Origin of the sequence: Chromohalobacter sp. HP20-39, assembly GCF_033052815.1 — a bacterium.
Taxonomy (GTDB): domain Bacteria; phylum Pseudomonadota; class Gammaproteobacteria; order Pseudomonadales; family Halomonadaceae; genus Chromohalobacter.
On sequence record NZ_JAWHTP010000002.1, the window covers coordinates 115343 to 173013 of the forward strand.

Here is a 57671-nt window from a genome sequence, read left to right on the forward strand (position 1 = left end):
CCCCAGGCGCCCGGCAACCTCGTCCAATAACTCACGTTCCGACTGGTAACAACCGAACTTGCCGGCCCGCGAGGCACGTTCCACCGTCCATGGATACTTGAGCATCGTGCCCAACGTGGCAGCGCTCAAGCGCATGCCGCCGTTGAACTGGTTGTACTCGATCTGGGTGACGATACGAAAGCCTTGGGCGTTGCCCTCATAGGTCAGCAGATCCTCACGCTCGGCCGGCGACAGGTCGGCCAGTAACCCGCTGCCCTCTGCTTCCGCACGCTTGAACCAGTCGCGAATGGCATATTCGCCGGCATGTCCGAACGGCGGATTGCCGATATCGTGCCCCAGACAGGCCGCCTGCACGATGACCCCCAGATCGGCGGACGTGATCCAATCCGGCAGCCGCTCGCGCAACTGCTCGCCAACGATCATGCCCAGCGAGCGCCCTACGCAGCCCACCTCCAACGAATGCGTCAAGCGGGTGTGGATATGATCATTATCGGTTAGCGGGTGCACCTGCGTCTTGCGCCCCAAACGCCGAAACGAGCCGGCGAAGACGATACGGTCGTGGTCCTTGTGGAACGGACTACGCCCGATCTCATCGCGCGAGCCTCCGTGCTTGTCATTGAGGCGGGTAGGGTCAAGCAGACGCTCCCATTGCATGGCGCTCATCGCACTCTCCGGTTGTCGAGGCCTACTCTTTCACATCCATATAATCGCGTGCCCAGGCACGATACTCGTCCAGCGTAGAGTAACGTGTGGATAACTGCGACGCGCTCAATTCGCTGGCGGCAATGTCGCGCTGCTCGCGCAGGCAGTCGTAGGTCGCCTTGATCGCGGCGAAGTAGGCCGCATGGCCATTGACCACCACGCGCACGCCGAGCGCGGCCAAACGTTCACGATCACGCAGTTCGGGGTTGCCGTAGGTGACCAGCATCAGCGGGATATCCAGCGGTGCGGCCAGACGTGCGAGATGATCGAAGTCACGCACACCCACCAGGCAGATGGCATCCACGCCCGCCGCCTGATAGGCACACACGCGCTCGACGGCGGCGTCATCGTCGAGCTGACCGGCGTTGGTGCGCGCAATGATCGCCATCGCCGGATCGATGCGTGCCTCCAGCGCCGCGCGCATCTTGCCCACACCCTCGTCGAGCGGGATGAGATCGGTGGACTTGTGCCCGTATTGCGCCGGCAGCAGGGTATCTTCGATGGTCAACGCCGCAACCCCGGCACGTTCGAGTTCGGTGATGGTACGCATGACATTGAGCGCGTTGCCATAGCCGTGATCGGCATCGGCAATCACCGGCAGCCGCGTCACGCGGCCGATGCGGGTCGCCTGCTCGACGAACTCGCTCAAGGTGATCAAGGCGAAATCCGGCGCCGCCAGCACCTGCAACGAGGCCACCGAGCCCCCCAGGATACCCACCTCGAAGCCCAGGTCCGCGGCGATGCGCGCCGACATGGGGTCAAATACCGAGGCGGTGAAAAAGCATTGATCGGACGCCAGCAGGGCACGGAAGTCGTTACGTAGATCGTGTTGCGAGGGGGTTGCCACTCAAAACTCCTATTGTCACGCGACGGCCGTGCAGCGCGCGGGGAGAAGCCCCACACAGCGGACGGCGATCGGATTGAACACGGCCAGCCTGGCTGGCGAACGACGATGCCTCCCGCTGACGAATCACCTGTCATAACGCGGCAAGGAGGCATCGATTAGACCTTAGGAGGGGAAGGATATTACGCCGCTCGCCAAGATGCACGGAGCATGCCTTGTCACGCCACGGCTGCGGTGGAAAGAAAGCGATGGCAGGAGAACGCCAAGCGCGCCAACCCCAAAACCCTCTCAAACAAGGCACTCGCTCATCGGCCAGTGCCGGCAATAGCACCTTGAGCTTACCCCGCCCTTGTCGAGAGCGGGTATTGCGGCCCCAGCCGAGCAGTTTGGGCTATTCGTCCGCCAACGCCGGCAGCAGCACCTTGAGTTTGCGCGTCAGAGTATTGCGGCCCCAGCCGAGCAGCTCGGCGGCATCGCCCTTGCGTCCCCCGGTGTGCTTGAGCGCGGTTTCGATGAGGATGCGCTCGAAATCCGGCACCGCCTCCTCGAGCAGATGCGTATGCCCCGCCGCCAGGGCACGGTCAGCCCACTCGCGAAAGGCGCCGCGCCAGTCACCGCCGGCACTTTCAGTACCCTCGATATCACGCAGCTCCGGCGGCAGGTCCTCGACCAACACCTCACGGCCCGACGCCATCACCGTCAGCCAACGGCAGGTATTCTCGAGCTGGCGCACGTTCCCCGGCCACGGCAGTTGCGTGAGGTGCTGCTCGGCTTCCTGGGTCAATACCTTGGGGTCGGTGGCAAGCTCCTTGGCGGCGTCGGCCAGGAAGTGTTGCGCCAAGCGTGGAATGTCCTCACGCCGCTCGGCAAGACGCGGTAGATGAATACGAATCACGTTGAGGCGGTGAAACAGATCCTCGCGGAAGCGGCCGTCCTCGACCAGGCGCTCCAGATGCTGGTGGGTCGCAGCGATGATGCGCACGTCGACCTTGACCGGCGTATGACCACCGACCCGGTAGAACTCGCCATCCGCCAGCACGCGCAACAAGCGGGTCTGGGTCTCGGCGGGCATGTCGCCGATCTCGTCGAGGAACAGCGTGCCGCCATCGGACTGTTCGAAGCGCCCGCGACGCTGCGAGGTCGCCCCGGTGAAGGCGCCCTTTTCATGGCCGAAGAGCTCGGATTCCATCAGGTCCTTGGGAATCGCCGCCATGTTCAGCGCGATGAAAGGCCCGCCATGCCGTGGGCTGTGCTGATGCAACGCCTGGGCGACACGCTCCTTGCCGGTCCCCGACTCACCGTTGATCATCACCGTGATATGCGATTGCGAGAGCCGCCCGATGGCGCGGAAGACCTCCTGCATGGCCGGCGCCTCACCGATGATTTCCGCCGACAGGCCTTCCGGCACCGCCGCCGGCGCACGCCGCTCGCGGGCGTGCGCCACGCCGCGGCGCACCAACGCCAAGGCCTCGTCGACATCGAACGGCTTGGGCAGATACTCGAAGGCACCGCCCTGATACGACGCCACGGCGCTGTCCAGGTCGGAATGCGCGGTCATTACGATCACCGGCAAGTCCGGGTGGCTTTCGCGAATGCGCGCCATCAGATCCAGCCCGTCGAGTCCCGGCATACGGATATCGGTCAGCAGCACATCGGGCGGTTGACGCAGTATCTGTTCCAGCGCGGTATCGGCGCGCTCAAAGCTTTGCACCTCGAGATCCGGCTGCGCCAGCGCGCGCTCCAGTACCCAGCGAATGGCGCGGTCATCGTCGACGATTACAATGCGTGCGACGTCAGTCATAGGGCCTCCCGAGCCTCAATGGTGGCTCTCAAGCGGAATCAATAAGCGGAATTCGGTGCACCCGGGCACCGAGTCGCACTCGATCAAGCCCTGGTGCTGATGCAGGATCGACTGCGCGATGGAAAGGCCCAGGCCACTGCCCTCGGCGCGCCCCGAGACCATGGGGTAGAACAGCGTCTCGCGCAGCGTCTCGGGGATGCCGGGGCCGTTATCGAGGATGCCCAGCTCGCACACCAGCCGATGCCGCTCGGCACCCAGCGTGAATTGACGCCGGGCCCGGGTGCGCAGGATCAGGCGTGGGCCGTCGATGCCATGCTCCTCCATCGCCTGAACGGCGTTGCGAGCGACGTTGAGCACCGCCTGAATCAGTTGCGCTTCGTCGCCCTCCAGCTCCGGCAAACTGGGGTCGTAGTCGCGCACGTACTGGGTACGCGGATGCTCGGCCTCCAGCAAGGTCCGCACGCGCTCGAGCACCTTGTGAATGTTGAGCGGCTCGTGGCGGCTCATGCTGTTGGGCCCCAGCATACGATCGACCAGATCGCGCAGGCGGTCTGCCTCCTCGACGATGACCCGCGTGAACTCGGCGAGCTGCGGGTCGGGCAGGTCGCGCTCGAGCAGTTGCGCCGCACCACGGATGCCGCCCAGCGGATTCTTGACCTCGTGTGCCAACCCACGAGTGAGTACCTTGATGGTCTCCTGGCGCGCGATCAGCGCCTCCTCGCGGGAGATACGCAACAAGCGATCGCGAGGCTCGATCTCGATCAACAGCTCATCGGCAGACATCGGCGTCACGGTAAAGTCCACCGTCGCCGAATCGCCCGATGGCAACGTCAGGCACGCCTCGCGCTGGGTGAAGGGATGCAACTCATCACGCGCCTTGAGCAACACCGCTTCGACGCTGCCCTCGACGCCCGCCAGGCTTTCCAGCCGCTGCCCCAAGACCCGTACCCGGCTGGTTGCCAGCAACGACTCGGCGGCCGGATTCATCCAGCGCACATGCAAGCTGCCATCGAGCAGCACGACGGCCGTCGTCAAGTGTTCGAGCAGGCGCTGCTGCTCGCGAAACGGCTGCTGGGAAGGTTCCGACATGGCCCGTCCATTATCCATCGTCATGTACGTTAACAGTGCAAGAAGCGCGCCAGTCTGTGTCGGCCCGGCATATGGCAGTGCAGCCAGTGTGGGGCGACGACAACTTGCACCAAATTAGTGCAAACAAGAGGCTATCGATAGCACCGGGCGCCAAATCGGCTCACTGAGCGCCGCTGCCACCACTGTTGCGGGGATTATTGGGGTTGGCGGGCAAGTACACACTGGCGCGTTGCACATACAGCGTGACCGGGGCACTACGTTGGAGCACACGCCCCTCGGCATCGATCACCTCGGCACGCAGCGTGTGCTCGCCCCGCACCAAGTCATTGAGCGAGAACGTCGTCGCCTGCTGAGCGGCCTGACGCACTTCACCATCGACCATCAGACGCAGCCGGTGGGCATCGCGCAGGGCAGGGACGATCGCCACACTGACTTGCGTGTCGCCGGCCGCACCAGTGGGCAGCGTGGACTCGTTCGCCGGCGCAGTGATGCGCAAGCGCTCGTAAGGCGTAAAGGCCGACGCTTCGGCCTCGCCCGCAGCGGGCGCCTCCCGAGCCTCCCCGACATCTTGCGTCGAAGTGACCGGCCGGCTCGGCACCGTGTTCACCGGCCCGACCTCCACTTTCTCGCCTATCGGACGATCGGAAAAAGTCACGTTCCCCTGGGCATCGACGCTGCGATAGACCGGCGTCGCCTGCGCCAGTGACACGCTCAGGCACGTGCCTGCCATAAGCAGCGCCCACCCGCTGATGGTGGCCAAACCGCGCATGTCGCTCTCCTCAGGCCAATCGGGCTCCCAGTGTAGCGCACGCCAGGCGCTGCGAAAGAACACCGCTCCCTCCCATTACGTAAAAGGCCCCGTCATCGGACGGGGCCTCACTCAGCGGCACTACCTTGATTGGATGCTATCGCACGCGATCAGCAGCTGTAGTACATGTCGAACTCGATCGGGTGCGTCGCCATGCGCAGACGGTCGACCTCTTCCTGCTTGAGCTCGAGATAGGCGTCGATCATGTCGTCAGTGAACACCTCACCCTCGGTGAGGAAGGCGCGGTCGGCGTTCAGCGCTTCCAGCGCCTGATCGAGGCTCTCGGCCACGGTGGGAACCGCCTTGCCTTCTTCCGGCGGCAAGTCGTAGAGGTTCTTGTCCATCGCATCGCCGGGATGGATCTTGTTCTTGATGCCATCGATACCCGCCATCAGCATCGCTGAGAAACACAGGTACGGGTTGGCGGTCGGATCCGGGAAGCGCAACTCCACACGCTTGCCCTTGGGGCTCGCAGTATACGGAATGCGGATCGACGCACTGCGGTTGCGTGCGCTGTAGGCGAGCATGACCGGCGCTTCGAAGCCCGGCACCAGACGCTTGTAGGAGTTGGTCGAGGCATTGGTGAAGGCGTTCAAGGCACGCGCATGCTTGATGATGCCGCCGATGTAGTACAGCGCAGTCTCGGACAACCCGGCGTACTCGTCACCGGCAAACATGTTGGCGCCGTCTTTCCAGAAAGACTGGTGCACGTGCATGCCGGAGCCGTTGTCACCGACCAGCGGCTTGGGCATGAAGGTCGCGGTCTTGCCGTACGCGTGGGCCACGTTGTGGATCACGTACTTCATTTCCTGAACTTCGTCGGCCTTCTTGACCAAGGTGTTGAACTTGACACCGATCTCGTTCTGGCCCGCGTTGGCGACTTCGTGGTGATGCACCTCGACCGACTGACCGATGGCTTCCAGGGTGTTGCACATCGCGCTACGGATGTCGTGGAAGCTGTCCACCGGCGGCACCGGGAAATAGCCACCCTTGACGCGCGGACGGTGCCCCAAGTTGCCGCCTTCCACATTGGTGGAATCGGTCGCCCAGGCGCCTTCCTCGGAGGTGATCTTGTACATCGCGCCCTGGATATCGGCGTTCCAGTGCACTTCGTCGAAGATGAAGAATTCCGGCTCCGGCCCGAAGAAAGCGGTATCGCCCAGGCCGGTGGACTTGAGATACGCCTCGGCGCGCTTGGCGATGGAGCGCGGATCACGCTCATAACCCTGCATAGTGGCCGGCTCGATGATATCGCAGCGCAGCACCAACGTGGCGTCTTCGGTGAACGGGTCGAGATAACCGCTGCCATCTTCCGGACGCAGGATCATGTCGGACTCGTTGATGCCTTTCCAACCGGAGATGGAGGAGCCATCGAACATCTGGCCGTCCTCAAAGAACTCGTCGTCGACGGCGCTGGCCGGGATCGTGACGTGCTGCTCCTTGCCCTTGGTATCGGTAAAGCGCAGATCCACCCACTTGATATCGTGTTCTTCGATCAGGGCGAGGGTCTTCTCGGACATGATTTCCTCCACTATGAGCCCACGGCTCGAGTCGTTTGCTTGCGTGTTCAGCGTCGTTTGTAGCATGCCCGCCAGCGGCTGCCCACGGGTATGCGATTTACGTTTTTCAATGCAGAAGGCATGCCAATCATTGGGCCATCTCAGTGCACCCTCGGTAAACGCATGATCCTACAATAAAAAATAGACCTTCCTCGGGCACCCATCAGCACCACTTTAGCGTTAGACGCGCCACATATAAGTGCAGAAATGCCGACGACGCCCCAGCAAGGTGCAGCTCACCCCCTTCATGAACCAATTTGGTGCATCACCATACTCAAGCCTCTTCCGATGACTGAACCTCGCCTCCAATGGGCTGAATCCGCGTAAATCCGTCATCAGGATGGCGGTAGAAAAACCAGCCGTGGCGATGATTGCCAGGGTTCGCGCCACCCCGCAGTCTGTGGGGTAGCTCCCCCGATACGGGCTCTGATCCCAAGGCACACTCAGCGATGCGTACTTACAGCCTGCTAATAGACGCCAGCCATGCCCCCCAGCACCTGGAGCGCTGCCTGAGCGCCCTGACACGCAGCATCGCGGGCTTCAGCGGGCATACCGAAACGCTGGTTCAGCTCACCACACTGGATGCGCCCACTCAATGCCTGCTGACGCAGCGCCAGGTCCGCTTCGCCGTGCTGCCCCAACATGGACAGGGAGCACTGCGCCACCATGGCGCCGCCTACCTCAATGGCGATGTGTTGGTATTTTTGGATGCCGCGCTCGAGGTACCCGAGCAATGGCTGTCAGGGCTGGCACGCACCTTTAGCCACCAGGCCGCCGATGCCATCGTCTGCGCCCGCTACCCGGCCGCCCCGCTAGCGCCGCCGCTCGCCAGTTGGTATCTCAGCCGTACGCAACGTGGCTTTGACGATCATCCCTGGGACTGGCCCACCGGCCAGTTGGCTATCACCCGCGAATGGTACGAGCGCCTCGGCGGCCATGACCCGCGCCTCGAGGCAGGCGCCGATCTGGACATCCTGGTCCGTCTGTGGCGTTGCCATGCACATCTCTACTGGCAAGACGCACCATTGCTGATCGACCACGCAGCCCCGCGTCGCCTGGGAGCCTGGTGGCATCGGCAGCGCCGGCATCAGCGGCATTGTCTGTACACCTCCAGCGCCGTGCGGCATCCACGCTTCCTCATCCCTCGCGTGAGTGCCGCGCTCGTGCAGGGCACGAGTCTGCCGCTGGCCTTACTGCTATGGCTGCCCTTGTCGCCGGGGATCGGGATGGCGGGCCTGGCCTTCAGCGCACTGCCAGCCGGGCTGATGACCTGGCGCGACGACACACCGGTGCCGCGCAAGACTTATCGCGTTCACGGCTATCGCTGGAGCTTGCACGCCTTGCAGTTGATCGCTACCGGCGCAGCACTGATGACGTTCTGCCGACGAGGCAAGCCGGGGCTGACTGGCTAAATCGAGACAAATAGATATGCTGATAGATATCGCAACCGCCATCACAACATTACTCTTCAAAGGAGCCCCTTGCCGTCCGCGACAGGATGTCACCACGGCAACAACGCTCGCACACCGAGCAACGACAGCAGTGCGGAGGGACACGCCATGAGTCATCTCAGCCTTGCCCATGACGTCGTGCAGCGCCTGCGCGGGCACTGGCGACGCAACCTGAGCGAGCCGCTTCGCGGACGCAGCGCGATCTTGGTCATACAGCGCGTATTGCCCGACGAAGCCGCCGCCCGCTTACCGCACCGAGCACCCTACTGCCTCGGCCCGGACAGCTTCCGGCGGCTGCTCGACCACCTCACCGATCATGCCCAGATCGTCTCCTTGGCCAGTGCCCGCCGTTTGCACCGCGACCCGATCCCGCGCATTGCGCTGACCTTCGACGGCGGCTGGCGCGACACCGCCGAGGTAGCGCTGCGACAGCTCGAGCGTCTGGCGTTGCCGGCCAGCATGTTTCTGACCACGGGCGATGCAGGCCGCCCACAAGGCGATTGGCGGATGACCCTCGGCGACATCCTCTGGGATGGCAACCAGCCCATGCGCGTTCGTGAATGCCTCGGCGATGCCGGGCTCCCGCTCCCGCCGCCACGGCCCAACCATCCGGACACCGCCTACAGCAGCGCCTTGCACGGCTATCTGGAACGACTCGCGGAGCAGGCCGCCCCGTTGACGCTGGCGCGACTCAGCGCAGCGCTAGGCACCGAGCTCGACATCGCGCCGCAAACGCTCGACCCGTTCAGCGTGCGTCGCCTGGAAAGCGACGGCCTGGTACGCTTCGGCGCACGCGGCGTCGCCGCCACACCGCTAGACACCCTCGATGACCGTCAGATCCAATGGCAAATTCGCCATTCGCGTCGCCAACTCGGCGTGCTATGCCGCGACCCACTGCCTTATTTTGCCTATCCGCAGCCGGAAGCCTCGCGCCGGGTACGTCAACTGGCCCAACGCTGCGGCGTTCAGGAAGCCCTGCATAGTCATGCCGGCTGGCTCTCGCACCGCGACGATCCGCTGGCATTGCCACGCTTTCAGATCACGCAACCCGTTGCCAGCAGCGCAGGGCGTCTCTATGATTGGCTACTCGGGCACCTTTAATTAATGAGTAGCCCCTTGAGTTCGGTGCGTTCCACCCCACGCTGCGCGTCCACCCCGACGCGATAAACAGCGACTGACGAACGCGCCGCCATTTTTTTGCGTATTTTTGCCCTGCCGTCCAAACGACCCAAGCCCCTGATAGTGCCACGGTTATCGTCGCGTCAACGCGTCTTTTGTCGTGCCGCGCCTGTTGGCAACGGTCATCAAACTGGCAGTCGTCGGCCCCCTGACCCTATAATACGGCCCAATTTTCAAGCAGGATCCCTACGTGATCGAGAACCTTCGCAACATCGCCATTATTGCCCACGTCGACCATGGCAAGACCACCCTGGTCGATCAGCTCCTGAGTCAGTCCGGCACCCTCGACCGCAAGGCCGAAGGGCAAGAGCGCATCATGGACTCCAACGACCAGGAGAAAGAACGCGGTATCACCATTCTGTCCAAGAATACCGCGATCCAGTGGCACGACTACCACATCAACATCGTCGACACGCCCGGACACGCCGACTTCGGTGGTGAGGTCGAGCGCGTGATGTCGATGGTCGATTCCGTCCTGCTGATGGTCGACGCCGTCGACGGCCCCATGCCGCAGACGCGCTTCGTTACCCAGAAAGCCTTCGATCGTGGCTTGAAGCCCATCGTCGTGGTCAACAAGATCGACCGCCCCGGCGCACGCCCTGATTGGGTCATCGACCAGATCTTCGACCTGTTCGACAACCTCGGCGCCTCCGACGAGCAGCTCGACTTCCCGATCATCTATTGCTCGGCACTCAACGGCGTCGCCGGCATGGATCCGGACGCGCTCGAAGACGACATGACGCCGATGTTCCAGTCCATCGTCGATATCGTCGAACCGCCCAAGGTCGAACGTGACGGGCCGTTCCAGATGCAGATCTCCGCGCTCGACTACAATAGCTATGTCGGCGTCATCGGCCTGGGCCGCATCAAGCGCGGCAACGTGAGCCCGGGGCAGCAGATCAGCGTGATCTCCAAGGAAGGCAATGTCCGCAAGGGCAAGGTCGGCCAGGTCATGACGCACCTCGGCCTCGAGCGCGTGCAGACCGAACAGGCCGAAGCCGGCGACATCATCTGCGTCACCGGCATCAGCGATCTGGCGATCTCCGATACGCTGTGCGATCCGGCCAACGTCGAAGCGTTGCCCGTGCTGACCGTCGACGAGCCCACCGTGTCGATGACCTTCCAGGTCAACGACTCGCCGTTCGCCGGCAAGGAAGGCAAGTTCGTCACCAGTCGCAACATTCGTGACCGCCTCGAGCAGGAGCTGATCCACAACGTCGCACTGCGTGTCGAAGAAGCCGAAACGCCCGAGAAGTTCAAGGTCTCCGGACGCGGTGAGCTGCACCTTTCGGTACTCATCGAAAGCATGCGTCGTGAAGGCTACGAGCTCGCCGTGGGCCGCCCCGAGGTCATCATCCGCGAGGTCGATGGCGTCAAACAGGAGCCGTACGAAGAAGTCATCATCGACTGCGAAGAGCAGCACCAAGGCGCGGTGATGGAAGAGATCGGCTACCGCAAGGGCGAGATGACCAACATGAACCCGGACGGCAAGGGTCGTGTGCGCCTGGACTTCATCATCCCCGCACGCGGGCTGATCGGCTTCCGTGGCCAGTTCCTGACGCTGACCTCCGGCACCGGCATTCTCACCAGCCGCTTCGACCATTACGGCCCGCTCAAGCCCGACGCCTCCGTCGAGCGTCGCAACGGCGTGCTGGTCTCCATGGTTCCCGGCAAGGCGCTGGCTTACGCACTGTTCGCCCTGCAGGATCGCGGCAAGTTGCTCGTCGAGCACGGCACCGAAGTCTACGAAGGCATGCTAGTGGGCATCAACAACCGTGCCGACGACATGGCGGTCAATCCCACCAAGGCCAAGAAGCTCGACAACATGCGCTCCGCCGGCACCGACGAAGCCCTGGTGCTGACGCCGCCGATCCGCTTCAGCCTCGAGCAAGCCATCGAGTTCCTCGATGACGACGAACTGGTGGAGATCACCCCCAGCCACATTCGTCTGCGCAAGAAGCACCTCACCGAGAACGAGCGTAAGCGCGCCAAGAAGAAGTAACGGCGTCCTCACTCGGCAGCAACACGAAGCCCACCTCTTGGTGGGCTTCGTCGTTTTCGGGACCAGCGTCGACAACTAGGGGGCTGCGACAAATAACCACATTTTTTATGTGGTTATTTGATTTAGGCTTGATGCATACGAAGCGCACGCCGCTTCCGAGCTCGCCTCAAGCCAATTCACCTCAAACCCTGGAGTCGTCCCATGCGCCGTGTACTGCTCGTTTCTTCTCTCGCCCTCACCGCCGCGCTCGTGCCCGCTACCTCGGCGTTCGCCTACGGCCAGGGCGATTTCTACACACGCTTCGGTATCGCCAAGGTCGCCCCGCAAAGCGATAACGGTGACTTCGGCGCCCCGCTGAACATGAAGATCGACGCCGACGACGACAGTGGCTTCGCCTTCACCCTGGGCTATCGCTTCCAAGACAAACTCGGCGTGGAGCTGCTTGCCGCGCAACGCTTCGAGCATCAGGTCCGACTCAGCGGCAGCGACATGGCCAGCATCCATCACCTGCCACCGACCCTCACGCTTCAGTATTACCCGCTGGGCGGCACCAACGCCCGCGTGCAGCCGTACCTCGGCGCCGGGATCAACTACACCCACTTCTCCGACGAAAAACTCGACGGCGGCGAGCTCGAACTCGACGATAGCTGGGGCGGCGCCGCGCAAGTCGGGGTCGACCTGCTGATCGACGACCACTGGGCGCTCAACGCCGCCGCCTGGTACCTGGATATCGACAGCGACGCTACCGCCACGCTCGGCGGCAACGACTATCATGCCGACGTGGAAATCGACCCCGTCGTGGTCATGGGCGGCCTCAGCTACCGGTTCTGACAGCCGCACGGCTAGGCGTTCCCCCGCACGGCGGGCTACCCTGTGACAACACACGGACGCGACAGGAGCCCGCCATGCACAAGCACATCGATTGGGACGCCCCCGGCAACGCCAGCGTGACCCGCCATTACGCCAGCGACAAGCAGCACGAAGTCCAACCCCATCCCGGCATGATGCTCTCCGCGCGCTACCAAGGCATGGTGGTACGCGTCGAAGTCGAAGCCTACCGCGAAGACGACGCCCTCAGCATCGGCAAGGTTGCCGCCCTCATCGACAACCAAGGCAAGCGCCACCGGAGTCACGGCGATCTCAGCGTCGGCGATGTCGTCCGTCTCCCCGACGACAAGCGCGCCCTGGAACCCACGATCGAAGATGAAGAGGACTGAAGCCATGTCGACTCTTCGACCCGCGCTTTCGTCCATGCTGGTCCTGCTCGGCAGCGCCACACTCGTGGCGCCCGTGGCCGCCCAAACCGACGCGCTCGAACAGCAACGCCAGGACCTCCAGAACGTCCAGGTCATCGCCCATCGCGGTGCCAGTGGCTACGCCCCGGAACATACCTGGTACGCCTACGACAAAGCACTCACCATGGGCGCCGACTACCTCGAGCTGGATGTGCACATGAGTGCCGATGGGCGCTTGGTGGCCATTCACGACACCACCCTGGAACGCACCACCGATGGGCAAGGGCCGGTGAAGGAACACAGCCTCGACGAACTCAAGGCACTCGACGCCGGCAGTTGGTTCAACAAGGCCCACCCGGAATACGCCGATGACGCCTACACCGGCGCCAAGCTGCTCACCCTGGACGAAGTCATCGACCGCTACGGCCAGGACGTGCGCTACTACATCGAAACCAAGTCACCCAAGGATTATCCCGAGCTGCAAGACGCCCTGGTCAGCAAGCTCGAAGCGGAAGGCCTGGTGCAATCGGGCTCCGTGGTCATCCAATCCTTCAGCCAAGCCAGCCTGCAGGAAGTACACAAGCTCAATCCCGATATTCCGCTTGTCCAACTGCTCTGGTACTCCCCCAGCGAAGACGGCGACACCCTCGAAGAATGGACCGATGTCACCCCCAGCCCGGCAAACATCACCGATGCTGACTTCCAGGCCATCGCCGACTATGCCGACGGCGTCGGCCCCAACTACCTCTACGAAGGTGAACCCGTCATCGACGCCGGCTTCATCGAACAGGCCCACGCCAACGACCTGCTGGTGCACGTTTACACCATCAACGACAAAGACCAGATGCGCCAACTGCTCGACTGGGACGTCGACGGCCTCTTCACCAACTTTCCCGATCGGCTGAAGGAAGTACTGGCAGAAGCAGAGTAAAACGCTTTATCCCCGCGTCTGCGGGGAACGGTTCACTCACGCACTCTGGTCGAGACGCACTACATCCGGCTGGTCACGATGCTCTGCCTGCCATAGCTCATAAGAAGTCTGGCGAGCCATCCAATGGCGTGCGGTACTTACACCCGCCCGCTCGAGACGGACCGCCAGATCGGGGCTAATGCCGCCATGCTCATTGACGACCCGAGACAGTGCAACGCGTGTCACACCGAGGCGTTTCGCGGCTTCAGTGATGCTGAGCCCCAGTGGTTCGAGCACATCCTCGCGCAGGCTTTCTCCGGGATGCAGGGGGTTGAACATAGCCATGATTCGCTACCTCTGCAGATGATAAAACGGGGGCATGCCCACGCCCTTGTCAGTGGTAATCCTCGTAGTTCACCATCTCGATTTGTATAGCATATATATACGCTATACAAACCACGAACGTCGCTTGCTTGAACGTGAGCTTTCTGAGCTGCCTGGGCGGCAGCGCACCCCTCCTTATGCCGCCAGTCGGCGACGGTATACTTCTGAGCTGCCTGGGCGGCAGCGCACTTGCGGCGGCTTGCCTCTATCGTGTCGATCATTTTCTGAGCTGCCTGGGCGGCAGCGCACGCTAGGCTCTGGCGACTCAGAATTTGAAGCCATTTCTGAGCTGCCTGGGCGGCAGCGAACTTCCAGGGCAGCATCGCGGATTGCCGGATCAATTTCTGAGCTGCCTGGGCGGCAGCGCACTCACGGGGTCGCGAGCCAGAAAGCCGCCTACTTTTCTGAGCTGCCTGGGCGGCAGCGCACGGGTCAATTACCCGCACCTGGCGGTTGTTCATTTTCTGAGCTGCCTGGGCGGCAGCGCACCGATGCCGACGGCAATCATCCATGGCCGTGCCTTTCTGAGCTGCCTGGGCGGCAGCGCACGTGCTGCTCTCCGGCACGCCAATGAATGAAATTTTCTGAGCTGCCTGGGCGGCAGCGCACGTCTTTGGCCTGGCGACGGTTTTGGTTGTCCATTTCTGAGCTGCCTGGGCGGCAGCGCACGGTGGCGGCGGCGCCAGCGAAGGGATCGAGCATTTCTGAGCTGCCTGGGCGGCAGCGCACAGGACGTCGCCGCCGTTACTCTGGCGGTCTACTTTCTGAGCTGCCTGGGCGGCAGCGCACCAGCAGCGGTCACGGCAACACTGCTGGGCATCTTTCTGAGCTGCCTGGGCGGCAGCGCACGAGCTCGCTCTGCGCGAACATGCTTAGGTCGATTTCTGAGCTGCCTGGGCGGCAGCGCACACATATCGCAGACCATTGAGGTAACGATCGATTTTCTGAGCTGCCTGGGCGGCAGCGCACTTGACGAGCTCGACGACTTGTTCGAGTGAAGTTTTCTGAGCTGCCTGGGCGGCAGCGCACCATGAGCGTTGGCTTGCGACCAAGCTCTTGCATTTCTGAGCTGCCTGGGCGGCAGCGCACCGCGGCTGACGCGATTCGTGCTCGCAACTTAATTTCTGAGCTGCCTGGGCGGCAGCGCACACAATCGCGGGTTAGTGCGAGTTGTAAGCATTTTTCTGAGCTGCCTGGGCGGCAGCGCACGATGCCGCGCGTCTTCTAGGCGTTAGCGTTAGTTTCTGAGCTGCCTGGGCGGCAGCGCACGAGTTGCTTCTGGGTTAAGGGCTGGTCTTTGTTTTCTGAGCTGCCTGGGCGGCAGCGCACTTGGAATGCGAGCGGCCGTAGTTAGTGTTGCCTTTCTGAGCTGCCTGGGCGGCAGCGCACGATCAAGATCGCCGCCGAACTGTTTCCGTTCCTTTCTGAGCTGCCTGGGCGGCAGCGCACAGGACCGCGCGGAGATCGCCGGGCGCCGCTACTTTCTGAGCTGCCTGGGCGGCAGCGCACACCGCCACCCACCAGCTCAGGTTGGCGTAGGTTTTCTGAGCTGCCTGGGCGGCAGCGCACCGACTACGCTCGCTCGAGACCGAGGTGTTTTCTTTCTGAGCTGCCTGGGCGGCAGCGCACCGGAGATTGAGAAGCTAACGGCCAAGGAGTCTTTTCTGAGCTGCCTGGGCGGCAGCGCACTGGGAATAGCTTTAAGTATCGCTGGCGTTATGTTTCTGAGCTGCCTGGGCGGCAGCGCACCAGTCCCTGGATACCAACCCGAATTACATCCATTTCTGAGCTGCCTGGGCGGCAGCGCACGCCGCGTCGATCAGCGACGGCGATACGGCCCATTTCTGAGCTGCCTGGGCGGCAGCGCACACCCGCCAACGCTCCAGGCGTCCCGCGTGGTATTTCTGAGCTGCCTGGGCGGCAGCGCACATCCAGCGGACAAGCCAACCATACCCCGATGATTTTCTGAGCTGCCTGGGCGGCAGCGCACACCAGGGCCGCGTTTACGTGCAAGACGTGGGCTTTCTGAGCTGCCTGGGCGGCAGCGCACAGACGTGCCGGGTGGCGCGCTACTCGCTGGGATTTCTGAGCTGCCTGGGCGGCAGCGCACCCTCGAAAGCGCACGCGCCTTTTCGACATCAATTTCTGAGCTGCCTGGGCGGCAGCGCACAGTGCGGGGTTATCCACTGCCTGGCGCAGCTTTTTCTGAGCTGCCTGGGCGGCAGCGCACGTGATGCGGCTGGCCCAGCGGGGCATGTGGATTTTCTGAGCTGCCTGGGCGGCAGCGCACGAAGCTTTGAAGCTTCGGCTAGCGCAACAAATTTTCTGAGCTGCCTGGGCGGCAGCGCACCGTCCCCGACGTCGCTATCGAGGTTCCATTCATTTCTGAGCTGCCTGGGCGGCAGCGCACGATGAACGCCGGCCGCGCGCCGCCTTGTGATATTTCTGAGCTGCCTGGGCGGCAGCGCACATGAGCGAGGGCCAGGCCGAGCACATCATCCATTTCTGAGCTGCCTGGGCGGCAGCGCACGGTTCGCATAATATATAAGGAATCAAATTAGCTTTCTGAGCTGCCTGGGCGGCAGCGCACACCGTGGCCTCAAAATCGGAATTTGACGCGTCTTTCTGAGCTGCCTGGGCGGCAGCGCACAGGAGCAGGGCTAGTCTTGGATGACACTGACATTTCTGAGCTGCCTGGGCGGCAGCGCACTCGCCGTCGACGACAAGCTTGTAGTAGCTGATTTTCTGAGCTGCCTGGGCGGCAGCGCACGGCTATGTCGTCGCTGACGCGTGCTATCGACCTTTCTGAGCTGCCTGGGCGGCAGCGCACACGCTCATGGCGGCTCTTTCCCTGCCCGCCACTTTCTGAGCTGCCTGGGCGGCAGCGCACCGCCCCGAAGGCTTGGTTTCCTGCGCTGTCGTTTTCTGAGCTGCCTGGGCGGCAGCGCACGAGCACCCGTTTCCACGTGCCGGCGACTGCGTTTTCTGAGCTGCCTGGGCGGCAGCGCACGCGAACGACAGCCGGATCTCCGCGACTGAGCATTTCTGAGCTGCCTGGGCGGCAGCGCACGTGACGTTGATCCGTCGCACCGCCGCCATCGATTTCTGAGCTGCCTGGGCGGCAGCGCACTATATCCGTCGCCGCCTGCGCGATGGCGACCTTTTCTGAGCTGCCTGGGCGGCAGCGCACCGTCTCGAACCCGAGGACCTCAACCTGCTGTTTTTCTGAGCTGCCTGGGCGGCAGCGCACTCACTGCCAAACCTCTTTCGTCTCGCGCTTGATTTCTGAGCTGCCTGGGCGGCAGCGCACGCGGCGTCTATCGCGACGGCGTGCGCTTGTGCTTTCTGAGCTGCCTGGGCGGCAGCGCACCCGCACGGTACTGGTCAACGTCGGCGCCTCGGTTTCTGAGCTGCCTGGGCGGCAGCGCACCACCGCTTCGGGCTTCTTGATATCCATCTTCTTTTCTGAGCTGCCTGGGCGGCAGCGCACGGACGCGACTGCCGTGAGCATCGGCGCGATCATTTCTGAGCTGCCTGGGCGGCAGCGCACGTGGCGCCGAAATAATCGGCAACGTCGCTCTGTTTCTGAGCTGCCTGGGCGGCAGCGCACCCGTCTGCCTATCCGGCGTTGATCGAGATGCATTTCTGAGCTGCCTGGGCGGCAGCGCACCGACCGAGACCCTAGAGGGAGAATGACATGGTTTCTGAGCTGCCTGGGCGGCAGCGCACTATTAGATAAGGAGTATAACCATGTGGACTGATTTCTGAGCTGCCTGGGCGGCAGCGCACCCGGTAGGCCTCATCCTCGCTCATCCCTTGCTTTTCTGAGCTGCCTGGGCGGCAGCGCACGCGCGCCAGCACGCCGGTGGCGGCCCGCTTGATTTCTGAGCTGCCTGGGCGGCAGCGCACAGCCAGTTCCCGGTCGTTGAGTCCACTGGTGATTTCTGAGCTGCCTGGGCGGCAGCGCACTGGCCGACCTGCTCGATGGACTGAATCCGGCCTTTCTGAGCTGCCTGGGCGGCAGCGCACGCCCGCCGCTCAGGCCGAGCGCTGGGCTATCCTTTCTGAGCTGCCTGGGCGGCAGCGCACGGCGAGCGGCTCGAAAACGCCCATGCCCAGCTTTTCTGAGCTGCCTGGGCGGCAGCGCACGTGCTGGTATCGGCCCGCAGCCGGTTGGACGATTTCTGAGCTGCCTGGGCGGCAGCGCACCGTAAACGACGCCAAACCCAATGATCCGCGAAATTTCTGAGCTGCCTGGGCGGCAGCGCACAACAAGTTGACCCAGAGCTGATGAGCCATTCTTTTCTGAGCTGCCTGGGCGGCAGCGCACGAGCGTAGTGGCACTGGTCACGCCCTTGTCGATTTCTGAGCTGCCTGGGCGGCAGCGCACGCACCGCGCTGGCGCTGTCGCTCGACCTGGTCTTTCTGAGCTGCCTGGGCGGCAGCGCACCGGCATGTTCAGCGCCATTTTGTCCGGGTGATTTTCTGAGCTGCCTGGGCGGCAGCGCACTGACGCGTTCGACCGGCGCTGGAAGTCCGCCATTTCTGAGCTGCCTGGGCGGCAGCGCACCCCGTCATCTTCGCGCGCATCGACGAGCTGCCTTTCTGAGCTGCCTGGGCGGCAGCGCACCCGTGTGGCCGGCAAGTAACGAATCCCCGCAATTTCTGAGCTGCCTGGGCGGCAGCGCACCAGATTAGCCGCAAGGCGACTGCCGAGGGCTGTTTCTGAGCTGCCTGGGCGGCAGCGCACTTTGCCGGCATCATGATGTCGCGGATCCATGCTTTCTGAGCTGCCTGGGCGGCAGCGCACATCGCCACCGCGCTCTTCGATGTCTTGCTCAATTTCTGAGCTGCCTGGGCGGCAGCGCACATTGAAGTTCGCCTGATGGAGAAGATAAACGATTTCTGAGCTGCCTGGGCGGCAGCGCACGTGTTGTCTCGACTCAGGCTGTACGACCTAGTTTTCTGAGCTGCCTGGGCGGCAGCGCAGGAAGGCAATCATGATCTATCTCAAATTCGTAGTTTCTGAGCTGCCTGGGCGGCAGCGCACTAGAGCTTATCATAGCTAAATGCCTGATTGTTAAAGAGCATTCGTGCAAAGAAAGCGCCACACCCTTTTGTAAGGGGTGGCGCTAGGTCATTGATTTATAAGGCACTTAAAAGCAGTGCCAAAAAAGGGTCAAAACCACGGCACGGTCGCTTCACGGCTCAACCCATAATGGTTGAAGTGTCCAGCCGCAGGCTCGTCCAGGGGGTCGCCGTGTTCGATAAACAGCGCAAAGCGTTGACCACTAGAACGGCTGTTCACTTGCACGAACGGCAGTGAGATCTTGCGTTCTGCGGGGGCCGATAGGCACTGGCGCGCTTCTTCTTCACTGATGTCATGACGACGCGCGTAGCGCTTGACCCGGCTTGGGCCGCCCGTATTGAACTGCCGCCGCGTAACACGACAATGGCGCTTGGCCGCCGGGACCGGTGCAATATCGGCAAGTTCGACGTGGTCACGCATGCCCGCCAACCATGAAAGCGCCATCAGTTGCTCGAGCCGCTCTTTCCGCGCATGTAGCCGCAACCGATCACCCGGCGTGCGTGCCCGCACGCCAGTTTTGTGGTCGGGCAGACTCACGCCGATATCATCGGCCTGCAGATCATAAAGCGCCCGATGGAGCTTGCTGTAGAGTGCGTTCATCAGCATCGACGCCGGAAACTCCGGGTCCGGCCGTAGCCGAATATCGAGATAATGGTCCATGGCTTACCCCGCTTCGCCGAAGACACCACCGCGAATCAAGGTCGCCATCACGAAGTGCTGCTGTTCCGTTTCCGGCACTTGATCCTTGATCATCCAATTATCCAGCAGCGAATAAAAATCCACTTTCTGCTTGGGCTGGCGATAGGCGGCACCCTGAGTGGTCACGGAGCCATAAGGCTCGACGGCGATGGGCCCGAGGTCACTGCCATCTTCCGGCGCCGGATACCAGGTATCGATGGTGCGGATGGCATTGCCCAGCTTCTGGGAGTGGATGGCGGCCACGTCGCCAACGCTATAGAGCGTCTTGCTTTTATCACCCCGTCCGCGCTCCAGAATCAGCTCTTGCGATGGGAAAACTTCCTGTCCGTTACCCACATGCGCAAAGGCGATGACTTCCAGAATCAAATGACGCTCGCCCGCGAGGGCATCCGCAATATCCTGAGCCAACTCCGAAGTTTGCGTATCACTGTCAAAACCGCGGAGTGACAAACTCAGTGCATCGAATGTCCATTCTTTGGCGACGTGGCCCTTTTCCATGCGCCGAATGCGCACCTCGACTTGTTCGGCGCCGACCCGGTTACGCCACAAGAAACGCCCATTCGCCAGGTTTTGGGCATAACGCCGCGCCAGTTCACCGAACCCTTGCGCCTTCACATAGTCCGCAACGGCCTGTTGCAACTTGGCTTGATAGTCGGCGTTATTGCATGCTGAAGGGGTACCCGCGCCGCCCAACACCCGCAACGTGAAACGGGCCATCAGCGTGTCGGTGTCATGGGGCAAGGTGGCGACATCGACGGTCTGGAGGTTGGGATTCTCGATTGCGGCATCCAGCTTGGCCGGATCTTGCTCCTTGGCCTTGAGGCGATTGGAGATCGTACCGCGCACCGACTTTTCACGAACCGACACCGCTTGCCAGTCTTCCAGCGCATCACGCTGCGACCACTGCCCGGCATAGAGCAATGCATCGGAGGGATCGAGTTTACGTTCAAAGGCGAGAACGGAAGCAGTTTTCAAAGCGTCGTCTTTCTTAGCCATTATTGGGCTCCTTGTCATTAAGCGCGGTGCGCGCGCTGGGCATAATCGTTGTTAAGGCGATAAAGACCGGCATCGAGATCGTTATCGACGTACCAGAGCAAGTCTTCGGGGCACGTCAAACGGTGAGGACTGATCCACTGTCCGATGGAGTAAATGCTTTCCACGAAGCGAAACGGGGTTTGCGTATCGCGCGCATTCGCCACGCTACCCGGCTCGAAGTGTTCGGAGATGGCGCCATACCCCACCGGAATCGGCACCAGCCAACCGGGATAAGGACGCCGTACTTCCCAGCTCACCTGTTCACTCTCGGGGTCGACATGGCATTCATGGTTGAGGCGCGATAGATCGAGCCACGCATCCAGCGCCGTCGCGTTTTCGTCTCGGGCTTGAAGAGTCCCGGTGTGCTCGGCAAGACGATCATCGCGTAACACCAGGGCAAAACCTGGCAACCAACGGCGTTTCAGACGCTTGAACTGTTTTTCGCGCTCACTCGAATTGTCATCCAGCGCGATCCACATCGGGCGTTGCCGATCCGGGGAAACACGCGGATTCGGCATCACGCTGCCACCCGCTATGCGCATACCGGCCACGATGTCCCCCGCCTGTTGTGCAATCTGCTGGCGCTGATCGTCCGTCGCCTTGGCAGTGATCGCAAATATCAGCGTGATGTCCAGATGGACACGCCCTTCTTCGACGATGGCAGCCGTACCACCGGTTTTATCGACAGGATTGCGAGTGAGGTGAAAAGCGCGGGTATAGCCGCCTTCGGTCGCTTGTGGCTCGACGTCGTGACATATCGTCCCGATACGATCCAGCGATACGTTGATATCCGCCGCCGCCAGCTTACGTTCCAGTGCATGCATCATGCCCACAAAGGCGCTCATGGCCGGAAAGCCCCACGTCATCGGGCTGGAAATCGCGTTAGCGTTTTGGATGCGAAGACGCGGCAGTACCAGAAGGTTATTAACGCTACTCATTGCCTTCTCCCTTCTGCCAATCGTCGAGACTTTCCAGATCGTCCATCAAGGCCTCCATCCAGCGGCGGTCGCTATCCAGCAAACGTTGCTGAGTGGCGTCCCGGGCAAGTTCCTTGTGCCAATGGCGAAATTCCACATCGCCCAGGGGCAACTTGCCTCCAAGTGCCGCATTGAGCCAATTAGCGAATCGCCGCCGAATCTCGTCAGGCCAGTCGGTGCTATTGCGGGCGTCGCGAAATTCGCTATCGTCTTGCGCACGGCCAGGATCCAGCCAGAAGGCTTCTTCTATCGCCAGGCGACAGTTTTCATCGGCGCTCCAGCCCGGTGGAAGTCCGTGCATCTGCATCGTGAATAGCGCGAGTTCATCCAGGATCATTGCCGTGTAGTCATCGCGCAAATCACGAGTATGCATATCCGTGTTGGGATTGGTTTCCAGAAATCGCTTCAGATCACCGACCAGTACCCGCACATCCTTGCGGCGCTCGAACACCCCATGGTGCGAGAGTACTGACTCGACCTTCAGCGGTGGACGAATATCGCGAACGTTCCAGCGCGGAGGTAATGAAGCCAGCAAGTAGCTATTACCGCCTCGTTCACTATTCAGTTGCGAGATATTCTGCGGCTTGGTACCGCCCATCTTTTGTGAAGCAATATTGGGATAGTCATGAACTTCTTGTTCGCCCAACTTTCCTTCGCGTTTGGCCTTGCGGGCCTCCTTGGCCGCGTCGCTAAATCGATCGCGATTGATCGTCTGAAAGACTTGATGTGCCAGCGAGGTTGCATAGAGCGGCGCCAATAGATGGAAGTCATCGTCATCAGCCGCATCTTCTCCTGTCAGCCAGTAAACTTGCTTGGCACGAGTATGGGAGGCGTGTTCACCGCGAGGCTCGGTAATGGCGGCAAAGGCCTTTGCCCAAGCTTGTGACTGCTCTGCATTATCGCTCAAGGCACGCGCCAGCTCAGTGTCTTCCTCCAGCACTCGCTCCAGCAGCGATTTGCCATCGTACTTGAGCTTCAGGAATTTATAGACATCGAGTGCAGCCGCATTACCTACAACATCGCCATCGAAATCCGACGGTAAGACATGGCTCCCCACTCCTTGATGTTTAGCCAGAGACTCTGGGGGCGCATAAAGATTAGAGCCCTTTGCATCTGGATGAATGGGTTTAAGGGAGTGGGTTACGACTTGCAATTGGCTGACACGCCGCGCGGCATCGTTAAGCCAGTTTTCACGCTGAAACTGTTCAACCAGCGCTTGGTACTTCGGGTCATCGGGAGCCAGCTTTTCCGCTTTGGTATCGAAGCGTTCTTGTATGAAACGCTCGATTACCTCGCGTATCCCCGCTGCTTGTGGTGTCATTGTCATAGTTCATCCTAATCGACACACGTTTAACATTAGTTTACCTTCAACCCTATATCGCTTTACGTGCAAATTCACTCATCCCTTCTTCACAAATCCCAATACAGGGTGATAGCGCCACCCATGCGTGCTCTCGGGTGCACTGACGATGCCGAACGTGCGTGCGGCTCTATCCAACGAGATATCCAGGTCCTCGGCGAGATCGGCAAGCGCGGTCAGGTAGTCATCGGCGCCCCAGGGCTGAATGCGCTCGCCCCGTTCATGCTCCAGATCTATCCGCGCCATCAGGCTCTCTTCGACTTCTACGTAAAGCGTTTCACCACGCTTGGCACCGTCTTCCACGCGATGCAGTGTCCAGGTTTCTCCACCCTCATCGGGTAATAACGCGAGCGCTACGTCAGTCTGGGTGGGTTGGCGAAAACGCTGACGCTGGGTGAGTACGCCGGTCAGATGCATGCGCGGCACGGCATACCAGCTATAAGCTCCCAAGGGTGGTGGCGACGACTCCATGCCCAGCCTGCGTTCTTTTTTGGTCAGCGGCTGCGTGGGTGGCTCCAGCATTTGCGTTATCAGCCGCTGGTGCTCCAGATCGACCAGACTATCGCGCGGGGATAGCGTCTCGCGTGCCAGCACACGCGGCCGAGCGTCGATGATCTGATATTCATCCGGCGCGAGCAGCGCATTCAACGAGTGATTATTGAGTCGCCAAGCCTCATCGGTCTCGAATCCCGGACGCTGGAAAGCGAGTCGCCCAGGGTCTTCCAGGTGCTTGAGGTTGGTCTCCAGGAGCTGGATATTCGGCGTGTCGCAGCGCTTGTCGCGATGGCGCCATACCCGCCCGGCCAACTGGATGATCGAGCGCATGGAGGAAGGCTCGACAATCGCCCAGTCATAGTCGTGGTCGCGACCAACTTCGGTGACCGGGCTCCCGAGCACGATAAACAGATGGTCGGCTTCGTCGCTGCCATCCAGCAGACGCCGGATATCGGCCTGCTCGAACACATGGTCCGGCTCGGCACGTTGCAATGTGCGGTCCAAGCGGCGTTCTATTTCCGAGCGCATCACCAGCGGATGCCGCGAGTGATACACGCACAGATGGATGCGTTGCCCAGCGAAAGCGCCTTGTTGGAAGAGCGACCTGGCGACATCGACTAGCGGGTCGATATTGGCCATGCGGATCAAACCGAAGCTCACGCGCTTGCCGGTGACAGGATCAGGCGAATGGTGACGCTCGTGTAGCTGGGCAGCCTGTGTGCGCAGCACCTCGGCCAGGCCAGCACGAATCTCTTCCGGGCGCTTGCCCAATGCCGGCAAGGGAAGGAGTTCGCCTCGGCGGCGCACGGGACTCTCGGCCAGGCGCTTGAGGCGTCGATTTGCAAAGGCAGCATGCGCGGCGCTGAAGGCGTCACCGTCGGCGCAGTCCTGATGCTGGCGATCATTTTCGTCGAACCACGCACAGCAGATATCCACGGGCTGGCCTGGCTCGCCGCGATGACACTGATAAGCTTCACGCCCGCTGCGATACGCTTCATACAATCCGTGCACCAAGGCGGGCGGCAAAGTGGCCGATGACAGCAATACGCGCGAGCCGAGTAAGCCGGCCCAATGCACCAGGCGTGTCAAGGCCGGCAAGTCGTTGATATCGAAGTCGTCGATTTCATCGAGCACCAGATCGCTGCTCATCAAACGCAACATCGGCGCGATCTGGCGTCCGCCCCGTGTGCTTTCGGTGGCCGGCACCAGGTGGTCTACGGTGCAGACGAGAATGGGCGCGGCGATCAGCGAGCGTGTGCCCGGCTCATCCCCCAGGCGGCGAAGCACGGGATGCGTGTCGATATTGCCTTCGAATACCACGTGGGCATCTTCATCGATCAACCCTTGCGTCGAAGCCGAACCGCTGGCTTCGGCGTCTTTCTCGTAGTGCTCGAATAGTGCCTTGTTGGCACTGCCGCCGACCCGTACCGCGAGTTCATCTTCCCCAAGATGCAAGCGCTCGCGCAGCGCCTGGCCGGTTTGCAGCGTGAGCGTGCGAAGTCCCAGCGCGATGCTAAAACGCGCGCCCTGCTCCGAGTCCGCCAAGGCATACATGATGCGCCCGTTGGCCAGCGTTTTACCGCAACCGGTGGAGGCCATGTTGATGCCGAAAAAGCCCTGACGCTGGCTACGCTCACGCAGCGACTGGGCAAGGTCGAACGCCTTGTCCTGCCAGCGAAAGCGAGGATGATCGCTTCTCTTACGAAAGCCTTTATGCCGCGCCAGACGTGCTAAATGGCTCTCCACGGTCGGCAAGGCACGCGCGATGGCACTCGCGTGCTTTTCGACTCCCAGAATATGCTCATCGAGCAATTGGTTGGGTTGCCCTGTCTTGCGCACGGTATTGGCCACCAGTGGATAGTTGGGCTCTCCTCTTACCCGCCTGGCCGGATCTTCAAGACTCGAGTAGTGGTGATCCGCCAGCATCAGCGACAGGCGCGCAAGGTGCATGACATAAGGGCTATCGAGCCAGTTCGTGTCATCGGATAATCGCGCCAGTAGTCGTTTCGCCTGTTTGGCCGCGCGCTCGCGCCAACGTCGCGTGGAAAGCGGTAGCCCTTGGCTAAACGTCCAATACGGCGTGACCCGCTTCGACTCCTGAGTCGTGGGGATCTCGTTCCACTGCGCATTGATCAGCGACAGGACGTCCCCCAGTTGATCCATTTGCAGCGTGACATTCTGGCTGCCCCAACGGGTCGCGGGGTTCGATATGTCGTCGGGGGGCTTGAGAGGTAACCGGTGGTGACTCACGATCAGCCACCCGAGAGCCGCAGCCAAGGGCGGCAAACGTCGGAATATGGCGGAGGGCTCGGGGTCGAGGCCATCGCGTTCCATATTCTCTAACCAATCTGTTTCTTGATAATGCCCCTCGGCGAGTCGCGTGAGCCAGGTCGCGTCATCGTCGTCACCGACGAAGGCCTGGAAGAGCCGCAGCGACACCCATTCATGACGATACAGGTTGCGCCCTTCCAGCTTGCCTTGCAGCCGTTGCTGGAAGGCTGCGGAAGCCTTTCCCAGATCGTGCAGCAATGCTGACATGGACGCCAGCAGCAGGATGTCCTCGCCACTATGCCAATCATTTTCATCCTCGCGACGCAGAATATCCCGTGAGGTGGTATTGGTCGGTACCGCGCCCTGAAGGTTGAAGCGCTTGGCATCGCCGACCACCCACATCAGTTCGCTGTGATCGTGCCCGCGAATCCAGTGGCATGCCACGGCGGTATTCTTGCGCGCCGTCTTGCGCAGCAACTTTCTCAGCGTATCGAGCCCTTCGAGCGTAATCGGGGTTTGCCAGGTACGCTCTCCCCGGCGCTCGGCGAATTGATCGAGGACGCGTCGCGTTTCCTTTAACGCGTTCTTGTTGCATTGGGAGACCAGCAGCACATTCATGCGTCAGGCCCTCCGAGGTCGAGGGCCACGGCCTTGAGCGTATCGATCATGAAGTCGAGGGATTCGGTACGCGTCAGTCGCTCGATACATGCCTGACGAAACTCTTGTTCCTCGTCCCCTTTCATGGCCGAGAGAAACGCTTGCGGGAGAATGATGGCGTCCTTGACCAGGTCCGCGACATCGAAGACCAGACCTCCCCGACGCGTCTTGCCATGCAAGACCGCCAGGCCATGGGGAATTCCCAGAACCCAGGTCGCCGTTGCCGCCAGCCCGTAGGCGAGGTAATTGCCATGGTCGAGAAATCGATTCGCGGGGTCGGCGCCACTGCCCCGCTTGGCGCGCGTGAACTGGCCATACTTGACGGCTTGCGCCGCCAGCTTGAACAGCGTCTTGGTCAGACGCGCCTCGAGCGTCAGTAATTCCACGGTATCGGATGCACTGGCAATCGCTTCTCGGTGTTGTGCCAAGGCATCACTCAAATGCTGGGCGGATATGTCAAAACCCGCCTCCTTGAGCGGCCGGCTTTGCCAGAGCGATTCGATGCGCGATAACCGCGCCATCTGGAAGGCACGGGCAGCATCGAGGCGCTTGTCATCATCGAACCAGAAACGCACCCAATGCTGCATATACTCGGTCGGTCGATACTCACTCTGCGGCGTCAGCCAGGCGACGTCCACATCGACTTCGTTCGCCGCGAACAGCGGCGTGCCGCCACCGCCACAAAATCCCACCAGCACACCGGCCTTGGCCAGCTCGCGCATCGCGGCCTGGGTAATCGACGTGCCCGTTCCCAGCAGTAGCGACGTCGTATTGGCAATAGGGATGTTCCAGTAGCGCGACTGCTTGCCTTCGTCGGTGACATACTCGACACGACCGCCATTGACCAGGACCCGGCAATGTTGGAGGTAATAAAGATTCGCGCGTTTGGAGTGCAGGATCGTTTTTAGATCCGACGGTGACAAATCATCCATGGAACCTCCGGCATTGGGGGCGGCTACAACGGCTTACGCTCTGTTACCCTCATATAAGCAAAGTCGCTTGAGCCCGACTAGCCCATGGATAAAACACCAGGGGAATTTTCCGGCCGGTTGCGCAAGTGAAAGACCATGGGGGATGCATCATGAAGGAAATATCGCCGCTCGCCTGGGACACGCAGGCGCGTTATCACGTGATCGAGCTGTTGGCGTACTGGGAGGGGCGCGTCACGGCCGCCGCGCTGCGCGAGGCCTTTCAACTGGGCAAGGACCGGGCCCAGCAGGTGCTGCGCACTTACCGCGAGGAAGTCGCGGTGGATAACCTTGTCTACGATACGTCGCGCAAGGCGTGGGTACCGACACCGCATTTCACGCCGTATTTCATTCGCGGCCATGTGGATGAATATTTGCACCTGCTCGGCACGCACGATGCCTTGAATCCGCAGTTCGTGGGGCTGGGTCTGGGCGCGGCCAATACGGAATCGGTTCCGATGCCGATTCGCGATGTCTCGCCGGAAGTCGTGCGCACAGTGGTGTCGGCGGCGCGGGAGCGTCTGCGTCTGGAGGTCGTCTACGCGAGCTTTTCTTCCCCCCAAGGCGAGGACAGGCTCATTGCCCCGCACACCCTGGTCTATGCCGCAGGACGCTGGCACGTCCGTGCGTATTGCGAGAAGAACGCTGCCTTTCGCGATTTCGTGCTATCGCGCTTTCGCGGTGTGCCCGAGGCCATCGGCGATGCATTGCCCGCTGCGGCCCAAGCGAACGATGTGGACTGGGAGAATCGCCTGACACTGGAGATCATCCCCGACCGACGTCTCAGCCAAGCGGAACGCGAACTTATCGCGCAGGACTACGCCATGGAGGAGCACATGCTAGCGATCAACTGCCGCTGCGCGCTCGCCCAATACGTGCTGCGCGAATACGGCATCAATCATCGCCACGTGGAAGGCGACCCACGTGCCCAGCAGGTCGACCTTGGTAATCGCGAAGCCCTGCAGCAATGGCTTTATTGATTCGGGAGACTTCCTGTAGCGTGAGCGGGCAATCCTGAATAGTTATTCAACTCGCCGTGGCGCCTTGCTGGCTAGGTGTCACGTGCGCTCCCATAAGCCTCGGTTATAAGGTCCGGGTATTTCATCAGCGAGTATCAGGCCAGACAGATCGAAGGTGCAAGGCACTGACTTTTACAGTGCCAACCCTCGCTTGAGATCGTCATGCTCGAAAGCGCTGGCCATACGCTCGATCTCGGCCGGGCGTGCGCCAACCGCCCTGGCAGTATCCCGCCAGGTTGCGGTTACCACGGCAACTTCCTTGATGATCCGCCGAGCGTTCGCCAGCGTGAGCCCAAAATAGCCGGATGCTGCCTCCAGCAGACCGACCGAGCAGGTGCTCTCGTCGAGATCGATGTTCGTCGTTAACACCCGCGCCTTGAGGTCACTGGGAACCGGGTTGAGGTCATAGGCCGGAGCGAGTGACCATCCAGCGCTTCCCAACCACAAGAAGCCGTGATTGCGCAGATGATCGTCGACATTGGAAATCATCACGCTGAAGACGACGCGTCGATAAAGGGCGTGCGCATCTGTCTTTCCTTGAGCACCATGCGCGGTCAGAGCATCGACCATCTCGGGATAGCTGCCAGGTTCGCCATCCCTGGCGCCCATCATTGCCATCGCGGAAAGAAACGGGATGCGGGTGGTGCCGTCTCGGTCGAACCGCCTCGAGAGCATGACGGCCCGACCTCCCACGTCGACCAGTTCGTGCTGCGGAGTCACGATGCCAGCCTGGTTGGCCAAGCGGAGCGCGATTTCCTCCCAGGTCTCCACGCTATATTCGTCGGTATCCTTCGGGAACTTGGCGATAGAGAGGTGGCCGTGTTGGTCGATTACCGACGCTTTCGGGCGGGCTCCACCCAGGGAAGAACCGGGTGCAAAGATGAGCTGGAGATCTTCATCTGTTTCCTCATCACGCAAGACACGCTCCGTGACTTGGAGCAGCCGGCCCAGCTCGACGAGCGCGGGAACGCCAGTCTGAACCGGCGCCTGGAAAGATTCCTCGCCCACTCGGCGAAAACGCAGGGCGCCGAGCCGGGTCTCATCCGCTACCCCTAGCAGATAATCGCTCTCGGCAAGCGTTCGAACATTGCGACCTTCCCGCGCGGCACGCCTCCGCTCGGCACGTTGCATGAGACGCCGGCCCCAGGTATCAGGGGCCGAGTCTCCAATGGAGCCGAAACTGGTCAATCCCGCAGGCGGTGCAAAGGCCCCACGCGTGAGCGCAAGAGCAGGCTCCAGTGAGAAGCGATCCGGAGACTCGAGCCATGCGGCGTCGTATTCGAAGAGAATCCTCTCCGTGCCGCGCACGCGATTGCACCTGGCCAGACCGACTGGAGATGCTCCTCCATTGAGGTCGATATGCACTTCGAACTCAGTCATTGCGTGAAGACCTAGGTGATCGCGTCAACACGACTCGCTTGGGCAGCTCAGCGCTGGAAAGCGCCTGACCAACGCTGTCGTTGCCGATATCGGCGATGTGAGCAAGCCCATCGAGAAGTCCCAACGCCTGAAGAACGCTAGCATAGATACCGATGCCGACACTGGCGTCACCCGCCTCGATTCTCTGCAGGGTCGAACGTGAAGTAAAAGCGCGTTCCGCAACGACGGCCATGGTAAGCCGGCGCCGGCGTCGCGCATCATGAATGTCGGCCCCGAGCTTTCGCAGCGCGCGCCGCACAGCTGCCGGAGGATTATGAGGAGTCGCCATATGACATCTTCGTGCTACATAGTGATCTATTATGTAGCACGAAGTGCACATTAATGCCAGTTCAGCCATACGCAATGGTCTGTACTTTTCGCTCGGGTCGAATCCCGCCCGGTTTATCCCCGCGCCTGCGGGGAACGGCAGCTCGGGGTTTGCCGTGCCGCCGGTCATCGCGGTTTATCCCCGCGCCTGCGGGGAACGGCGGTAGTCGGGGAGCGTGTCGCCGTACATCGCCGGTTTATCCCCGCGCCTGCGGGGAACGGGAGTATGGCCGTTTTGCCTGACCCTGTTGGGGCGGTTTATCCCCGCGCCTGCGGGGAACGGACCGCCTGTCATCTCATCCTGCAGGATTTGGTCGGTTTATCCCCGCGCCTGCGGGGAACGGTGATCCCCCAGCCGCTCGATCTCCCGAGAGAGCGGTTTATCCCCGCGCCTGCGGGGAACGGTTAACAGGCGTATCCTCGGCAATATTGCAAACCGGTTTATCCCCGCGCCTGCGGGGAACGGATGTGGTCCGCCGGTGAAATCAGGTCCACATGCGGTTTATCCCCGCGCCTGCGGGGAACGGGCAAGCGGCCTCTGCCGCCACGCTATGCCGTCCGGTTTATCCCCGCGCCTGCGGGGAACGGGCGCTAGTGTGCCGACTGATTTACAGCCGCGTCGGTTTATCCCCGCGCCTGCGGGGAACGGTGAAATGCCACTGCAGCATCACATCGTGTCTACGGTTTATCCCCGCGCCTGCGGGGAACGGCGACAACTTCGTGCAGATCAACTTCGTAACGGCGGTTTATCCCCGCGCCTGCGGGGAACGGGTCAGCATGGACACGATTACGTCGCAGATTGACGGTTTATCCCCGCGCCTGCGGGGAACGGCAACCGGTTCAACAACCGCTCGACACAGATTACGGTTTATCCCCGCGCCTGCGGGGAACGGGCGTGCGGCGCTCCACCTCCATGTCGAGAATCCGGTTTATCCCCGCGCCTGCGGGGAACGGTATCGAGACGGATTTTATCCATGGGATATAACCGGTTTATCCCCGCGCCTGCGGGGAACGGGTGCTGGGCCGCACGTAAACCGGCTCCCTCGTCGGTTTATCCCCGCGCCTGCGGGGAACGGGAGCCCGTTACCGGGGCGTGTCTCCCGGCGCACGGTTTATCCCCGCGCCTGCGGGGAACGGATGTGCGGCTGATGCTCGCTTTCGCTGGGAGACGGTTTATCCCCGCGCCTGCGGGGAACGGATGCGTCGATTGTCTTTCTCGGCCTTCACCAGCGGTTTATCCCCGCGCCTGCGGGGAACGGGCTCGCCAGCGGCGACAAGAGCTGATCGAGCGCGGTTTATCCCCGCGCCTGCGGGGAACGGTCGGCAGTCGCGGAAGCGTTCTCGCGCACACTCGGTTTATCCCCGCGCCTGCGGGGAACGGTCGATGAGCTCGTTTTTCGACGGGTCGCGATACGGTTTATCCCCGCGCCTGCGGGGAACGGTATCTATTATTATGGGCATACCCATAAGGAGCCGGTTTATCCCCGCGCCTGCGGGGAACGGGCCACGCATGACCTTCATGATCGTGCTGTTCATGGTTTATCCCCGCGCCTGCGGGGAACGGGCTTGAGCCGGTACAGCTCGGTGCGGGCCTTGTCGGTTTATCCCCGCGCCTGCGGGGAACGGCCTATTAGCTGTCAGATAATCATGCGGGATACGGGTTTATCCCCGCGCCTGCGGGGAACGGCCGATCCAGCGGCAAGCATGCTCATAGACTCACGGTTTATCCCCGCGCCTGCGGGGAACGGGGGCTCGCCATCCCGGTTACGAACCTCCTCTCCGGTTTATCCCCGCGCCTGCGGGGAACGGGCATACTCACCCTGCATGACTATATACCCCGCCGGTTTATCCCCGCGCCTGCGGGGAACGGATAATGGAACGCTGTATCCCATGATATTGCTACGGTTTATCCCCGCGCCTGCGGGGAACGGTCGTCGTCGCCGGCAATGCCTGGCCCAAACCGCGGTTTATCCCCGCGCCTGCGGGGAACGGCGTCTGGGTTTGTTTTCATGATTCACCTCTGGCGGTTTATCCCCGCGCCTGCGGGGAACGGGGTGTTTATCTGCGCGACGAGGTGCGTGGCGACGGTTTATCCCCGCGCCTGCGGGGAACGGCGATTGATGCGAGCCACCCCTGGCGGTGAGGACGGTTTATCCCCGCGCCTGCGGGGAACGGATGCTGCTTGCGCATCTGGTTGATAGCAGCGACGGTTTATCCCCGCGCCTGCGGGGAACGGACTGCCATTTGCTGGCTAAACGTGGCGACAGACGGTTTATCCCCGCGCCTGCGGGGAACGGATCCCATTTGCGTGTATGCGCGTGCTAATAGTCGGTTTATCCCCGCGCCTGCGGGGAACGGCATGCTCAATCAGGGTGCATCGCCGCGAGTGGCGGTTTATCCCCGCGCCTGCGGGGAACGGGAGCCGGTCCAGCTCCTCGTAGTTGATATCGTCGGTTTATCCCCGCGCCTGCGGGGAACGGCCGTTCTGGATCAGCTCGGCCAAGCCCTTCATCGGTTTATCCCCGCGCCTGCGGGGAACGGGTAATGGAGCTGGTAATGGTGTCACTGAAAAGACGGTTTATCCCCGCGCCTGCGGGGAACGGAACGCGGCGACATAGATCACGGTTTTTGTTGCCGGTTTATCCCCGCGCCTGCGGGGAACGGGTCTTCATTGGCGAACGCTTCAGCGAGATCGGCGGTTTATCCCCGCGCCTGCGGGGAACGGTTCCTGCTCGATGGGCGTGGCCACCGCCTCGGCGGTTTATCCCCGCGCCTGCGGGGAACGGCAACGCGTGGATTGCTTCGTCTCAGTCCTGGCCGGTTTATCCCCGCGCCTGCGGGGAACGGCGCTGGCAGCGACGCGCCCACTGTTTGAGCGTCGGTTTATCCCCGCGCCTGCGGGGAACGGCGGACAACGGACTGGCGCGACTTGGTGACCAACGGTTTATCCCCGCGCCTGCGGGGAACGGGTGATGATTAACTTGGGGTCCGGCGTCCGAACCGGTTTATCCCCGCGCCTGCGGGGAACGGACTAATTATAGTCAGTTGTTTATAAAGGATAAAATAGAACGGGATATCTCCACCAACGATATCGCCTATTTTTTGATCAGCGTGATTTGTTAAAGATCCATAAAAATCAAACAGTTGGCGTATAGCCAAAGACAGTGCACCAAGGCGTTTTCCGGCACACGTCGACTGGTTCATGAGTCTCAGAATAGAGCCTCTTATCTGCGATTGTTACGTTACCATCCTCTGAAGAAGGTTGCGTCCAGACGATTCTCGGCATTTGGTATTGTTCGCCTCTCCCACGCAAGAACCCCCGACCGCGTCGCGACCGGGGGCAAGCATCTTCATAACGAAGGTCGGCCGCCTAACGGCCGACCGGGTACGCCTTACGAAGGCGGCTGCTCCGGGCTGTCGGGCATGTTGATGTTGCCCGGCTCTATCCGGTTGAGGTGCAGGAACTGCATGTGCAGCTCGTACTGGTCGAGGATGTCGCCGATCACTTGATCGCGGGTGTAGCCCATCAGGTCGTAACCCTGGCTACCCTCGAGCAGATAGACCTCCAGCCGGTAGTAGCGCGAGTCGGCATGCGGCGCATGCATCGCGAACCCGGGCGTCGAGAAGCCCTGACTCCAGATCTGATAGGTGAAGTTCTGCTCGTCCTCGAAGTCGACGTTGAGCGACATGTAGTCGTCGCCGTTCTGCACGCCTTCGTGAATCTCGACAGACACGCCCTGCTCCTGCAAGGAGTCACGCACGGCTTCCATGGCCGGCTTGCAGGTCTCGTCCATGAAGCGCCGCGCTTGCTTCTTGCCCGGGAAGCTCATGGCACGCCGGAGGCGCTGTTGCCAGTTGCGCGAATCGCGTTCGCTGCCGCCACCGGTACGTCCAGAAAGCTGACCGGCCAGGCTCAGGCGCCGACTGTCTTCCTTGAAGGCCTCGAGTTTCAGTGCCTTGAGTAGCCCCGCCATCATGAAGAACAGCACGATCGAGAACGGCAACCCGGTGATCACCACCGCGCTCTGCAGCGTACTCAGGCCCCCGGCGAGCAATAGCGACAGGGTTAGAACACCAATCACCGCCGACCACAGAATACGCATCCAGATCGGCGCATCGCTGTTGACGTTCTTGAGCTTCGAGGTGAAGTTCGAGAGGACCAGCGCCCCGGAATCCCCGGAGGTAATGAAGAACACGATCGCCAGGATACTCACCGCAGCAGTGGTCAGGATCGGCATCGGATACGATTCGAGGAACAGGTAGATCCCCGCCGGCGGGTTGTTCATCACCTGCTGACCAAACTCGCTAGCACCGTTCATCGCCATGTCGATGGCACTGTTACCCAGCAACGACATCCACAGGAACATGAAGATGATGGGCAGCGTCATGGTGCCGAGCACGAAGGTGCGGATAGTACGGCCCCGCGAGATGCGCGCCAGGAACAGTCCGACGAACGGCCCCCAAGCGATCCACCAGGCCCAGAAGAACAGCGTCCAGCCGTTCAGCCAGCCGGTCGGCCGGTCGAAGGCATAGGTGTTGAACGATAGGCTGATGAAGTTGGACAGATAGTCGCCAACGTTCATCACCAGCGCGTTGAGCAGGAAGATCGTCTTGCCGGCGAACAGCACGAACAGCAGCAGCAAGACCGCCAGCAGGATATTGAACTCAGAAAGACGCCGGATGCCGCGCTCCACCCCGGTTACCGCAGAGATGGTCGCGAACAGCACGATCCCCAGTACTAGCACCACCTGCGTCCAGGTGCCTTTGGGAATGCCGAACATGTAGTCCAGGCCGAAGTTGAGCTGAATGACCCCGATTCCCAAACTTGCGGCAATGCCGAACACCGTACCCAGCACGGCGGCGGTATCGACCACATGGCCGATCATGCCGTAGATCCTGTCGCCAAAGATCGGGTAGAGCGCACTGCGGATGGTCAGCGGCAGGTTGTGCCGGTAGCTAAAGAAAGCCAGCGCCATGCCCACCAAGGTGTAGATGCCCCAGCCGGACAGGCCCCAGTGCAGGAAGGTCAGCTCCATGGCATGGCGAGCTGCAGCGACCTGATCCTCGGGCGCGTTGGGCGCGTTGTAGAACTGCGTTAGTGGCTCGGCCAGGGCGAAGAAAATCACGCCGATACCGATCCCGGCGGAGAACAGCATCGCCGACCACGAGAAGATATTGAAGTCGGGGCGCGAATGCTCGGGCCCCAGGCGGATACTGCCGTAGCGAGACAGTCCCAGGTAGATCACGAAGACCAGGTAGATCACCACCGTCAGGAAGTAGTACCAACCGAAGGTATTAGAGATCCAGCCGAGGATGGCATTGATGACCGAGTTGGCCTGGTCGGTGGCGAGCATCGCCCACAGTGAGAAGGCGACGATGCCGACCACCGAGCTATAGAACACCGGCCCATTGAGGCGGTCGCGTGGCGGCGCCTCGTTGTTGGATTGTGTCGTCATAGAAATTCCTGATCTGGTTCAGGCAAGGTTTGCGTTCACGGCAGCAGGCGCACGACTCGGCACGCCGCTTTTACTAGCTTAGAAGCAATACGTAAAAGTACCGTTTATTGAACAGGCGTATTAAGAAAACAATTCTTTATGCCTCAGTCAAGCCTTGTGCCGAGTACCCAGCAAACCGAACTCGGAAATCGCGAACCCCTGCAGCAATTGTTTTATTAATGAAAAATTCATTTACAGTCTCTTGTGATCGCCTTCTCATCACTGGAAATCAATACATCATGAGTACCGTGAAGAAGAACCCTGCCTAGCCCTACTCTGCTCAGTGCCCGGTCATGCGCCTTTAGTCTACAACCTTGCCACATCTTCAAATAAGTATCTGAAAAATGAGAATTTATAAAGATCATCCTAAAGTTTAACAAGTCTCAATGTTGACTGTTAACAGTCAACCACCTTTATTGGGTCATGTGGGTTCTACATACCCCATAGAGCAATAAACGACCGCTTTAGGTAATCAATGAGCGGCTCACTCGAAGATGCACCGGTCACGAGGCAGCTAACAATTACGCACGATACCGGTGCTGGAAGGGAGGATAACGCCATGAGAGTTCAGAAATTCCTCACAACTGCCGCCTTGGGCGCGGTGCTGAGCACGCTGGCATTCCCTGCGGTCTCAGCGCAGACACTCGTGCTTGGTCACGGTGCTGCGCCGGGCAACCCGCGCACGCTGGCGGTCGAAAAGATGGCTTCGCTCACCAAGCAATACAGCGACGGCGAATTAACACTACAAACCCAGGGCTCAGAACAGCTTGGCTCCGACCTGCAGATGCTGCAGCAGCTGCAGACCGGTGCCTTGGACCTGAGCGCCAACAGCCAGGGCTCACTGGCCACCATGGTGCCCAAGGCTAATGTTTTCGGTTTACCGTTTTTATTCGATTCACCGGAAGCGGCCTGGCAAGTCGTCGATGGCCCCATCGGTGACGAGGTCGCCAAGCAGGCCGAAAAACGCGGGCTCAAGGTACTGGCTTGGTGGAGCAACGGCTTCCGTCAATTCACCAACAACGTACGCCCGATCAAAGTGCCGGAAGACATGCAAGGGCTGAAGATTCGTGCCCCTGAAGATGCGATGACTATCTCGATTCTTAAACAGCTGGGCGCCAACCCGACCCCCATGGCGTTCGGCGAGCTCTACGTTGCCCTCAAGCAAGGTACCGTGGACGGTCAGGAGAATCCGCTGGTCAACATCGTCTCTTCTCACCTCGACGAAGTGCAGAAATACCTATCGATGGCTGACTACAAATACGAGGTCACGCCCGTCGTCATCGGCCTTTCTACCTGGAACAAACTCTCCGAGGAGGAGCAGCAAGCCCTTTCCAAGGCCGCTAAAGAGGCCAGGACGTATGAACGCCAGACTCTCGTCAAGCAAAGCAAGGAGCTTCTCGACCAGCTCAAGCAGGAGCAGGGCATCAAGGTCAACAGCGTCGACACCTCGGCGTTCCGTGAGGCGACTCAGCCGGTATACACGCAGTGGCAGGACAAGCTAGGTGACATCGTCACCCAAGCTCAGAAGGCTGCCCAAAAAGCCAACCAGCAGACCAGTGCTCAATAAGGCTCCCTCGGCGGCACGCCTCGCGTGCCGCCGTGACCATCCGGCCGATGCTGGAGCGAGGAGATCATCATGTCTCGATTCAATCTAACCAAGCCGCTCAACTTGGTGCGGCGCTTGATCGACTGGCTGGCACGACTCGTCGTGCTGGCCACGACCATCAGCATCGGCCTGACGCTGATGGCCGGCGTAATCGTGCGTTATGTGCTGTCCAGTTCGCTCGCCTGGAGCGCCGAGCTACCGCTGATCCTATTTCCATGGCTGGTGATGGGAGGCATCGTCATGGCCGCCGTCCAGCATGAGCATCTAGGGGTCGACTACGTAGTCCGCCAACTGCCCGCCAAAGCTCAAAGAATCATATCCGTGGCGATGCAGGCGCTGATCGCCGTCACCATGGCGACCCTGATCGTACAGTCACAACCGCTCCTGCAATTCATGCAGTACCAGACGACGCCAGTACTCGGCTGGTCAGCAACCGTCGCTTTCTACAGCCTGCCCGCCGGTGCGTTGTGTCTCACTGTGCTCTCGGTTCTCGACGCCATTGAACTATGCCTTCCCAACGATGGGAACGGCACCAACCAACAGACCTCGGCCGGGGAGCTGCCATCATGACCCTCATCGCCTTGCCGGTCTTCATCCTGCTACTACTGCTATCGCTGCCGATCGGCTACACCTTACTAATCGCCAGTGGTGCAGGGCTGCTGTTCAGTGGCAGTTACCCGTTGAGTATTGCCGCACAGCGCTTCTTCGATTCGACCCAGAGCACACTGCTGCTGGCGATCCCCTTTTTCATACTTGCGGGCGAGCTGCTAATCGCCGGCACGCTCGGCCAACGCATTATCCATTTTGCCAGCTTGCTGGTCGGCCGCGTGCGTGGGGCACTAGGACAAGTCAGCGTCGTGACTTCCATGCTTTTCGCCGGTGTCTCTGGCTCGGCGGTTGCCGATGCCTCGGCGCTAGGGTCGGTGTTGATCCCTTGGCAAAAGCGCGAAGGTTATCCTGGCCCATTCGCGGCCGCGGTCAACTCGGCCAGTTCGGTCATCGGTGTGATTATTCCGCCCTCCATCCCGTTGATCATCTACTCGAGCGTCTCTCAGGTTTCGGTCGGCGCCCTGTTCCTCGCGGGCGTCGTGCCCGGTCTGATGTTCGGGCTCGCCAGCATCGCTGCGGTCTATCTGATTGCCCGACGCGGCAACTTTCCCAAACAGGAGACCCGCTTCGATCTACGGCTAATCGCTCGCGAATTCGTCACCTCGCTTCCCGCATTACTGATGCCGGTACTGATCCTGGGCGCGATCATCGGGGGCATCGCAACCCCAACCGAAGTCAGTGTCATTGCGGTGTTCTACGCCCTCATCGTGCGTCTGTGTTATCGGGATCTGTCCTGGCGCTCGGTGATTGGCTCGATCTTCAGCGCCGGCCGCGCGACAGGTGCCGTCATGCTGCTGATCATGGCGTCATCGATCCTGGGCTGGATGCTGACCGTCGATCAGCTACCTGCTCGACTGAGCGCCTTCATTGAAGCCCAAGGGCTCGCCGATGTCTGGGTTATCGCCTTCATGAACGTGCTGATGTTGATCGTCGGCGCAGTGATCGACATGACGCCAGCCATTCTGCTGCTCGCACCGGTCTTGCTACCACTGGCCGATGCCATCGACATGAGCCTGGTCCAGCTCGGGATCATGATGGTACTCAACCTCGCGATCGGACTCTTCACGCCCCCCGTCGGCACCACCCTCTATATCTCGTCATCGATCGCTGGCGTACGTATCGAGGAAACCGCGCGGGCACTGGTGCCCTTCTATATCTTCGCCCTGATCGTACTGATCGTGGTCAGTTATGCCCCTGCCCTGATCATCGGAGCCTGATACATGACGCAACCAATTACCGTAAGCACTGCCGCCTTCGACGGCTATGAACTGCCCGAGATCTTGGCTTCGCTGGCGCGCTGCCATGTCAACGCCGTCGAGATCGCTTTTATCAAAGGTTACGTTAACGAGTTCACTGACGCCGACCTGCACACCGCCTACGCTCGGGAGATCGGAGCGGAGCTCACCCGTCACGGGCAGTACTGCCCGGTGTTCTCCGGCCATATCGACCTCGGTCTTGACGGGGCGCTATCCAGTTTCGCGGTGAGGGCCCGCTTCGCCGCCGAGCTGGGGGCAAGCCATCTCATCACCAACTCGGCCGCGCGCCAGAATGCGACCCGGTTTTTCGAACTGGCACCGGAAATGGCGGCAATTGCCCGCGATGCCGGCCTGCGGATCTGCCTGGAGAACCCAGGCGACGGCAGCGACAACCTGTTCAATGATGCGTCGGACATCACACCACTGCTGGAGCGGCTCGACCGCAATGTTTTCGGCATCAACTACGACCCCGGCAACGTGATCTCCCACCGCCCCGGACTTGACCCCGTCGAAGATGCCATGGCGGCCCTGTCCCAGGTGAGCCACCTACATCTCAAGGCCGTAACCCGCGATGCGACGGGCTACGCCTTCGGCGCACTCGGTACGGGCGATATCGACTATGTCCCGATCCTCGCCGCCGTCGCCGAACGCAGCCCAACACTGCCCTTTAGCTTGGAGTTGCCGTTCCGATTGCGGCGTGACGAACAGGCCCAGCCCCACAAGTTTCCAAGCCGGGTTCCACTCGCAGACATCGAGGAAGGAATTACCAGCTCCTTATCGTATGTCACTCATCACCTCAGTGGCCAAGCCACTTCAAAGGAGTTATGAACATGCTGCTCAAAGATAAAGTTTGCATCATCACCGGAGCTGCGAGTCCTCGTGGCATTGGTAAGGCCACGGCCCAGCTGTTTCATGAACATGGGGCTACTGTGGTCATCACTGACCTAGTGCAATCGGAGTGCGAGGAAACAGCTGCTTCCATTAGTGACGAACGCGTCATGGCCGTCGCATGCGACGTGACTGACAAGGCGTCGTGCGACGCGGCAGCGAAGCAGGTGTTCGATAAGCTGGGGCAGATCGACGTTTTGATCAACAACGCCGGGATAACCCAGCCACTGAAGACCCTGGAGATTACCCCGGAAAACTACGAGCAGGTCACCGACGTCAGCCTGCGCGGCATGCTGTACATGTCCCAGGCTGTGCTTCCCTACATGGTCGAACAACGCAGTGGCTCCATCGTCAACACTGCCTCCGTATCGGCGCAACGTGGCGGCGGCATCTTCGGTGGCCCGCACTATAGCGCGGCAAAGGCCGGCATGCTGGGGCTATCCAAAGCCATGGCACGCGAATTCGGCGGCTACAACATACGTATCAACTCGGTGAACCCAGGCCTGATACTCACCGATATCACCGGCGGCAAACTGACCGATGACATGCGCAAGAATATCCTCGCGACCATTCCGCTCAACCGTTTCGGCGAGGTTCAGGACGTTGCCAACACCTTCCTGTTTCTAGCCTCGGATCTCGCCAGTTATACCACCGGAGCCGCCCTCGACATTAATGGCGGCATGCACATGTATTAAGCCTTTAAGGGCACTCGGAGTCACCATGAAAACCGTAGAGCAATCCGAAGCGGCCAGCTCGAGCGAGTTGGCTGAACGCGCCTACCATCTCCGGCGGCACGCCCTACGCATGGGCCAAGTCCAGGGGCAAGGCTACATTGGCCAGGCGCTAGGCGTCTCAGACATATTGGCGGTAGCTTACTTCCATGCCATGTCCTACCGCCCGGCAGAGCCGAACTGGGAAGGGCGCGATCGCTTTTTACTGTCGATCGGCCACTATGCCATCGCCCTCTATGCAGCGCTGCTGGAGGCCGGCCTGGTCCCCATGGAGGAGCTCGAGACCTATGGCACTGACGACAGCCGGCTGCCGATGTCGGGTATGGCGCCTTATACACCCGGCATGGAAATTACCGGCGGCTCGCTAGGCCACGGCCTGGGCATTGCAGTCGGCATGGCCTTGGGACTGAAGCGCAAGTCGTCCGATGCCTTCGTCTACAACTTGCTTTCCGACGGTGAATTGAATGAAGGAGCTACCTGGGAAGGCGCGCTGTCAGCCGCTCATTGGCAGCTCGATAACCTGATCGCCGTGGTCGATTTCAATAACCAGCAAGCCGACGACGCCAGCACCAAGGTGCTGGGGCTCGAGCCTTTGGAAGATAAGTGGCGAGCCTTCGGCTGGCACGTTCAACGGGTCGACGGCAATGATATCGCCGCACTGACCACTGCTTTCGACAACGCACGCCTCCACGACGGCCCTGAACCGCGAGTGATCATCTGCAACACACTGATGGGCAAGGGAGTGCCGTTCTTGGAACAACGCGACAAGACCCACTTCATTCGCGTCGACGAGGGTGAATGGCAGCAGGCCCTCGATGTTCTGGCGCAAGGGAGAAACACATGAGCACCACTACTCAGGCCCCCAAGAAGAAGTTAACCACCTCGGCGATGATCGCCTCAATCGCCGAGGAAGGCCAAGCGACACGGAAGGCACCATTCGGCGATGCGCTCGTAGAACTCGGCCGCGAGCGTCAGGATATCATCGGCCTGAGCGCTGACTTGGCCAAGTATACGGATCTACATATTTTCGCCCAGGCCTATCCTGACCGGTTCTACCAAATGGGCATGGCCGAACAACTACTGATGGGCACGGCTGCCGGCCTGGCACGCGAAGGGTTCATGCCATTTGCAACTACCTATGCGGTCTTCGCCGCACGGCGTGCTTATGACTTCATCGCCATGGACATAGCCGAGGAGCGACTCAACGTTAAGATCGCCTGCGCGTTACCCGGACTAACCACCGGCTATGGTCCCAGTCACCAGGCGACTGATGACATCGCTATCTTCCGTGGCATGCCGAATATGACGATCATCGATCCCTGCGATGCGATCGATATCGACCAGGCGACCCGGGCCATCGCCGATTTCGACGGGCCGGTCTACATGCGTCTCCTGCGGGGCAACGTGCCGGTGGTTCTCGACGACTACGACTATCGCTTCGAGTTGGGCAAGGCCGCGCTCCTGCGTGACGGCAAAGATATTCTGGTCGTCTCCTCGGGATTCATGACCATGCGCGCCCTACAGGTCGCCGAACAACTTGCTGAAGATCACATTGATGTCGCAGTACTCCACAGCCCAACCATCAAACCGCTTGACGATGCCACCATCCTTGATGAGGTAGCTCGAGGAGACCGGCTGGTGGTCGTGGCGGAAAACCACTCAGTGGTCGGTGGGCTGGGCGAAGCCGTAGCCTCACTGCTGATGCACTCGTCGCTCAACCCGACCTTCAAGCAGATTGGACTGCCCGACGCCTTCCTTGATGCTGGCGCACTACCGACACTTCATGACCGCTATGGCATCTCGGTCGCAGCAATGGCGGAGCGCCTCAAAAGCTGGCTCAGATAGCGATACGGAACACCTCGCTAGCCCTAGATGGGCCTCCATTGCCCTGGCAAGTGCCAGGGCTTTTTTGTGTCTCGATAAGGCTGGGCTGGCAGGATTCGAGGGCAGACAATCAGTCGGCGTTCGAGGCCGCCTTGTCCAAGGTCGCGAAGGCGTCATGCAAGCGTCGGACGGCCTCGTCCATATGTTCGATGACCACGTTTTCCGCCTGGCGGGTATCGCCGGTCATGATGGCGTCGACGATCGTCATATGACGATCAGCGGACATGTTGCGCAAGGCCAGTTCCGTACCGGCATGCATGAACGTCATGCGAATCGGTCCCTCTAAATTCGACCATGTGCTGATCAGGGCCTGATTATCGGTCAGCTCGCAGAGGAGTCGATGGAAGGCCAGGTCAGCTTCGACCTGCGCCTGGAGGTCGCCTTCCGACTGATGCAGCCGCTCTGCCGCTTTCTTGAGCTTGGCGACCTTATCCTGACGTTCGGCATCCTCGCTGAGCGTGCGCGCCGCAAGGGCCTCGAGGGAAGCGCGTACACGATAGATGTCGGTGACTTCCTCCAGACTCACGGTACGTACGCTCAAGCGGCCACGCGGCCCGGCGACAACCAAGCCTTCCTGTTCCAGCCGACGCAACGCCTCGCGGAGCGTCCCACGGCTGACGCCGAAAGCCTCGGAGAGCTCGGTCTCGACCAAGTGTTCGCCGGCGGATAGCTGTCCCGAGGTAATCGCTGACCGTAGGGCGACTAAGCACTGTTCACGCAATGTCGTGCGCTCGAGACTCTTGAGCGAGAGACTGCCTCGCTGTGCCATGGCCATGATGTGCCACTCCTCGTTTATTTAGTGGTTGGGGATCACTCAAACAAATCGGTCTAAGCATTTGCCGATATCCCCAAGCAGTTCGAAACACGCAGCCTAGTAACCCAAATGGTTCAATACGGGAACCTAATGCTCATACCTGCCTAACCACACAAATGTTAACTGTCAACACGCAAGTATTGAAGAGCCACGAACAAAAGGAATGCTTAGATTTCTGAGCCGCAATCGACTAGAGCATTGAGGGCGAGCATGCGTCCTGGGGATAAATGCCTTCAAGTGCTATCAGCAATGTTGCTAGCCCGCTTCCTGCACGATAGGGAAAATGCATGTGTCGATGAATTAATCTCAGAGCTTGGCAAACGTTTTGTTATGTTATAACCTCCCCGGAATTTAAAGGAGTCGTCATGCCACATCGTCACCGCCCGGATGGGCCTTGTCATTTTTCATTGATGTCGATGGGCGCGGGGCGCCGCGTTCTGTTGACGCTGTTGCCGCTGGGGTTGCTGTGGTTGGCCGTGGCGTGGGCCATGGGAGCCTTTGCATGAGTCGCTTGAGCCTCGAGACGCTGACCCTGGCCCAAGGCGGACGGACGGTGCTGGAGAACATCAGCGGTACCTTCGAGGATGGCGCGATCACGGCGCTGGTGGGTGCCAATGGCGCGGGCAAGAGTACCTTGATCCAAGCCATCATGGGCTTGTTGCCACCACTCAGCGGAAAGGTCGATTGTGGCGTGCCCAAGGAACGTCGGGCGTGGTTGCCGCAGCAACTGGCGCTGGATTTGACCTTTCCGATGAGTGTCGAGGAACTGATGCTCAGTGGTTGTTGGCCCACGCACGGCACTTTCAAGCGCTACGGGCCGGCCGATTACCGGCGCATGCACAGCATCATGCAGCGCCTGGGCTTGAGCGGTCTGGCGCACCGCCCCTTGGGCGAGCTTTCCGGTGGGCAACGCCAGCGCGCCTTGCTCGGCCGCACGCTGATGCAAGAAGCGGAACTGCTGCTGCTCGACGAGCCGTTCGCCAACGTCGATACGCATACCGTGGAAATACTCTGCGACACCCTACGCGAGATGGCCAGCGCCGGCGCCACAGTGATCGTGGTCCTGCATGACATGGAACAGTTGGCGCAGTTGGCCGATTGCGTCTTGCTGCTGGCCGGCGGCCACGCCCAATGGGTCGAACCGGAAACGCTGCTCGAGCGGCATCATGCACCGGCGCGCCGCCACGCGCACACCCAAGCCCCCTTTATTTCCCTGAACCTGCCGGACATCCCGCCATGCTCGACCTACTGACCACGCTGGATGCGTGGCTCGTCGCCCCACTGACCGACTACGCCTTCATGCGCCGCGCCCTGGTCGGCGGCCTGGCACTGTCGTTGGCCGCGCCACCGCTGGGCGTATTCCTGATGCTGCGTGGTATGAGTCTGGTGGGTGACGCCATGGCTCATGCGGTGTTGCCCGGCGTGGCGCTGGGCTTCGTGCTGGCGGGTTTTTCGCTGCCGGCGATGAGCCTCGGCGGCCTGGTCGCAGGCTTGCTGGTCGCCGGGCTGGCGGGCAGCGTGTCGCGCATGACCGGCCATCGTGAAGACTCGGCGATGGCCAGTTTCTATCTGATTTCCCTGGCATTGGGGGTGATGCTGGTGTCGCTGCGCGGCAGCAGCGTCGATCTCACCCACGTGCTGTTCGGCTCGATTCTCGCCATCGACGACACCGCGCTATGGCTGATCGCCTCGGTGGCCAGTGCCACGCTGCTGGTCATGGCACTGATCTTTCGCGTGCTGGTGGTCGAATGCCTCGACCCGTTGTTCCTACGTGGCCAGGGCATTCGCGGCGGCCTGGTACATGGCGTCTTCCTGGGGCTGATGGTGCTCAACCTGACGGCCGGGTTTCAGACGCTGGGCACTCTGATGGCGGTGGGTCTGATGATGCTGCCCGCCACCACCGCGCGCTTCTGGTCGCAACGCCTCGAGGGCTTGATCGGCCTGGCGATTCTCATCGCCATGGTCTCGAGCACCGGCGGCCTGCTGGTCTCGTACCACCTGGGACTGCCCTCCGGGCCGTGCATCATCCTGGTCGCCGGCATGGCCTATCTCGCCTCGGCGCTGTGCGGTCGTCACGGCAGTCTGCTGGCACGCGTACGCCGGCGCGCCGCGCCACTGGAGACAGCCGAGAACACGTGCACGCCGTCATGAGCGCATAACGCCTGGCCGCCTTATTCACCGACAAGAGGAAACCTGCATGCCCAAGTCTTTGACGTTACTGCTTAGCGCCGCCGCCCTGACGCTTTCCAGCACGGCGCGTGCCGAGGCGCCGCTGGAGGTCGTCGCCAGCTTCAGTATTCTCGGCGACATGGTCGAGAACGTCGGCGGCGAGCATGTCGATGTCACTACCTTGGTCGGCCCGGATGGCGACGCCCATGTTTTCTCGCCCAGCCCCATCGATGCCCGCGCCGTGGGCGCGGCGGATCTATTCATCGTCAACGGCCTGCATTTCGAAGGCTGGCTGGACCGCTTGGTGGAAGCCAGCGGTTACGCAGGACCGGTCGTCGTCGCCAGCCGGGGCATCGATGCCCTGAGCTTCGACGAAGAGCGTACGGCACACGATCATGAGGGACACGGCCATCGCCACGACGATAGTCATGCCGGCCACGACCACGATCATAGTCACGGCGACAGTCATGCCGGCCACGATCATGGCCCGGAAGACCCGCACGCCTGGCAGGACCTGCAAAACGGCAAACAGTATGTGAAAAACATTCGCGACGCGCTCATCGAGGCCGATCCCGCGCATGCCGACGACTATCGCGATAATGCCGCTCAATACCTGGACGCTATCGACAGCCTGGATGGCGAGATTCACCAGCGAATCAGCGAGATCCCCAAGGCCAATCGCGTGCTGATAACCAACCACGATGCCTTCGGTTATTTCGCCAATGCCTACGGCCTGGACGTGCTCTCGCCAGTCGGGCTCTCCACCGCCGCACAGCCCAGCGCCGCCGACATGGCCAAGCTGATCCGGCAGATCCAGAAACGCGACGTCAAAGCACTATTTCTGGAAAACATGACCAATCCGGCGCTTCTCGAACAACTCTCTAACGAAACCGGCGTCGCCATCGGCGGCACGCTCTATGCCGGCGCCCTGGCCAGCGAAGGCGAAGCCAGCACCTACCTCGGCATGTTCAAGCACAACGTCGACGAGCTGACGCAAGCCCTCGACAACTGAACTCCCACCTCGGAAACGATAAAGGGCGGTGCCATGGCACTGCCCTTTTGCGTATCGTGAGGTCCGGTCAGGCATCCAACGGATGCGGCGGGTGCTCGCGCTGATCGGCAGGCGGCGGAAAGTACTGGTAAAGCCAGGTTTCACTCAGCGTTTCACCGTCGCCTTCGAGGACCATCCGCATATCGATGGGCTCGACCGAATCCTCCGTGGGATACCAGTCGAAGAGGACGCGAATACCCTCGAATTCCTCGACCTGGAAGATCTGAATCTCGCCCGTCTTGCCACCCGAGACCTCCAACTGCGCCATGATCGGTGGGCCGTTCTTGGCGATCTGCAAGATATCGCCGCCGATGTAATCCACCGCAAAGCGCCGCGCCCATTCCCGAGGATAGTGCTCGCCGGGCGCCCAGCCTTCGGGGAAGCCGCCCATGCCGCTACGTGTCTCGCGGATGCGCGCCAGCTCGGTGCGTACTGGCGGCCGCGCACTCCAGTACTGGCGGTATGCGAAGGTCAATGAATCTCCGGGAGTAATCGCCTCGTCGGGTTTCCAGAACGCGACCACGTTATCCATGGTCTCCCCCGTCGTGGGAATCTCCATTAACTGGATCTGGCCTTTGCCCCAGTCGCTGCGCGGCTCGATCCATAGACTGGGCCGCTCGTGATAATTGCCGATCACGTCTTCATAGGCCTCGAAATCACGCTCGGTCTGCAACAGACCGAAGCCTTTGGGCGAGTCGTCGGCAAAGGCGTTGTATTGCAGCTTCGGCGGATTGTTGAGCGGCCGGCACACCCATTCACCGTTGCCACGCCACATCGAGAGGCGGTCAGAGTCATGGATTTGCGGATGAATGGTGTCGCACATGCGGCGCTGGTGGGTGCCGCAACTGAACATGCTGGTCATCGGCGCGATACCCAGCTGCTCGATGGCTTCACGCGGGTAAAGATGCTTTTCGATATCTATCACCACACGTTCCGCCTCGCAGTGGATGACGAAGCGATAGGCCCCGGCGACCTTGGGGGAATCGAGCAAGGCATAAGCCGTGAAGGTGGTACTGTCCGGCGCCGGTGTCTCCAACCAGAAGCGGGTGTAAGTGGGAAATTCTTCCTTCGCCGACTCGGCAAAGGTATTGACCGCCAGACCGCGCGCCGAAATGCCGTATTGATAGGTGTCGTCCACCGCCCGGAAATAACTCGCGCCGAGGAAGGAGACGATGTCGCGCTCGGTCAGCGAGGGCGCCTTGAAGACACGGAACCCGGCAAACCCCAGCGTGTCTTGATTCTCGAGCTGCGAGGCATCAATGCCGGCCCCGTCATAATGAAACATCGCCGGATCGAAGTGGATCTCACGCGCGCGATGCGTATCGGGATCGAGCGCATACATCCGCACCGGCTGGTTGAACCCCATGCCGACGTGGAAGAACTGCACGTCGAGTTCGCCGTTCAGATCGTGCCACAGCGAGTGTTCGGCATCGTAGCCGATGGCGTTGTATTGCTGGGGCGTCAATGTCGCCAGGCTGGCGGGTAGGTCGCGCACATTGTTTTGATAGCTGGAGTTCGCCATTTCCTTGGCCAAGCCCTGCAGCCAGTCGAAGCTGAAAGGCTGTGCTTCACCATCGGCGATATCGGGCATGTCACGCGTCGCCGCCAGCAACGGCGCGGCGGGCAGTCCGTAAAAGGCCGCCAGGGCCAACGAGCGTTTGAGCAGGGTCCTGCGGTCCATCATGAGGCGTCCCTCTACCAAGAAAGTGGGCGTATCCTTGCCGAATACCTCCTCTCAGACGTTACCCGAGACGAACGGTTCCCGCATCAAACATCGCCTGGAGACACTCGATCTTGAAGACAGACAGCCTGCAGCAGGCGCTGCAGGCTGTCGTTGGCGGGCATCGACGTGCAAGACGCCGTCGCTACTTCAGCGGCACCGACCAGAAGAAGGTTTCGCCGCTGCTGTCGTCCACGCCGTCGTTGTCGGTGACCAGCCAGGCACGGTCCTGCTCGCTGATCGCCAGGCCTTCGACCTTGTCCACCACAAAGCCGTTGTAACTGGCCAGATCGGGGAGCAGGTCGCGCACGACATGCTTCTCGACCACCGGCAGCTCACCGCCCAGCGGCGCCGATTCCAGTCCGTCTAGAGCGACCCGCGTCAATTGCTTGACCCTGGCCTGAATGCCGATGCCGTTGTCGCGCTCGATCAGATAGAGGCTGCCGTCATGGGCAGTAATCTCGGAGAGGCCCACCCAGCCGTTGTCGGCGTTCGCCAGCGGATAGTGCACGGCGCGCCACTCGCCGCTGTCGAGGTCGTAACGCAGCAACTTGGCCATGCCCTCGGGGTCATCCTGCCAGGGGCGCTGCACCGCCAGCCACAGCTGATCCTCGACGCGCGTCACGCCTTCCAGCCCCCAGCGCTTCGCCTGCTTGGCAAGCGCCTCGGGCAGCGCGATCTCGCGTTCGATCGTGCCGTCTGAAGCGACATGATAGAGCATGTTGGCGCGCGCCTTGGCATTCCCTTCGGACGCGATCCAGTACCCCCCGCTGCCGTCGGCGGCAATGCCTTCCATGTCGAGCCCCTGGGCGGGCTGCCCATCACGGGTCACGGTCATCGCCGCGGTAACCCGTGCCGGCGACGCCGAGGGATCGAGGGTGAAGATACGCGGCTGAGCGCCGTAGAAGCTATCGCTGACCGCATGCAGGACCCCGTCGGTGGCCACCATGCCGGAGAGCGCACCCCAGCCGATCAGCTCGTCAGCGCCTGCCGAGGTCAGGGTGGGATAGACCGCGGGTGCCCGCTGATACTGATAGAGCATCACGTGGGCGCGGGGGCCGCCGTCCGCGACCAGATCGGTCTCGTTGGAGGTGGCCAGCAGGTCACGGCCGGGAATCGCCACCGCCCCTTCGGGAGAAATACCCGACGGCAGCACCTGGGTGAGCACGGGCTGGTTCGGGTTGCTGACGTCATAGACGCCCACCAGGGAACTGCGCTCGGAGAGCAGGAAGACATAGGGCGTGCCATCGAAGACGGCGAACTCCATCCCCTCCGGCTCACTCCCCTTGGCATCCGAGCGCCCTTCGGGGTAATGCCCCGCCTCGATGACCGCATGCTCGAACGCCGCGCCGGATTCATACACCAGGCGACCGCTTTGGTGGAAGATGCTCCAGCCCCGGGCACCGCCATCCATGTCGCCTTCGTTGGCGATGGCGAAGTGGTTCTTGTCGATCCACTGCAACGCATCCGGCTCGCGCAGGCGGTCGCGCTGCTCCTCGTTGAACATCAGCGCACCGTCTTCGCGGGCATCGATGCCCGCCAGATCCACGGCGCCGGCGTTGAAGTGCGAGACCACGCTCCCCTGACGATCGAGCACCGCAATGTGATTGTTCTCCTGCAGGGTAACGGCGATCTCGCCGGCGGCGTTGATATCCACGAACTCGGGCTCGGGATCCTCAGGCGCGGTCTCGGCAAGCCCCGTCACGTCGGCATAGCGCAGGCTGGCGCAATCGATCGCCTGCTGCCCGTTGATGTCCACCAGCGCCACGCTACCGCCGGGCATCTGGGGCACCCGACCGTCGCCCGCGTCTTCATCACGCTCGTTCTCGATGGCGATGGCCATGAAATCCTTGGAAGGGGCCGTCGCCGTGCTATCGGGCTGACCGCTCAGCGGGCAGGATACGAGCGTCTTGCCGCTGTCGATGTCTAGCGCCAGCAACTTCCCGGAAGGCTCGCTGTAAGAAGCGGACGTATTGACCGCGACATAGACGGTATCGCCGATCACCGATACGGCGGTGGGCTCACCACCCACCTCGATGTTGCCCAGCGGCTTGGGGTTGGCCGGATCGCTGATGTCGATGCGTCCGATCACGCCCAGCGGACTATCGGAATAGGCCAGCGTCATGCCATCGCCCGAGGCATCAATGATTTCGGCCGAGGTTTCACGCGTGCGGTCCTCGCCCTTCGCCATGTTATCGACAGTCGCGAAGCTGGCGATACGATTGAAGTGCTTATCCGCCGCGCCGGCCGCCTGTGTCGCGGCCAGCATCACCGCCAGCCCCAACAGGGCGGGTGTGCGTTTGAGTGTCATGATGGTGTCGTCCCCTTTGCCAAGCGCGAGAAATTTCCGTTGGTGTCATGAAATTTCCTATACCCGATTAGCCATCCAACGCCCATACGATGTCAGGCGTATGACACACAAAAGAAAGACGCCCGACAGGTATCGCCTGCCGGGCGCCGAGGGCGGGTCGCCCCTACGATGCCCGATGCGCCGGCATCGGACTTTCAGGGGGTAGATGATCGCGTGACTTACTGCCCCAGGCCCTTGGAAAGCTCGGGCTGGACGACTTCGATCCAGTAGCCGTCGGGGTCCTTGACGAAGGCGACGTCCTTCATCTTGCCGTCGTCCGGGCGCTTCTTGAACTCAACGTGGTTGGTGTCGAACCAGGCCACCGCAACGGAAAGATCCGGCACCGAGAAACAGATATGCCCGAACCCCTGCGGCTCGGCATTGCCGTCATGGTAGGCAAAGCCTTCCTGGTCTTCGGTGCCCCAGTTGTGGGTCAGCTCGAGAATACCCTTCTGCGCGAAGGTGTAGGCGTTGCGCTCGGCCGGATCCTCCGGCACGGCGTCGTCATCGCCGAGGTTGGCGAGAAAATAGAGCGTGAATTGCATTTCCGGAAAGTCGAGCTTGCGCAGCACGCGCATGCCGAAAACCCGCGAATAGAAGGCCAGCGAACGCTCGGGGTCTTTCACCCGCAGCATGGTGTGATTGAAACGAAAGCCCCGCGTCTCGTTCGGCGGCGTTTCGACGCCGGGGTGTTGCTCGCCCTGAAAACTCATCCTGCGTTCTCCTTTTCTATCACGGCTGTCACTGCACATATCACTAAAGAGTATCTCTCCAAAGTGAGGGCGACGCCGCAAAATTCCAGGGGCCAAACCGTTCGGCCCGGCGAGATTGGCGGTGAGGTTAGACAAATGTCGCACGGACTGGGATAATTCGCAGACTAATATTTATCTTGCTTTTTCCCTGATGCTCCGGCCATGCGGTCGGGGCCGGATGACGTTATGCTGCGCATTTCCACCGATCATTGGTTATTGGCACTACGCACCGTGCTGGCTGTCTGGCTAGCACTGTTCCTCGCCTTGCGCCTCGACTTGTACCAGCCCGCCTGGGCCATTCTCGCGGTGATGATCGTCACCCTCCAGCCGGTGATGTTCACCGGCGGCACGCCGCCCATCGGCATCATCATCGGGCGCGGCGTGGCACGCTTCTTCGGCACCCTGTTCGGCGCCATTGCCGGGCTGGTGCTGATCGCCCTGTTCGGTCAGCAGCCGATGCTGTATCTGCTGTTCGCCGGTGCCTGGCTGGCGTTCTGCATGTATTGGGTGATGCTCGAGCAGGACGAGTATCTGGGCTACGTGATGATGCTCAGCGGCTATACCGCCACGCTGGTCTCGCTGACCGCCATCGGCACGGGGGTCGATGGCATCTGGACCATCGCGCTGGGGCGTTTCACGGAAACTGCGCTGGGCATCGGCTGCGGCGTCTTGATGCACCTGCTCATCGCCCCGCGCTTCGGAAGCCGGGCCCTCCCCGAGGCGCTCTCGGGGTTTCTGAAAAACGCCGCCGAGGAAACCCTCGCGGCCCTGGACAGCCCACGCCCCCGCGCGACGCAGAACGCACGTCTCAAGGCGCTGCTCGGCGATTATCAACAGTTCGAGAAGCTGCGCGGTCTCACCCGGTTGGAAACGCGGCGCCTGAGCCGCTTCATCCCGGCGCTGGACCGCTTCGCCAGTGACAGCCTGGCGTTGATCACCGCCATCCGCGAGCTGGAAACCGCCATCGACTACCTTCGCGCGTGCGAGGACGGTGAGCGCTGGCTGGCGCAATTGAACGCGCATGCCGCGCCGCTGCTGACCACGATTGCCGAGCAACCGGCCGGCGAGCCGCTGGAAAAGCTGACGCTGCCGGACTTCGAGTGGGACGCCGACCAGGTGAGCCCTCGCAGCCGCGTGCGCGCCGAACTGGTACGCCAGCGCCTCGGGGAAGTCCTCGGCCTGCTCCAGCACGGCCGACGCCTGCGTCATGCCCTGAACGAACCGTCCTCAGATAGAGTGCATACCCTGCCGCGCGAAAAGCGCACCCGTACCACGCACAACGAGCACTTCGTGGCCCGCTTCAATGCCCTGCGCGTATTCATAGCCTTCGAATTGCTGGGCCTGTTCTGGGTTCACAGCGGCTGGCATTCCGGCTACCTGGCGATGATGCTGCTGGGCGTGTTCACCATGTTGTTCGCCAAGGCGCCCAACCCCGCTGCCGTGGTCTATCAGTTTCTCTGGGGCACGCTCGCCGCCGTCACGCTAGGGGGCGTGTTGCTGTTTTTGGTCTTACCGGTCATCAACGGATTCCCGCTACTGGCTATCGCCATCGGCATCCCAGTCATGATCGGCACGCTGCTGACGCCGCGCCCCCGCTGGGCGGCCATGGGGCTCTCCGGCGCCATCACGCTGATGACGCTGCTGAATCTGCACAGCACTTACACCTTCTCGCCGACGACCTACATCAACGGCGGGCTCGCCTCGGTACTCGGCACCACCACGGCGATGTTCACCTATGCACTGATGCGGCAACGCTCCCCCGCCGAGCGTATCCGCACGCTGCTCGGCGCCTACTGGCAAGGTGTGGCGCGTTTGATGCGCGAGCCCGCATTGCCCAACCGGGCGCGTCTGGAAAGTCGCCTTTACGACCGCCTGGGGCGCATCGTTGCTTTAGGCGGCACGGATGACACGCTGCGAGAGGCGCTCGATCTTCACGCCCTGGCGTTGTGCGTCTGGCGCATTCGGCGACTACGCGAGGAACTGGCGCCGCACCGCCAGGAACTCGAGGCCTGGCTGGACGACATCGGCCAACGCCTGGTGGCACGTCGGCATCACTCGCCCGAGGTCTGGCGCCAACTGTCCGACCAGGCCCGCGAATGGGTCGACCGCTTTTATCACGAGCCCCGGCTATCCGTGGCCACGGCGGGAGAAATCGCTATGTTGGGACATCTCATGCGCGAGGCGCCCGGCGTCACGCTGGAGGCCCGCGCCGACGACAATGCCCAGGCCGCACCGCGTGAACGGCAAGCAACACCGCCTCGACAGGAGACGCCGCATGTTCGCTGAATGGGCATTTCTCGGTTTCCTGGTGCCACCGCTGGCCGTCCCCGTGCTCGTCGCGCTGGGCCTTTATCTACTGCTGCGGCGGGTGTTCACGCGTCTCGGCGTCTACCACTGGTTCTGGCAACCGGTGCTCGTGGACATCGCCCTCTACGCCCTACTGCTGTGGTCGGTACTCGCCCTGACCGGCGCCTTGCCGATCGCCCACCCACAAGAAGGATGACGCCATGACGCTCTCCCCGCACGCGCGCAAGGTCGTGCGCCCGCTGCTGACGCTGGCGATGCTCGCCATCGCCGTGGTCGCCATTGCGCAGATCTGGAACCACTATATGCACGATCCCTGGACGCGCGACGGCCGCGTGCGGGCCGATGTCATCAACCTCGGCACTGACGTCGCAGGCTTGGTCGAGAATCTTCAGGTCGAAAGCAACGACTACGTCGAGGCCGGCGACGTGCTGTTCACCATCGACAAGAAGCGCTACGCGCTGGCGCTGGCCGAGGCAAAGGCCAACCTCAACAACCTCGAACAGCAGCGCGCGGAGGCCAAGGCCGCCAACGCTCGGCGCCAGAAGCTCGGCGACTACGCCTCGCAGGAGGACCGCGACGACGCACGCTTCGCCTATTCCAGCGCCCAGGCCCAAGTCGAACAGGCCCAGGTCGCGGTCGAACAAGCCAAGCTCGATCTCGAACGCGCCACCGTACGCGCCCCGGTCGACGGCTATGTGACTAACCTGCTGCTGCACCCCGGCGAATACGTCTCGGTCGGCGAGAACGTGCTGACGTTAATCGACGCGAAGAGTTTTTATGTACTCGGCTACTTCGAGGAAACCAAGCTCGACGCCATTAACGTCGGCGCGCCGGTACGCATCCAACTCCTGGCCGCCAACGTCCCGCTGTGGGGGCATGTCGATAGCATTGCGCACGGTATCTCCGACAAGAGCCTCGACAGCCAAGGCAACGGGCTAGCGAATGTCAGTACCTCCTTCGACTGGGTACGACTCTCGCAGCGCATCCCCGTGCGCATCGCCCTCGACGACGTCCCCGACGACGTTCAACTCTCGGCCGGCCTCACCGCCACGGTCTATCTCAACGACACGCGTAACGAACACCGGGCAGCCTCGGACTGGCAACGCAGCCTCACGCGCTGGTGGGAATCGCTGATCAGTATTTGAGCCCGTGTCGCCCCGGTCGTGGGTCTATACCCTAATTGGGGCGACGCGCTCATCGCCCCGCCAATGTTTCATCCTCGACTCCCGGTTCCGCCTCCATTTCCAGCGCCAGTTCCAGTTGCCCTTCTTCCTGAGCGGCTTCTTCCGTCCAGGCCGTGCCCAGAGGTGTGGTGTCGGAGGCAACCATCACGTAGTGACCCTGCTCGGGCGATTCGCTAGTCGGGTAATAACGAATGCAGTAAAGCCCGAACAACACCATGATGATGTGCATGACGGCCAGGTCCCACAGGAAACCATCCGGCCCCAGCCATTCCATCAACACCCCGGCGCTGGCCGGCCCCAGGATGGCGCCGATGCCCAACGCCAGGACGAGACTCGCGCTGGCCGCCACGGTCTGCTGGTCGGTGAGGAAGTCGTTGGCACAGGCCAGGAAGATCGAGTAGAGCGTAAGCGTCGTCGCACCCAGCAACGCCCCGAGCAGTGTCAATGCCATCGGCGACCAACCGCTGACGAGTGCGCCGACCAGCGCCAGCAGCACCGCGACCAGCGCGACGCCGACGATCACCCACTGCCGGTCGGCCTTGTCGGAAAGCTTGCCCAGCGGCCACTGCAATATCGCGCCACCGAAGATGAACGCGCCCATGAAGACCGACACCTGCGCGACACTCAAGCCACTGTTGGTGGCGAATACGGCCCCCATGCCAAAAACCGCGCCATTGGTGATGCCGGTCATGAAACAGCCCACCGTACCCAACGGCGAGAGCCGATACAGCGTGCGCAGGCTCATCGCCTCGGGCTGGCTGAGCTCGGGCTGAGGCGTGTAGCTGATCAAGATCGGCACCAGGGAGAGCGAGACCAGAATCGACACCAGCAGAAACAGCGCCATGCCCGAAGGGTCGGCGCTGCCGAGTAGCAGTTGCCCACCGCCCATGCCGAGGTAACTGATCACCATATAGATCGCCAGCAGGCGCCCGCGCAGGCGGTTGGAGGCGTAGCCGTTCAGCCAGCTTTCAGCGACGACATAAAGCCCGGCATAGGTGAATCCGGTGACGAAGCGCATGGCCGCCCAGACCATCGGCTCGACGAACAAGGCGTGAATCAGAATCGCCACCGAGGTGATCGACGCCAGTGCCGCAAAGACCCGCACATGCCCGACTTCGCGCAGCTTGCGTGGCGTCAGCACCGAGCCGACCAGAAAACCCACGAAGTAGGACGACATCACCAGTCCCGTAACCGTGTTGCCGAAATCCGCCGCCGAGGCCCGCACCCCAAGCAGTGAGCCCTGCAGGCCATTGCCCATCATCAAAAGCCCTACGCCGAGCAATAGCGTCCACAGGCTCCAGGCAGCGGACAAGGTGGTAGGGCGGCGAGCAGTAGTAGCATTCATCGTGTCGATCCATGGCCGGTGAGAACAACATCACTCTCTCAGGATAATCCCCCTTGTTGGCGGGGAACATGGCGTAGCCATTCCCGGTTGAGCGAGGATGAGGAAATGAGTACACTAATTAGCAAACTAACTAAATCACCCGCGCGAGGTTGCATGAATCCCGTCATCGAATTGCTCAATAAGCATCGCTCTATCCGTCGTTTCACTGAACGCAAGATTCCCGATGAGTTGCTGCGGGAACTCATCCAGGCCGGTCAAAGCGCCGCGACCTCGAGCCATGTGCAGGCCTACAGCGTCATTCACGTGAAGGACTCGGCCAATCGCGAGGCCATCGCCGGCTTGGCTGGCGGACAGGACTACATCGCCACCTGTTCCGACTTCCTGGTGTTCTGCGCCGACATGAAGCGTCCCGCCGAGGCCGCCGAGCGCGCCGGCGCCGACGCCACCCGTGGCATGACCGAGCAACTGCTGGTCGCCAGCGTGGACGCCGCGCTCATGGCGCAGAACGTCGTCGTGGCCGCTGAGTCCGAAGGGCTGGGTATCTGCTATATTGGCGGGATTCGCAACAACCCCCAAGCTGTGAGCGACCTGCTGCACCTGCCCGATCACGTCTACCCGGTCTTCGGCCTGTGCCTCGGCTATCCGGATCAGAACCCGGAGGTCAAACCCCGTCTCCCGGTCGAGGCCATCCTCAAGGAAGACTACTACCGTGACGACCAGGCCCAGGTCGAGACCTTCGACGCCACCATGCGCGACTATTATCAAGCGCGCGGCAGCGCGCAGAAGGACACCACCTGGTCGCAGAATCTCACCCCGCTGTTCGAGCACAAAGTGCGCCCGCACATGCGCGACTTCCTCGTCTCGCGCGGTTTCGAGATGAAGTGAAGTAAACAGTCGCGCCCGCCCTGGCGTGACGCGGGCGCGACTCATATTGGCGGGCGCCCGGCTAGGCGGCCGCGACCGCACCCCGGGCGCTGAACCGACGCACCAGTGCATCGACCACCGCCATGACGATCATCGAGGCACCGACCAGCGGGAAAAGCACGCCACCGATGGCGAGCAACGCCAGCACGCCGCGCAGTCGGCGGGGGTCCTTGGGTTCAGGGGGAATTCCCAGCTTGCCGTTCGGCCGGCGCTTCCACCACATCACGCCCGACGAGACGCACAGCAGCACGATCCCCGCGCAAGCCAGCGCCAGAATCAGCTGATTGGCGAGTCCGTACTGCTGGC

The 57671-nt window shown here is 61.5% G+C and carries 44 protein-coding genes and 2 CRISPR repeat arrays (2 of these 46 running past the window's edge); of the genes, 22 read left to right on the forward strand and 22 right to left on the reverse strand.

The window, feature by feature from the left end; genetic code table 11:
* The 6 genes from RVY79_RS04090 to glnA form a co-directional block, all read right to left on the reverse strand.
* Positions 1 to 663, reverse strand: the 5' end (the start) of a protein-coding gene (locus RVY79_RS04090) for a deoxyguanosinetriphosphate triphosphohydrolase (RefSeq protein ID WP_317462756.1). Its footprint begins 675 nt before the window's first position; only the first 663 of its 1338 coding nucleotides appear in the window; the start codon lies at positions 661 to 663; its stop codon lies off the left edge, out of view.
* Positions 664 to 685: 22 nt separating this feature from the next.
* Positions 686 to 1549: an oxaloacetate decarboxylase gene (locus RVY79_RS04095; RefSeq protein WP_178998325.1), complete on the reverse strand. Its 864-nt coding sequence runs from the start codon at positions 1547 to 1549 to the stop codon at positions 686 to 688.
* A gap of 388 nt (positions 1550 to 1937) precedes the next feature.
* Positions 1938 to 3347, reverse strand: coding sequence for a nitrogen regulation protein NR(I) (gene ntrC, locus RVY79_RS04100; protein ID WP_317462757.1), 1410 nt, complete (start codon positions 3345 to 3347; stop codon positions 1938 to 1940).
* 15 nt (positions 3348 to 3362) lie between these two features.
* Positions 3363 to 4436: a nitrogen regulation protein NR(II) gene (glnL, locus tag RVY79_RS04105; RefSeq protein ID WP_317462758.1), complete on the reverse strand. Its 1074-nt coding sequence runs from the start codon at positions 4434 to 4436 to the stop codon at positions 3363 to 3365.
* A 160-nt stretch (positions 4437 to 4596) separates the two neighbouring features.
* Positions 4597 to 5205 carry a DUF4124 domain-containing protein gene (locus RVY79_RS04110; protein WP_317462759.1) on the reverse strand — a complete coding sequence of 203 codons (609 nt, stop codon included), beginning with the start codon at positions 5203 to 5205 and terminating at the stop codon, positions 4597 to 4599.
* Between the two features lie 149 nt (positions 5206 to 5354).
* A complete protein-coding gene (gene glnA / locus RVY79_RS04115) occupies positions 5355 to 6764 on the reverse strand; it encodes a glutamate--ammonia ligase (RefSeq protein WP_317462760.1) in 1410 nt (469 codons plus the stop codon).
* Between the two features lie 488 nt (positions 6765 to 7252).
* On the opposite strand from glnA, the gene RVY79_RS04120 reads away from it, so the two are divergent.
* The 6 genes from RVY79_RS04120 (at position 7253) to RVY79_RS04145 (ending at position 13601) form a co-directional block, all read left to right on the forward strand.
* Positions 7253 to 8215 carry a glycosyltransferase gene (locus RVY79_RS04120; protein WP_317462761.1) on the forward strand — a complete coding sequence of 321 codons (963 nt, stop codon included), beginning with the start codon at positions 7253 to 7255 and terminating at the stop codon, positions 8213 to 8215.
* A 147-nt stretch (positions 8216 to 8362) separates the two neighbouring features.
* Positions 8363 to 9355: a polysaccharide deacetylase family protein gene (locus tag RVY79_RS04125; RefSeq protein ID WP_317462762.1), complete on the forward strand. Its 993-nt coding sequence runs from the start codon at positions 8363 to 8365 to the stop codon at positions 9353 to 9355.
* 268 nt (positions 9356 to 9623) lie between these two features.
* Positions 9624 to 11435: a translational GTPase TypA gene (gene typA, locus RVY79_RS04130; protein ID WP_317462763.1), complete on the forward strand. Its 1812-nt coding sequence runs from the start codon at positions 9624 to 9626 to the stop codon at positions 11433 to 11435.
* A gap of 201 nt (positions 11436 to 11636) precedes the next feature.
* Positions 11637 to 12266 carry an OmpW/AlkL family protein gene (locus RVY79_RS04135; protein ID WP_317462764.1) on the forward strand — a complete coding sequence of 210 codons (630 nt, stop codon included), beginning with the start codon at positions 11637 to 11639 and terminating at the stop codon, positions 12264 to 12266.
* A gap of 74 nt (positions 12267 to 12340) precedes the next feature.
* A complete protein-coding gene (locus RVY79_RS04140) occupies positions 12341 to 12652 on the forward strand; it encodes a hypothetical protein (RefSeq protein WP_317462765.1) in 312 nt (103 codons plus the stop codon).
* A 4-nt stretch (positions 12653 to 12656) separates the two neighbouring features.
* Positions 12657 to 13601: a glycerophosphodiester phosphodiesterase gene (locus RVY79_RS04145; protein ID WP_317462766.1), complete on the forward strand. Its 945-nt coding sequence runs from the start codon at positions 12657 to 12659 to the stop codon at positions 13599 to 13601.
* Between the two features lie 36 nt (positions 13602 to 13637).
* Here RVY79_RS04145 and RVY79_RS04150 read toward each other — a convergent pair whose 3' ends face one another.
* From RVY79_RS04150 to cas1f, 7 genes are all read right to left on the reverse strand, one after another.
* Positions 13638 to 13925 (reverse strand): HigA family addiction module antitoxin, encoded by a 288-nt coding sequence (locus tag RVY79_RS04150; RefSeq protein ID WP_317462767.1) that lies wholly within the window; start codon positions 13923 to 13925, stop codon positions 13638 to 13640.
* A 140-nt stretch (positions 13926 to 14065) separates the two neighbouring features.
* Positions 14066 to 19014: a CRISPR direct-repeat array (repeat unit 28 nt; unit sequence TTTCTGAGCTGCCTGGGCGGCAGCGCAC).
* Positions 19015 to 19143: 129 nt separating this feature from the next.
* On the reverse strand, positions 19144 to 19713 hold the full coding sequence (gene cas6f / locus RVY79_RS04155) for a type I-F CRISPR-associated endoribonuclease Cas6/Csy4 (protein WP_317462768.1): 570 nt from the start codon (positions 19711 to 19713) through the stop codon (positions 19144 to 19146).
* 3 nt (positions 19714 to 19716) lie between these two features.
* Positions 19717 to 20748: a type I-F CRISPR-associated protein Csy3 gene (gene csy3 / locus RVY79_RS04160; protein ID WP_246898341.1), complete on the reverse strand. Its 1032-nt coding sequence runs from the start codon at positions 20746 to 20748 to the stop codon at positions 19717 to 19719.
* Positions 20749 to 20765: 17 nt separating this feature from the next.
* Entirely contained in the window at positions 20766 to 21725 is a 960-nt protein-coding gene (csy2, locus tag RVY79_RS04165; protein ID WP_317462769.1) for a type I-F CRISPR-associated protein Csy2, read from the reverse strand.
* Complete coding sequence (csy1, locus tag RVY79_RS04170) at positions 21718 to 23091, reverse strand: type I-F CRISPR-associated protein Csy1 (protein ID WP_317462770.1); 1374 nt, start codon at positions 23089 to 23091, stop codon at positions 21718 to 21720. Before csy1 ends, csy2 begins: the two co-directional genes overlap by 8 nt.
* A 72-nt stretch (positions 23092 to 23163) precedes the next feature.
* On the reverse strand, positions 23164 to 26508 hold the full coding sequence (gene cas3f, locus RVY79_RS04175) for a type I-F CRISPR-associated helicase Cas3f (RefSeq protein WP_317462771.1): 3345 nt from the start codon (positions 26506 to 26508) through the stop codon (positions 23164 to 23166).
* On the reverse strand, positions 26505 to 27479 hold the full coding sequence (gene cas1f, locus RVY79_RS04180) for a type I-F CRISPR-associated endonuclease Cas1f (RefSeq protein WP_246898334.1): 975 nt from the start codon (positions 27477 to 27479) through the stop codon (positions 26505 to 26507). Before cas1f ends, cas3f begins: the two co-directional genes overlap by 4 nt.
* Before the next feature lie 149 nt (positions 27480 to 27628).
* Between cas1f and RVY79_RS04185 the strand changes: the two genes are divergently transcribed.
* On the forward strand, positions 27629 to 28495 hold the full coding sequence (locus RVY79_RS04185) for a WYL domain-containing protein (protein ID WP_317462772.1): 867 nt from the start codon (positions 27629 to 27631) through the stop codon (positions 28493 to 28495).
* 171 nt (positions 28496 to 28666) lie between these two features.
* Here RVY79_RS04185 and RVY79_RS04190 read toward each other — a convergent pair whose 3' ends face one another.
* The 3 genes from RVY79_RS04190 to betT all read right to left on the reverse strand — a co-directional run bounded on the left by RVY79_RS04190 (position 28667) and on the right by betT (position 35736).
* A complete protein-coding gene (locus RVY79_RS04190; protein ID WP_317462773.1) occupies positions 28667 to 29914 on the reverse strand; it encodes a HipA domain-containing protein in 1248 nt (415 codons plus the stop codon).
* The gene (locus RVY79_RS04195; protein ID WP_317462774.1) at positions 29907 to 30311 is read right to left on the reverse strand and encodes a helix-turn-helix transcriptional regulator; all 405 of its coding nucleotides are present in this window, start codon (positions 30309 to 30311) and stop codon (positions 29907 to 29909) included. Before RVY79_RS04195 ends, RVY79_RS04190 begins: the two co-directional genes overlap by 8 nt.
* A gap of 40 nt (positions 30312 to 30351) precedes the next feature.
* Positions 30352 to 33310: a CRISPR direct-repeat array (repeat unit 29 nt; unit sequence CGGTTTATCCCCGCGCCTGCGGGGAACGG).
* A gap of 362 nt (positions 33311 to 33672) precedes the next feature.
* The gene (betT, locus tag RVY79_RS04200) at positions 33673 to 35736 is read right to left on the reverse strand and encodes a choline BCCT transporter BetT (protein ID WP_317462775.1); all 2064 of its coding nucleotides are present in this window, start codon (positions 35734 to 35736) and stop codon (positions 33673 to 33675) included.
* A gap of 514 nt (positions 35737 to 36250) precedes the next feature.
* Between betT and RVY79_RS04205 the strand changes: the two genes are divergently transcribed.
* The 7 genes from RVY79_RS04205 to RVY79_RS04235 all read left to right on the forward strand — a co-directional run bounded on the left by RVY79_RS04205 (position 36251) and on the right by RVY79_RS04235 (position 42710).
* Positions 36251 to 37342, forward strand: a complete 1092-nt coding sequence (locus RVY79_RS04205; RefSeq protein WP_317462776.1) for a TRAP transporter substrate-binding protein — start codon at positions 36251 to 36253, stop codon at positions 37340 to 37342.
* Between the two features lie 69 nt (positions 37343 to 37411).
* Complete coding sequence (locus RVY79_RS04210; protein ID WP_317462777.1) at positions 37412 to 37951, forward strand: TRAP transporter small permease; 540 nt, start codon at positions 37412 to 37414, stop codon at positions 37949 to 37951.
* Entirely contained in the window at positions 37948 to 39207 is a 1260-nt protein-coding gene (locus RVY79_RS04215) for a TRAP transporter large permease (protein WP_317462778.1), read from the forward strand. Before RVY79_RS04210 ends, RVY79_RS04215 begins: the two co-directional genes overlap by 4 nt.
* A gap of 3 nt (positions 39208 to 39210) precedes the next feature.
* A complete protein-coding gene (locus RVY79_RS04220; protein ID WP_317462779.1) occupies positions 39211 to 40074 on the forward strand; it encodes a sugar phosphate isomerase/epimerase in 864 nt (287 codons plus the stop codon).
* The gene (locus tag RVY79_RS04225) at positions 40071 to 40829 is read left to right on the forward strand and encodes an SDR family NAD(P)-dependent oxidoreductase (RefSeq protein ID WP_411161697.1); all 759 of its coding nucleotides are present in this window, start codon (positions 40071 to 40073) and stop codon (positions 40827 to 40829) included. The genes RVY79_RS04220 and RVY79_RS04225 overlap by 4 nt, the downstream gene beginning before the upstream one ends.
* A gap of 25 nt (positions 40830 to 40854) precedes the next feature.
* The gene (locus RVY79_RS04230; RefSeq protein ID WP_317462780.1) at positions 40855 to 41709 is read left to right on the forward strand and encodes a transketolase; all 855 of its coding nucleotides are present in this window, start codon (positions 40855 to 40857) and stop codon (positions 41707 to 41709) included.
* Positions 41706 to 42710 (forward strand): transketolase family protein, encoded by a 1005-nt coding sequence (locus RVY79_RS04235; RefSeq protein ID WP_317462781.1) that lies wholly within the window; start codon positions 41706 to 41708, stop codon positions 42708 to 42710. Before RVY79_RS04230 ends, RVY79_RS04235 begins: the two co-directional genes overlap by 4 nt.
* A gap of 109 nt (positions 42711 to 42819) precedes the next feature.
* On the opposite strand, the gene RVY79_RS04240 is transcribed toward RVY79_RS04235, so the two are convergent.
* On the reverse strand, positions 42820 to 43524 hold the full coding sequence (locus tag RVY79_RS04240; protein WP_317462782.1) for a GntR family transcriptional regulator: 705 nt from the start codon (positions 43522 to 43524) through the stop codon (positions 42820 to 42822).
* 404 nt (positions 43525 to 43928) lie between these two features.
* Between RVY79_RS04240 and RVY79_RS04245 the strand changes: the two genes are divergently transcribed.
* From RVY79_RS04245 to RVY79_RS04260, 4 genes are read left to right on the forward strand one after another with little or no spacing between them, the layout of a single operon-like run.
* Positions 43929 to 44069, forward strand: coding sequence for a hypothetical protein (locus RVY79_RS04245; protein WP_317462783.1), 141 nt, complete (start codon positions 43929 to 43931; stop codon positions 44067 to 44069).
* Positions 44066 to 44815 (forward strand): ABC transporter ATP-binding protein, encoded by a 750-nt coding sequence (locus RVY79_RS04250; RefSeq protein WP_317462784.1) that lies wholly within the window; start codon positions 44066 to 44068, stop codon positions 44813 to 44815. Before RVY79_RS04245 ends, RVY79_RS04250 begins: the two co-directional genes overlap by 4 nt.
* Positions 44800 to 45714, forward strand: coding sequence for a metal ABC transporter permease (locus RVY79_RS04255; protein ID WP_317462785.1), 915 nt, complete (start codon positions 44800 to 44802; stop codon positions 45712 to 45714). Before RVY79_RS04250 ends, RVY79_RS04255 begins: the two co-directional genes overlap by 16 nt.
* Positions 45715 to 45760: 46 nt before the next feature.
* Positions 45761 to 46744 carry a metal ABC transporter substrate-binding protein gene (locus RVY79_RS04260; protein ID WP_317462786.1) on the forward strand — a complete coding sequence of 328 codons (984 nt, stop codon included), beginning with the start codon at positions 45761 to 45763 and terminating at the stop codon, positions 46742 to 46744.
* A 67-nt stretch (positions 46745 to 46811) separates the two neighbouring features.
* Here RVY79_RS04260 and RVY79_RS04265 read toward each other — a convergent pair whose 3' ends face one another.
* From RVY79_RS04265 to gloA, 3 genes are all read right to left on the reverse strand, one after another.
* Positions 46812 to 48467 (reverse strand): glucan biosynthesis protein D, encoded by a 1656-nt coding sequence (locus RVY79_RS04265; RefSeq protein ID WP_317462787.1) that lies wholly within the window; start codon positions 48465 to 48467, stop codon positions 46812 to 46814.
* A gap of 181 nt (positions 48468 to 48648) precedes the next feature.
* The gene (locus tag RVY79_RS04270; RefSeq protein ID WP_317462788.1) at positions 48649 to 50814 is read right to left on the reverse strand and encodes an esterase-like activity of phytase family protein; all 2166 of its coding nucleotides are present in this window, start codon (positions 50812 to 50814) and stop codon (positions 48649 to 48651) included.
* A 218-nt stretch (positions 50815 to 51032) separates the two neighbouring features.
* Positions 51033 to 51566, reverse strand: a complete 534-nt coding sequence (gene gloA, locus RVY79_RS04275; protein ID WP_317462789.1) for a lactoylglutathione lyase — start codon at positions 51564 to 51566, stop codon at positions 51033 to 51035.
* Positions 51567 to 51791: 225 nt separating this feature from the next.
* Between gloA and RVY79_RS04280 the strand changes: the two genes are divergently transcribed.
* From RVY79_RS04280 to RVY79_RS04290, 3 genes are read left to right on the forward strand one after another with little or no spacing between them, the layout of a single operon-like run.
* Positions 51792 to 53891, forward strand: coding sequence for an FUSC family protein (locus tag RVY79_RS04280; RefSeq protein ID WP_317462790.1), 2100 nt, complete (start codon positions 51792 to 51794; stop codon positions 53889 to 53891).
* The gene (locus RVY79_RS04285) at positions 53881 to 54108 is read left to right on the forward strand and encodes a DUF1656 domain-containing protein (protein WP_317462791.1); all 228 of its coding nucleotides are present in this window, start codon (positions 53881 to 53883) and stop codon (positions 54106 to 54108) included. The genes RVY79_RS04280 and RVY79_RS04285 overlap by 11 nt, the downstream gene beginning before the upstream one ends.
* 4 nt (positions 54109 to 54112) lie before the next feature.
* Positions 54113 to 55057, forward strand: coding sequence for an efflux RND transporter periplasmic adaptor subunit (locus tag RVY79_RS04290; protein ID WP_317462792.1), 945 nt, complete (start codon positions 54113 to 54115; stop codon positions 55055 to 55057).
* A 49-nt stretch (positions 55058 to 55106) separates the two neighbouring features.
* On the opposite strand, the gene RVY79_RS04295 is transcribed toward RVY79_RS04290, so the two are convergent.
* Complete coding sequence (locus tag RVY79_RS04295) at positions 55107 to 56441, reverse strand: MFS transporter (RefSeq protein WP_317462793.1); 1335 nt, start codon at positions 56439 to 56441, stop codon at positions 55107 to 55109.
* Positions 56442 to 56594: 153 nt separating this feature from the next.
* On the opposite strand from RVY79_RS04295, the gene nfsA reads away from it, so the two are divergent.
* Positions 56595 to 57326: an oxygen-insensitive NADPH nitroreductase gene (gene nfsA, locus RVY79_RS04300; protein ID WP_317462794.1), complete on the forward strand. Its 732-nt coding sequence runs from the start codon at positions 56595 to 56597 to the stop codon at positions 57324 to 57326.
* Positions 57327 to 57387: 61 nt separating this feature from the next.
* On the opposite strand, the gene RVY79_RS04305 is transcribed toward nfsA, so the two are convergent.
* Positions 57388 to 57671: the 3' end of a PepSY domain-containing protein gene (locus tag RVY79_RS04305; RefSeq protein ID WP_317462795.1), read on the reverse strand. It continues 1072 nt past the right edge of the window; only the last 284 of its 1356 coding nucleotides appear in the window; its start codon lies off the right edge, out of view — the gene reads right to left on this strand; its stop codon occupies positions 57388 to 57390.

What these genes read in the sequence shown, in the direction of transcription:
- glnL (WP_317462758.1), bottom strand. Translation starts at nt 4,436, where the DNA reads ATGTCGGAACCTTCCCAGCAGCCGTTTCGCGAGCAGCAGCGCCTGCTC.
- cas1f (WP_246898334.1), bottom strand. Translation starts at nt 27,479, where the DNA reads ATGGATGATTTGTCACCGTCGGATCTAAAAACGATCCTGCACTCCAAA.
- csy1 (WP_317462770.1), bottom strand. Translation starts at nt 23,091, where the DNA reads ATGACAATGACACCACAAGCAGCGGGGATACGCGAGGTAATCGAGCGT.
- RVY79_RS04245 (WP_317462783.1), top strand. Translation starts at nt 43,929, where the DNA reads ATGCCACATCGTCACCGCCCGGATGGGCCTTGTCATTTTTCATTGATG.
- betT (WP_317462775.1), bottom strand. Translation starts at nt 35,736, where the DNA reads ATGACGACACAATCCAACAACGAGGCGCCGCCACGCGACCGCCTCAAT.
- RVY79_RS04125 (WP_317462762.1), top strand. Translation starts at nt 8,363, where the DNA reads ATGAGTCATCTCAGCCTTGCCCATGACGTCGTGCAGCGCCTGCGCGGG.
- glnA (WP_317462760.1), bottom strand. Translation starts at nt 6,764, where the DNA reads ATGTCCGAGAAGACCCTCGCCCTGATCGAAGAACACGATATCAAGTGG.
- RVY79_RS04295 (WP_317462793.1), bottom strand. Translation starts at nt 56,441, where the DNA reads ATGAATGCTACTACTGCTCGCCGCCCTACCACCTTGTCCGCTGCCTGG.
- RVY79_RS04235 (WP_317462781.1), top strand. Translation starts at nt 41,706, where the DNA reads ATGAGCACCACTACTCAGGCCCCCAAGAAGAAGTTAACCACCTCGGCG.
- RVY79_RS04185 (WP_317462772.1), top strand. Translation starts at nt 27,629, where the DNA reads ATGAAGGAAATATCGCCGCTCGCCTGGGACACGCAGGCGCGTTATCAC.
- RVY79_RS04260 (WP_317462786.1), top strand. Translation starts at nt 45,761, where the DNA reads ATGCCCAAGTCTTTGACGTTACTGCTTAGCGCCGCCGCCCTGACGCTT.
- RVY79_RS04220 (WP_317462779.1), top strand. Translation starts at nt 39,211, where the DNA reads ATGACGCAACCAATTACCGTAAGCACTGCCGCCTTCGACGGCTATGAA.
- RVY79_RS04140 (WP_317462765.1), top strand. Translation starts at nt 12,341, where the DNA reads ATGCACAAGCACATCGATTGGGACGCCCCCGGCAACGCCAGCGTGACC.
- RVY79_RS04215 (WP_317462778.1), top strand. Translation starts at nt 37,948, where the DNA reads ATGACCCTCATCGCCTTGCCGGTCTTCATCCTGCTACTACTGCTATCG.
- RVY79_RS04285 (WP_317462791.1), top strand. Translation starts at nt 53,881, where the DNA reads ATGTTCGCTGAATGGGCATTTCTCGGTTTCCTGGTGCCACCGCTGGCC.
- RVY79_RS04135 (WP_317462764.1), top strand. Translation starts at nt 11,637, where the DNA reads ATGCGCCGTGTACTGCTCGTTTCTTCTCTCGCCCTCACCGCCGCGCTC.
- RVY79_RS04190 (WP_317462773.1), bottom strand. Translation starts at nt 29,914, where the DNA reads ATGACTGAGTTCGAAGTGCATATCGACCTCAATGGAGGAGCATCTCCA.
- RVY79_RS04210 (WP_317462777.1), top strand. Translation starts at nt 37,412, where the DNA reads ATGTCTCGATTCAATCTAACCAAGCCGCTCAACTTGGTGCGGCGCTTG.
- nfsA (WP_317462794.1), top strand. Translation starts at nt 56,595, where the DNA reads ATGAATCCCGTCATCGAATTGCTCAATAAGCATCGCTCTATCCGTCGT.
- cas3f (WP_317462771.1), bottom strand. Translation starts at nt 26,508, where the DNA reads ATGAATGTGCTGCTGGTCTCCCAATGCAACAAGAACGCGTTAAAGGAA.
- RVY79_RS04120 (WP_317462761.1), top strand. Translation starts at nt 7,253, where the DNA reads ATGCGTACTTACAGCCTGCTAATAGACGCCAGCCATGCCCCCCAGCAC.
- RVY79_RS04265 (WP_317462787.1), bottom strand. Translation starts at nt 48,467, where the DNA reads ATGATGGACCGCAGGACCCTGCTCAAACGCTCGTTGGCCCTGGCGGCC.
- cas6f (WP_317462768.1), bottom strand. Translation starts at nt 19,713, where the DNA reads ATGGACCATTATCTCGATATTCGGCTACGGCCGGACCCGGAGTTTCCG.
- RVY79_RS04225 (WP_411161697.1), top strand. Translation starts at nt 40,071, where the DNA reads ATGAACATGCTGCTCAAAGATAAAGTTTGCATCATCACCGGAGCTGCG.
- RVY79_RS04280 (WP_317462790.1), top strand. Translation starts at nt 51,792, where the DNA reads ATGCTGCGCATTTCCACCGATCATTGGTTATTGGCACTACGCACCGTG.
- csy3 (WP_246898341.1), bottom strand. Translation starts at nt 20,748, where the DNA reads ATGGCTAAGAAAGACGACGCTTTGAAAACTGCTTCCGTTCTCGCCTTT.
- RVY79_RS04255 (WP_317462785.1), top strand. Translation starts at nt 44,800, where the DNA reads ATGCTCGACCTACTGACCACGCTGGATGCGTGGCTCGTCGCCCCACTG.
- gloA (WP_317462789.1), bottom strand. Translation starts at nt 51,566, where the DNA reads ATGAGTTTTCAGGGCGAGCAACACCCCGGCGTCGAAACGCCGCCGAAC.
- RVY79_RS04250 (WP_317462784.1), top strand. Translation starts at nt 44,066, where the DNA reads ATGAGTCGCTTGAGCCTCGAGACGCTGACCCTGGCCCAAGGCGGACGG.
- csy2 (WP_317462769.1), bottom strand. Translation starts at nt 21,725, where the DNA reads ATGAGTAGCGTTAATAACCTTCTGGTACTGCCGCGTCTTCGCATCCAA.
- RVY79_RS04195 (WP_317462774.1), bottom strand. Translation starts at nt 30,311, where the DNA reads ATGGCTGAACTGGCATTAATGTGCACTTCGTGCTACATAATAGATCAC.
- RVY79_RS04150 (WP_317462767.1), bottom strand. Translation starts at nt 13,925, where the DNA reads ATGGCTATGTTCAACCCCCTGCATCCCGGAGAAAGCCTGCGCGAGGAT.
- RVY79_RS04270 (WP_317462788.1), bottom strand. Translation starts at nt 50,814, where the DNA reads ATGACACTCAAACGCACACCCGCCCTGTTGGGGCTGGCGGTGATGCTG.
- RVY79_RS04230 (WP_317462780.1), top strand. Translation starts at nt 40,855, where the DNA reads ATGAAAACCGTAGAGCAATCCGAAGCGGCCAGCTCGAGCGAGTTGGCT.
- RVY79_RS04240 (WP_317462782.1), bottom strand. Translation starts at nt 43,524, where the DNA reads ATGGCCATGGCACAGCGAGGCAGTCTCTCGCTCAAGAGTCTCGAGCGC.
- RVY79_RS04145 (WP_317462766.1), top strand. Translation starts at nt 12,657, where the DNA reads ATGTCGACTCTTCGACCCGCGCTTTCGTCCATGCTGGTCCTGCTCGGC.
- ntrC (WP_317462757.1), bottom strand. Translation starts at nt 3,347, where the DNA reads ATGACTGACGTCGCACGCATTGTAATCGTCGACGATGACCGCGCCATT.
- RVY79_RS04110 (WP_317462759.1), bottom strand. Translation starts at nt 5,205, where the DNA reads ATGCGCGGTTTGGCCACCATCAGCGGGTGGGCGCTGCTTATGGCAGGC.
- RVY79_RS04205 (WP_317462776.1), top strand. Translation starts at nt 36,251, where the DNA reads ATGAGCGGCTCACTCGAAGATGCACCGGTCACGAGGCAGCTAACAATT.
- RVY79_RS04290 (WP_317462792.1), top strand. Translation starts at nt 54,113, where the DNA reads ATGACGCTCTCCCCGCACGCGCGCAAGGTCGTGCGCCCGCTGCTGACG.